Below are 55,685 nucleotides of genomic sequence, written 5' to 3'. Positions count from 1 at the left end.
CGGCGCGACAGGATCTGCATGACGCGCTCGATCTCCTTCTCGCGCCCGATGACCGGGTCGAGCTTGTTGTCGCGCGCGGCCTGCGTGAGGTTGCGGCCGAACTGGTCGAGCACCTGCGAGCCGCCCTGGGTGGTGCCCTGGGTCTGCTCGCCCGCGCCGGAGGCGACGCCGGCGGGCTCCTTGCCCTGGTAGCCCGAGAGCAGCTGGATGACCTGCTGGCGCACCTTGTTGAGGTCTGCGCCGAGCTTGACGAGCACCTGGGCGGCGACGCCCTCGCCCTCGCGGATGAGCCCCAGGAGGATGTGCTCGGTGCCGATGTAGTTGTGGCCCAGCTGCAGCGCCTCGCGCAGCGACAGCTCGAGCACCTTCTTGGCGCGCGGAGTGAAGGGGATGTGACCGGTCGGCTGCTGCTGCCCCTGGCCGATGATGTCCTGGACCTGCTCGCGGACGGCGTCGAGCGAGATGCCGAGGCTCTCGAGGGCCTTGGCGGCGACGCCCTCGCCCTCGTGGATGAGACCGAGCAGGATGTGCTCGGTGCCGATGTAGTTGTGGTTCAGCATCTTCGCCTCTTCCTGGGCGAGGACGACCACACGACGGGCACGGTCGGTGAATCTCTCGAACATCGTTCACTCCTCCGGGACGCCTCGGGTCGGTGTGACCTACTGCGCCTTACATCGAGGGTAGCCAGCGGGCCCGGACGGGATGGCCGTGTTCGCCGTGGGCATAGCGCACGCCCCGCCGGCGCCCGTGCCGGCTCGCCGGTTGCGGCGAGCGGCGCACATACCGTATCGTTTTTCGATAACAACGTTTATCGATATGAGCATGGGAGAACGATCGAGATGACGGACACCAGGATGCCCACCAGGAGCGATCGCGTCGGGATCTACCTCTCCGTCGCCATCGGGGCGGTCGCGATCGGCTTCACGGCCTGGCACGCGATCGCCCGGCTGGCGGAGGTGGCGCGCGGGACCGACATCCCCGTGCTCGTCCCGTTCCTGGGCGAGACCGCCGACCTTCCCATCGGCCCCGACGGAGCGCCGGTGCAGGTCGCCGTCGAGCAGGCGACCGTCACGGTCGCGGAGCCGGCGGCGGCCACCCTCTTCGCGCTGTGGGCCGAGCCGATCGTCATCGCGCTCGCCATCATCGCCGGCATCGTGGTCGGCGCGCTGTTCTGCCTGCGCCTCGCGCGCGGCCGCGCCTTCGAGCGCGGCACCGCGCGCCTCATCTTCCTGGGCACCGGCATCCTCGCCGTGGGCTGGTTCGTCGGCTCGATGCTCACCACGATGACGGTGAACGGCGCGCTGTCTGCCGTGAGCGACTACACGTACGACGGCGTGACCTTCTCCACCGACTTCGCGCCGCTGTTCGGCATGCTCGCGCTCGCGGCGATCGGCGCTGCCTTCCAGATCGGCGAGCGCCTGCAGCGCGAGACCGAAGGCCTCGTGTGAGCCCGGCCGAAGACGACGAGCCCACCGGGGTCCACTGCCGGCTCGACGAGCTGCTCGAGGAGCGCGGCATGACCCTCACCCGGCTCTCGGAGCTGGTCGGGGTGTCGGTCGTGAACCTGTCGGTCCTCAAGAACGACCGCGCCCGCGCCATCCGCTACTCGACGCTGTCGGCCATCTGCCGCGCGCTGGACTGCGAGATCGGCGAGCTGCTGGTGCGGACGGACTGAGTGGATTGCGGATGCCGCGGGCCGCGGCATCCGCAATCGCGCACTATCAGTCGTGGCCGACGATCGGGACGCGCACGTCGTCGAACTCGCCGCCGGTGAGGATCGCGGTGACCTCGGCGTCGTCGTCGACCCCTTCGACCTGCACCACCACCGCGCGCGGGGCCATGTCCATGGTGCACGCCTGGTCCTCGGGCGGCGTCATGAACGTGACGGTGACCTCCTGACCGGAGCCCTCGACGTTCTCGATCGCCGGCACGCAGGTCGACGACCCCCACGTGAGGATGACGAACTGCCCGTCCTTGTCGGTCCATCCTGCCGAAGGGAGGTAGTCGGTCTCGCCGCTCTGATCGAGGCCGGGGACCGGGTCGAGCTCGGCCTCGCCGTGGTAGCCGTCGCCGGTGACGAACACCTCGAGCTCGCGCGTGGTGTCGATGCCCTCGGGCAGTCCCACGACGGTCGCCCGCGCCACGAGGTCGCTCGTGCACGCGGTGTCGGCGGGAGCCTCGACGAGCTCGACCTGGAGGACGCCGTTGTCGTAGCTCACCTCGCCGGCGGAGGGCACACAGGTCGAGGAGCCCTCCGTCACGATGCCGATCATGCGGCCGCCGTCCAGCCAGGCGGCCTCGACCTCGATCTCCTCGCTGTCGGCGGGCACCGTCTCGTCCGGCTCGGGGGATTCGGTGCCGGCGGTGCTCGCGCACCCGGCGAGGAGCCCCGCGGCGAGGAGTGTCATGCCTGCGACGGAAGCAAGACGGCGGATCATGGGCGCACCTTTCGACGGGACGGATGCCGCGACCGCAGCACCCGTCACTGGTGACAGTGTCGCGACCCGGCCGGTCGTCTCACGCCAGGATGCCATGAACGTCCCCGCGGGACGAGGGCCGCCGCCGCGCGATGCTCACGCGATGTGGGATCGAGACGGCCGTACGCCGTGGAGGCTCTCGTACACGTCGTCGACGAAGTCCTCGATCTCGCGCACCCCCGTGACGGGACCGCCCGCCAGCAGGCCGTCGATTCCGAACAGCACCGCCGAGGGCACTCTCCAGTCCTCGATCGAGCCGCTGATGAAGTGCTCGGGGTCGTGCAGAGACTGCGGCTCGGTGAGCTCGCTCAGGCGTCCGCTGTCGTGCGGGTGGGTGAACATGAGGCGGACGTCGAGCTCGGGCAGCAGCGTGCGGTAATCGGGCGCCTGCTCGATCACGACGCTGCACGAGCCGCACGTGGACGAGACTGCCAGCATCAGCATGGGCTTCGTGCGCGTCAGCTCGCGGAGGTTGACGCGGGTGCCGTCGGCGAGCGAGACGGGTACGGCGGGCGTGCGGGTGCGGATGTAGTCCAGTTCGCCGCCGGCGTCGACCTGTTCGGCGGCTGCCGGCTCTGCCGCGGGCGAGGTCGGCTCGGCCTGGGGTGCGTCGGGCCAGAGCACGAGCGCGGCGGTCACCGCCGCCGCGGCCGCGGCGATCAGGGTGCCCCACCAGCCCGAGACGGCGAGCGCGAGCGCCCCGCCCAGCAGAGGTGCCGTCCAGATGACGGCGGCGGTGGCGAGCGCGAGCGCCAGCAGCCAGCTGTTGCGGATGATCGTGACCCGGGTGATCCGGCGTCGCGAGCCGAAGCACGCGCAGGACGCGTCGTCGGAACGGCCCTTCGCCTGCACCACCAGCCACAGATAGGCGGCCATCAGGACGACGGCCACGATGGCGGCGAGGAGGCCCAGCCACCCCCCGAGCAGTGCGAGCGCGGCGCCGAGCGCGATCTCACCCCACGGATGGAACGAGAGCAGCCACTGTCTGCGGAACGCCTTCGGCACGCCCAGTTCGGCCCAGCCCACCAGGTCGTCGGGCGCGCGCAGCTTCGCCACGGCGCTGGCCACGAGCACGCCGGCGAGGATCACAGGAAGGGTGGCGGCGAGGGCAGCGATCACACGCTGATGCTACTCGCGCGGCAACCGGGTGCGGCGACGGCCCGCACCCTCTTCGCGCCGGCGTACGACCTCTGCGTAGAACCGCGCGTGAGCGGCCGCGACATCGGCGTCGGTCAGCAGGCCCGCGGTCGCCCCGGCGGCGGCGCGCAGGCGGTCGCGGAGCTCGGGCTCGTCGGCGAGACGGCGCAGCGCCGCCGCGAGCGCAGCAGGGTCGCGAGGACGCACCCGCAGCCCGTTGACGCCGTCGTCGACCCACTCCACGGGTCCTCCCTCGTCCGCCACCACCACGGCCTTCCCGGCGGCCAGGTACTGCAGCACGTTCTGGCCGAGGGGCTCGGGGCGCGTGGAGTACTGCACCGCGATGTCCCAGCGCGCGAGCAGGGCGTCCACCGCGTCGACGTGGCCGAGCAGCTCGACGCGATCGTCGACGCCGAGACGCTCCGCCTGTCCGCGAAGCTCCGCGGCGTACCGCTCGTGCCCGAACGGTGCGGAGCCGGCGATCTCGAGGACGGCGTCGTCGGGGAAGGCGGCGGCGAACGCCTCGATCAGCAGCGCCTGCCCCTTCCACGGGTCGATGCGCGCCAGCATCCCGATGCGGAGCGGGCCGGGCTCGCGCCCGTCCGCGGACGCCGACGCGGCGCGCAGCCCCGAGGCGCTCGGGATGACGGCGGTGCCGGTGCCCTCGCGCAGGAACGGCGACGCCGTCCGCAGCGTCAGCCGCGAGTTGGCGATCACGCCGTCGGCACGCGGCAGCACCAGGCGGCTCATCAGCCGGAAGCCGACGCCGCCGAGCGCGGTGGGATCGACCGTGTCGCGCAGGTGCACGACGAACGGCGTGCGCGAGCCCCGCACCGCCAGCGCTCCGTACGCCGCCGCCCGGGCGCTGTTGGCATCGACCAGGTCGGCGCCGCGGAAGGCGCGGTGGGTGCGGGTCGCGGCGGCCTGGACGATCAGGCGCCAGGCGGCACCGAGGATCGCGCCCGTCCGCCCGGAGGAGGCACCCGCCGGCTGCCGGATGCCGCTCCTCCCACGCGCGACCACCCCGTCCAGCGGATCGAAGACAGAGCCGTCGGTGGGCGGCGTGAGCACGAACGGCCGCCAGCCCGGCCGGGCCGACAGCATGCGCACCAGCGCCAGCTCGGCGCCGCCCGCCGCCGCGGTGTGATCGAGGTGCAGCACCCGCAGAGCGGTCACGGGGCGGCCGGGTCCCTCGTCGCGGGAGGGGCCGGTGCGAAGGGCATCCCCTCTCCGGTCGTCGCGACGGCGGCATACCGCTCGACGTCGCCGGCCGGCATCCCGTAGAGCAGGTGCGCCAGCCGCGCCAGCGCGGGCACCTCCTGCGCGACCATCGCGGCGTACGCCTCGTCGCCACGGCCTTCGGGATCGACGATGTCGTCGTCGCCGGGTGAGCGGTGGTCGGCGAGGCGCCCCACCGCGTCGCGCAGGTCCTGCACCGAGGAGGGGGACGCCGGATCGAGGGATGCCGCGATCCGGCCCGCCTCGCGCATCGTGAACGTGCGGCGCGCCGCCGAGGGCTCCCGCTGCAGGACGGTGTCGCGCAGGCGCCGCGACGCCGTGAGGATCAGGTCGGCCCCTCTGAGGTCGGCGTCCGTGAGACGCCGGGCGGTATGGCTCGAGCCGTCAGCGCCCAGCGCCGCGGCGATCCGCTGGGCCCGCTCGCCCATGGGGACCCCGGCCGGGGCGACGACCCCCGCGCTCATGGCGCGGACGTGCGGCGCCAGCGGCGACGGCAGGTACCACGTCGCCCAGCGCCGCAGAAGCGCCTCGGCGAGGGGCGAACGATGGAGGTTTCCTGCGCAGACCGCCAGTACGACGAAGTCATCGGCCAATCGGGCACCTCACTATCCCGGTCCAGAAGCATCCGGACATAGGGTTGCCTGGGCAAGCATACTAGGAGGCCTTCCGTGCGCGTCCTGCGAATCTCGCACAGCGCCGCCGTCGCCGACTGGCGCGGCCGGGAGCGCGGCCTGCGCGCCCTCGGCATGACGGTGACGCTGCTGAGCGCGCGGCGATGGCATGCCGGCGGCGCCGAGACGCAGCTCACCGCCGGAGCCGACGAGCATGCGGTCCCGGTCGACACCTGGGGGCGGCATCCGGCGCTCTTCGTCTACGACCCGCGTCCGCTGTGGCGGGCGCTGGCCGAGGAGTACGACGTCATCGACGTGCACGAGGAGCCCTTCGCGCTCGCGACGGCAGAGGTGCTGCTGCTGCGGTGGCTGCGGCGCAACAAGGCACCGGTGGTGCTCTACACCGCCCAGAACATCCTGAAGCGCTACCCGCCGCCGTTCCGCTGGCTGGAGAGATACGCGCTGCGGCATGCGAGCGGCATCTCGGCGTGCAACGCGGCGGCGGCACGCATCGCGGAGGGCAAGGGATTCGCGGGCCGCGCCAGGGTGATCCCGCTCGGCGTCGACCTCGACCGCTATACCCCGCGCCCGTCGGCGCCGCCCACGGACGAGCCGGTCACGGTCGGGTTCCTCGGTCGTCTCGTGCCCGAGAAGGGCCTGCACGTCCTGCTCGACGCCGCGACGCACGACCCCCGGCTGCGGCTGCGGATCGCCGGTGCCGGTCCGCTCGCGGAGCAGCTCGGCGCCGACGCCGCCGCCCGGGGCCTCGGCGAGCGCGTCGAACTCCTCGGCCCGCTCGACCCCGAGTCCGTCCCGGACTTCTACACCGGGCTGGACGTGCTGGCGGTTCCGTCCCTCCCGAGTCCCGGCTGGACCGAGCAGTTCGGCCGCGTCGCCGTCGAGGCGATGGCCTCGGGAGTCCCTGTCGTCTCGAGCGACGCCGGCGCCCTCCCCGAGGTCGTCGGCGGGGCGGGGCTCGTGGTTCCCGCGGGCGACGCGGCCGCTCTCGCGAGCGCCCTCGTCGAGGCGGCGACCGCACGCGCGCCCGAGCTCCGGGCGGCCGGGCTGACGCGTGCTGCGGAGTGCTCGTGGGATGCCGTGGCCGGCGCCTACGCCGACCTCTACGACAGCATCACCCGCCGCGGCGCCCGTCCAGCGCCCGGCGGCGGCGCTCGTGCGCCGCGCGCGCTCGAGATCGCGGTGGTCGCCTATGGCGCCCCGGACCTCCTCCGCAGGGCGCTGGAGCCGGTGCGCGATCTTCCCGTCACCGTGGTCGACAACTCGTCGCTGCCCGAGATCGCGGCGCTGTGCGGCGAGCTCGGCGTGCGCTACCTCGATCCCGGTCGCAACGGAGGGTTCGCGGCGGGTGTGAACGTCGCGCTCGGCGACCGGATGGTGGCGGGAGCGGACATGCTGCTGCTGAATCCGGATGCCGTCATCTCGGCGGACGCGATCGCCGCGCTGCACGCCGGTCTGGCGGCCGACGCCGGCCTCGCGTCGGTGGCGCCGGCGCAGACGGATGAGCGTGGTCGCCCCGCCCGGGTCGCGTGGCCGTTCCCCACCCCGCTCAACGCGTGGCTGGAAGCGGCCGGGCTGGGAAGGCGGCAGCGCGGGGCGCGCTACGTGATCGGCTCGGTGCTGCTGCTGCGCGCGGAGGCGCTGGATCAGGTCGGCGGATTCGACGAGCGGTTCTTCCTGTACGCGGAGGAGACCGACTGGGCCTACCGCGCGCACCTGCTCGGCTGGCGGCACGCCCTCGTCGACGAGGTGCGCGCGGTGCATGCGGGCGCCGCGACGAGCACGGACCCCCGGCGTCGCGAGGCGCACTTCTTCGCCTCGCAGGAACGGTTCTACCGCAAGCACTTCGGCCCGGTCGGCTGGCAGGCGGCGAGGGCCGCGATCTGGCTCGGGGCGATGGTGCGATCGATCGCGCTGCGCGGCGATCGCCGTGCGGCCGCCCGGCGACGGGCCGCGACCTTCCGGCGCGGCCCCATCCGCGTCGAGGCCGGCCTCGGCGCGGCATCCGTCATCTGAACAGCCGGTTCGCCAGGCCCGGCCGCCGACGGGCCCGCACGGCGACCGCCCGCAGCGGCCTGATGCTGCGCAGCGCGCGTCGCGCGCGCTGGTACCGCAGCAGCGTGAGGATGTAGCGGATCGCCTCGTCGTCGCCCTCGAGCCGGGCCAGCCGGAGCATCTCGCGCCAGTACGACATGTTGTGCGACGGCATCCGCACCCGGGTCGGCGGCATCGAGAAGGGCTCGTCGAAGCAGGCCGGCCGCCGGACGCCGGCGATGTGGAGGGCCTAGTACGTCCGCACACACTTCTCGCAGCGTCCGCAGTTGCGCGACAGCCGCTCTCCCTGCCAGCACACCCGCAGCAGGGCCAGGACGTCCGGCTCGGTGGCGACCACCTTCGCCTTGGCGGTGCGGCTCAGCGCCGCTCCGTCGTGAGAGATCCGCATCGTGCCCGACGACAGGAACTGATCGGTCACCGGATTCGACCCCCACGGGACCACCAGGCGGAAGTACGGCGCGCTGCTGCCGATGAGCCCGACGCCGAACTCCGGGGCGAAGAGCTGCAGGGCGGCCGCGATCGCCAGGCCGTGCACCATCTCCCAGTCCTGGCCGAGGTCGCGCAGATTCGTCGAGACGGTGCGCAGCTCCAGTCCCAGCGCCTCCGCGGCGCGGCCGGCTCGAAGGCTCGCCCCCTCGAACTCGGCGGCCCGGTCCAGCGCGACGTCGAACCCGTGAACGAGCAGCAGCGCGCCCAGCGGCTCGGTGCGCCACCCGGCCAGGCCGCGCGTGTGCCGGATCGCGGTGCATGAGGAGTCCAGGCCGCCGGAGTAGGCGGCGATGGCGCGCGCGGAGCGATCCGGCTCGGCGTCCACCACCTCGTCGACCGTGAAGGTGACCGTGTCGTACACGTCGGGCAGCCAGGAGTGCATCGCCGCCTGCCACTCGTCGAGGTTGCTCAGCAGCGTCCGGCTCACCGCGCCGTGCACGTGCACCGCACCGCCGCGGGCCATCCAGTGCGGGAGCGAGCCCAGCACGTACACGTCCGCCAGACGCGCGTCGAGCGGCCGGCCGTCGAGCTCGCGGAACCACAGCGTGAACGGTGATCCGCCGCTCTCGAGGGTCGCCGAGCGGAACCCGGTGAGCGCCTGACTCTCATCCGGGAGGATGTGCCCCTGCACGGTCGCGTCCGCCATGCCGTTCCCCTTCGAACCGAACCCCGCCCTGAGACTACAACCGGCCCCATCCGCGACGTCGCACGGCGCGGGGGCCGTCGGTACAGTGAAGCGTGGTCCACATCGTCCAGCTCGCGCCCTTCATCGGGCCGGGAGCGGGCGTTCCGGGGGTCGCTCACAATCTCGACCGCCAGTTCCGGACGCTCGGCCATCAGGTCGAGAGCTTCACGTTCGCCACCGCCCGCCGCGGCAGACCGGATCCGTTCCGCGCCCGGGGGCGCTGGAGCGCTCGGGCGCTGCAGTCGTGGCGCACGCTCTGGTTCAGCACGGTCGGCACCCGCAGGGCGCGGGCGTTCCTCGCCGCGCGCCCCGACGCCGTCTCGCTCTGCCACAGCAAGGTGGTCGCGGGCGACGTCTACGTCAACCACGGCATCCTGCTCGCCGCCATGCACGCCCACGGATCGGGGATCGGCGGCTTCGTGCGCGACCCCACCCACCTGTTCAGCTTCGTCCGCGACCGCGCGCGGCTGCGCTCGGACACCCATCGCGTGGTCGTGTGCCTGACCGAGGACGAGGTCTCGACCCTCACCCGCACGTTCGGGCGGGTGCGCCCCCGCACCGTCGTGATCCCCAACGGCGTGGATCTGGAGCGGTTCCGTCCGCCGACCCCGCAGGAGCGCCGGGCCGCCCGCGAGCGGCTCCGGCTGGACGCCGAGCACCGTGTGGCGCTGTTCGTCGGGCACGAGTTCGAGCGCAAGGGCCTCCGGCTGGCGATGGAGGCGCTCGTGCACGCCACGACCGTGCTGCTGCTCGTCGTCGGCGGCACCCGCTCGATGGTCGCGCGGGCCCAGCGCGAGGCGGACGAGCTGGGGGTGGCCGACCGCGTTCTGCTGCTCGGCCAGCAGTCCAACCTCGCGCCGTACCTCGCCGCCGCGGATCTGTTCGTGCTCCCCAGCTCGTACGAGTCGAGCGGCCTGGTGTTCCTCGAGGCGCTCGCCAGCGGCCTGCCGGTCGTCGCGACACGCGTGGGGATCGCGCCCGAAGTCGTCGAGGACGGCCGAAACGGCTGGCTCGTCGACCGGGATCCGCTCGAACTCGCGCGGCGGCTGGAGCAGGTGGCCGCCGCCGAGCCGGGGAGCTTCACGGCGGCCGCCCGCCGCAGTGCCGAGCCGTTCGGCTGGCGCGCGATCGCGGAGCGGTACGTCGCACTGCTCGAGGACGTGCGCGCCGAGCGGGATGCCGAGGCGGCGCGATGACCGACCGCCCGCTGCAGATCCTCCACGTGGTGCGCACCCGCAGCTTCGCCGGCGTGGAGCAGTTCGTGCGGCGCCTCGCGATCGCCCAGGCCGGCGCCGGGCATCGCGTCGCGGTGATCGGGGGCGACCCCGCGCAGATGGCCCTCGCGCTGCACGCCGCGGGCGTCGGCTTCACGGCGTCGGGAAGCGGCATCCGCGACATCCTCCTCATCCGCCGCAGCGCGCGGGGCGCCGATGTCGTCGCGACGCACATGACCGCGGCGGATGCCGCCGCCGCGACAGCCCTCCTCGGCCGGGATGCTGCCCTCGTCGCGACCCGCCACTTCACGCGGCGACGCGGCAGTCGCGCCCCCCGGCCGGTGTATCCGGCGATCGAACGCCGCATCGACGCCGAGATCGCGATCAGCGAGGCCGTCGCGCGCTCGATCGGGATCCCGAGCACCGTGGTGCACTCGGGTGTCGCGGATGTCGCGTCGCCGGCTGACGCCACGCGATCCCGCACGGTCCTCATGGCGCAGCGGCTGCAGCCCGAGAAGCGCACGCGGATCGGCCTCGCGGCCTTCGCCGCGTCGGGCCTGGCGGACGACGGGTGGCGCCTGCAGATCGCCGGCGCGGGACCGGAGCTGGCGCTGCTCGAGGAGGATGCGGCGTCGCTCGGCGTGGACGGTGCGGTCGACCTCCTGGGATTCCGGGACGACGTCGCACAGCTCTATCGGCGGGCCGGGCTGTTCCTGGCCCCCTGTCCGGTCGAAGGCCTCGGGCTGTCACTGCTGGAGGCGATGGCGACGGGGCTTCCCGCGGTGGCCGCGGACGCGGGCGGGCATTCCGAGATCCTCGCAGGTCTCGATCCGCGCGCGCTGTTCCCGCCGGACGACATCGCCGCCGCGGCGCGGTCGCTGCGTGACCTCGCCGACGACGAGGCCGCGCGGGCGGCCTTGGGTGCCGCCGGACGCGAGCGGCAGCGCGCCGAGTTCTCGATCGGCGCGCAGCTCTCCGGCACGGATGCCGTGTACCGTCGCGCGATCGCCGCGCGGCGGGGCGGCGGCGACGCGGAGCGGCGGCAGCGCCGATGACCGACCTCGTGGTGGTGTCGCTGGAAGCATGGGACGAGGTGTGGCGCCGCAACCAGCACCTGGTCTCGCGCCTGCTCGACGGTGACCCCGCACTGCGCGTGCTGTTCGTCGAGCCGCCCGCGGATCCCCTCCACGACCTCGCGTCGCGGCGCCGGCCCTCGCGCCCGTTCGGCCCCCGCGCGGCCGGCTACGACGGGCGCCTGCTGCGCGTGCGACCTCTGAAGGCGCTGCCGCGACGACTGGACCGGCGCGCCGATCAGCGCCTCGCGCGCACCGTGCACCGGGCCGCCGGGAAGGCGGGGATGCGGCGCCCGCTGCTGTGGCTCAACGATCCGCGCGCCGCCGACCTCGCCCGGGCGACCGGCTGGCCGACGCTCTACGACCTGACCGACGACTGGCTGGCCGCCGACCGGCCGGGGGCGGAGCTGGACCGCATCCGCCGCGGCGAGGAGTGGCTGCTGCGCAACGCCGCCGCGGTCGTCGCGTGCTCGGAGGAGCTGGTGCGACGCAAGGCATCGGCACGGGTCGGCATCGACCTCATCCCGAACGCCGTCGACGTCGCCGCCTACCGCGTGCCGCGGCCGCGACCGAGCGACCTCCCGGCCGTCGCTGCGGTCTACGTCGGCACGCTCCACCGCGACCGGCTCGACCTCGACGTGTGCGTGGCGACCGCGCGACTCGTCGCTGGCCGCGGCAGCGTCGTGCTGGTCGGCCCCGACGCCCTGGAGCCGTCCGACGCCGCACGGCTGCGCGCCGCCGGTGTGCTGCTCCTCGGCCCGCGCCGGCGGGAGGACGTCGTCGCCTATCTGCAGCACGCCGACGTGCTGCTGGTGCCGCACGTCGTCAGCCCGTTCACCGACAGCCTCGACCCCATCAAGCTGTACGAGTACGCGGCGGTCGGCCGCCCGGTCGTCGCCACGCCGGTGGCCGGGTTCCGGGATGCCGCCGATCCGCGGGTGCGGCTGGCGGAGGCATCCGCCTTCCCGTCCGCGGTCGCGTCGCTGATGCCCGCGACGAGCCGGTTCCCCGACGGGGCGGAGGGGGATGCCCCGGATTGGGACGACCGCGCTGCGGCCATGCGCGCCGTGATCGACCGGATGCCGCCGCGCTGACGCCCGGTCGGCTGCGACGCCGTCAGATCTGATCGAGCACGGCCTCCAGCTGCCGCCACGACCACGACCAGTCGCGCTCCTCGGCGCGCGCGCGCGCCGCCTCGGCCAACGCCGCCCGCCGCGCGTCGTCGCCGATCAGCCCGCGCAGCGCGTCGGCGAGCGCCGCCGGATCGTCGGGCGGGACGAGGATCCCGGCATTCCCCATCGCCTCGGGGATGCCGCCGATGCGGCTGGCGATGACCGGCAGACCCGTCGCGAGCGCCTCACCGACCGTGAGCGGCGACGGGTCGGGCCAGCGGGACGGGACCACGAAGACGTCCGCGGTGCGCAGCAGGGCGGGAAGCTCCGCGCGGGGCACGAAGGTCTGGAAGCGCACCGCGGCGGCGGACGCCTCGGCGAGCCGGCGGAGCTCCCGCTCGTGGTCGCTGAGCGGGGCATCCGCCGCGAACCCCGGTCGTCCGACGATCACCACCTCGAGGCCCGCGGCGTCCAGCCGCTGCACCGCCTGCAGGAGGACGTCGGCGCCCTTGTCGGGGATCACGCGGCCCATGAACATGACGCGGACAGCCCCCTCGTGCCGGACTCCGTCGGGCTGGAACTGCGCCGTGTCGACGCCGTTGCCGATGACGTGGACGAGCCCGTGCAGCGCGCGAGGCAGACGCTCGCGGGTACGGTCGGCGAGCGACTCGCTCACGCACACGATCGCCGCGGCGGAGCCCAGCATCCGCCCCGCCTCACGGCGCGAGTACGTGCGCAGCAGGTCGTTGTGCGCGTAGAGCACCACCCGGTGCGGCGTGTCGCGCAGCAGCCGCACGAGGATGGGGGCGTTGTGCGCGAGGACGACCGACGCCGGCTGCGCCCCCACGGCGTCGGCGATCGGTCGGTAGTACGCGGCGACAGCGGTGCGCGGCATCCCGAGGCGTCCGCGCAGCGCATCCGCGTACCGCGCGCGGCGGTCGGGGGCGCGCGCGCCGGTGTACTCGATCACATACGCGCTGTCGTAGCGCGGATGCCACGTCGAGCGGTCCACGACGACCCGGTGTCGCGGCGCGCCGGCCTGCAGCGCCGCGCCGGCCAGCCCGTGCACCACCGTCGGGATGGCCGACCCGGTCAGCGGCGAGAAGTGGTCGCCGGGGGTGATGGCGTGGATCAGGCTGCGTTCCACTGCAATCCTCCGGGCCGGTCGAAGAGCGACCACTCGAGCGTAGCGGGGCCGTTCCCGGCAGCCCGCCTGATGCGACCGTGCGGGGCTGTCGTGCGGAAACGGCTGAGGCGCCGGGAACGAGTCCCGGCGCCTCAGGCGCTGTCGTGACTGAGCCTTACGCGGGCTCGTAGAACGGCGGCGTGCAGGTCGGCGCGCCGGTCGGGAACGGGATCCGCGACGAGCACGGCGGGAACGCGTCGATGTGCACGGGGCCGGCGACGACCGGAGTGTGGTCGTTGTCGGTGAGCGTGCAGGTGCCGCCCGTCGTGTCGACGGAGTGTCCCCACGTGACCGTCAGGGTGACGTCTTCCTCGGTGTTCGCGCTGTTGTTCGAGTTCGCGTACACGAAGATCGTCACCGTGGCGCCACCCGCGATCGGCGAGCAGTACGCCGGCGAGATGCAGCGGACGTCGAAATCGAGGTCGCCCACGGTCGTGATCTCGACATCGGTGATGTAGATGATCTGATCGTCGGTGTTGGTGATCTGGATCGGGAAGGCGTACGCCTTGTCGGTGTCTAGTCCGGGACAGTTGGCGTAGACGCCGGCACAGCCCTGGTTGCTGGCACCGGGCAGCTTGCACGCCTGTCCGATCACGACGTCGGGCGGCGAGCCCGAGATCGCGAAGGCCGGAGCCGGTGCGGCGATGGCGATGGCGGGAACCGCCCACGCCATGGCCTTGGTCACGGTCCGGCGGCTGACGCCGGACTTCTGCGGTTCGAGTTCGTCCATGTTCCCCAGTCCCTCCCAGAGCTGGTGCCGCCGGATTCCGACGTCGATATTCCCCTATTTATGGCGAGGCCCTGGGCCCCCCCAGCACCAGGCTTATCCCTTCCGGCGACGGACAGACCCCATCTCCTCGCGGAAGGCGATGGGGGGATCGTATCGCATCATCCCGTTCCGCGCACACCCCATACCAGGTCATGACGCGAATTGCGCCTGCCCCACGCCGTGGCGGCCCGAGCCTGCGCCCGGTGCGCCCGGATAGGATGCGGAAGGCCTGCGATCCGAGCGCGCAGGCGGAAGGTCGTCATGACAGCCCCCGAGCCTCCCACCCGGCTGCTGCCGCAGCTGCGCTCGCTGCTGGAGCTCGCCGACGCGCGCCCGGCCGGCTGGGCGGCATCCACCGTCGGTGCATCCCTCGTCCTCGCGGTCCTCGACAGCCTCGGGATCGCGGCGATGATCCCGCTCACCCAGCTCATCGCCGGAGCCGACACCGACACCGGCGCACTGGGCTGGATCTCGGGGGTGACGGGCATGTCGACGCCGCAGGAGCTCATCCCTCTCGTCGCCGGCGCCGTCGCCGTCCTCTTCATCGGCAAGAGCGTCGCGGCGCTCCTGTTCCGCTGGTGGCTGCTCGGGCGCACGACGCGCGTCTCCGCGACGCTCTCGCGCGGGATGTTCCGGCGGTACGTGCTCGCCCCGTACGCCGACCATCGCACCCGGCGCCTCAGCGAGGTGTACCGCAACATCTCCACCAGCACGGCACAGGCCACGGGCGTGCTGCTGGCCACCATCAGCATGTGCACGGATCTGATGATGCTCATCGCCATCACCGCCGTGCTGGCGTGGACCGCGCCGGTCGTGACGATCGTGACCGTCGTGATCTTCGGGGGGTTCGTCGTCGGACTGCAGCGGATCTTCCGCAAGCGCCAATCGCAGCTCGGCGAAGTCACCAGCGAGGCGGCCCTCGAGGCCTGGCAGTACCTGATGCCGGGACTCGACGGATTCCGCGAGGCGCGGCTCACGTCGAGCTCGGAGCGGTTCGTGGACGGCTTCTACCAGGCGCGTCTGCGAGGCGCGAACGCCAGTCGCACGATGGGCATCCTCGGCGAAGCGCCCCGCTACGTGCTCGAGATCGGCTTCGTGGTGATGATCGGCGGCGTCTCCCTCGTGCTCTTCGCCACAGGAGAGCCGGGCGATGCCCTGACGGTCCTCGGCGTCTTCGCGGCCGCGGCGGTCCGTGCCCTGCCCACCCTGAACCGCGTCAGCTCCAACATGGCGACGATCCGCACCGGCCACGTGGGACTCGAGATCGTCCTGAACTCCACGGCCGAGCTCGACCAGCGCGGCGCCCACGTCGAGACGCCGATCGACGACACTCCCTACCGGGGCGACATCGAGCTGCGGAACCTCTCCTTCCGTTACGCGGACTCCGCCACCGACGTGCTCACCGACCTGTCGCTGACGATCCGCGAGAACGCGACGACCGCCTTCGTCGGATCCAGCGGCGCCGGCAAGAGCACGCTCCTCGACCTGGTGCTGGCCCTGCAGGACCCCACGTCGGGCACCATCGAGTGCGGCGGGCGCTCGATCTTCGCCGACCGCGCCGCGTGGTACGCCGGTCTCGGCGTCGTGCCGCAGGACGTCTTCCTGGTCAACGACACGATGCGGTCGAACATCGCGTTCGGTGTCCCGGCCGATCGCATCGACGACGAGCGCATCGCCGAGGTCATCCGGATGGCGCAGCTCGGCGAGCTCATCGACACCCTCCCCGACGGCCTCGACACGGTCGTCGGTGAACGCGGTGTCCGCCTCTCCGGCGGCCAGCGCCAGCGCCTCGGGCTCGCGCGCGCGCTGTACCGCCGCCCGCGGGTGCTGGTGCTCGACGAGGCGACCTCCGCGCTCGACAACGCCACCGAGTACGAGATCGCGGAGACCCTCCGAGGCCTTCAGGGCAGCATGACGATCCTCATCGTCGCGCACCGGCTCTCCACTGTCCGGGGCGCCGACACGCTCGTCTTCCTCAAGGACGGCCACATCGAAGCCACCGGCACCTTCACCGAGGTGCGAGACGCCAGCACCGAGTTCGCCCGGCTGGTGGCGCTCGGCGAGCTGAACTGACGCCTACGGGTCGAGGCGCGCGAACGCCGGCAGCGAGGCCACCCGGTACCGCTCGAACGGCTTGCGCGCGAACGGCGCGGCCGCCGCGGTGAGGAACGGATGCCGCATCCGCCGCCGCCAGCGACCCAGCTCGCCGTCCCAGTCGCGGTCCCGCGCATGACCGGAGACGGTGCGCTTCTCTGCCATCTGGGCCTCGGTGCGCACCCAGCTCAAATGCAGGATCGACTGATCGCGGCGGATCACCCGGTGGACGGGCGTCGTCGCCGGGCGCGCGGGATCGGTGTTCCACGGCGCCACGTCGACGCGGTACACCGGCACCCCCGCCGCCTGGCGGGCATGGCTCAACGTGGTTCCGGCCCGCACCGCGACGGGGCCCGGGTAGCTCGACTGCGTCGACCAGAATCGACCGCACGTCTCCAGGAAGCGCCCCGACCGGGCGCGGGCGTAGAGCACGCGTGCGGGATACTCCACGGCCGACGCGGCGCGCCCGTCGGCCGTCTCGATCGCGGCGAGGAACGCGCCCGGGTCGGCGACGATCTCATCGGTGTCGAGCTGCAGCACCCAGTCGGCCCCCTCGGACGCGGCATCCAGCGCATCCTGCCGCTGCGCGGTCTCGGCCCACATCGCCATGAGCTCGGGGTTGCTGAAGCGGCCGGGGCGCAGGACGACCTTGCCGTCCGGGTCGGCGGCGGCGATGCGCGACAGCGACTCGGCGGTGGAGAGCGGATGCCCCGACCACGACAGGCCGTCCGCGTCGTACGAGACGACGATCCGGTCGACGAGCCCGTAGAACGAGCCGATGCTCTCGCCGATCCACGCGGGATCGCCGGCGAGCACGTACGCGTGGATCTTCACGATGCCCGCGTCTGGGCGCGCACGGCGCCCACGCTCGCCACGAGGCCGGCGACGGTGCCGCCGATCCCGATCGCGGCGCGGCGGCATCCTCCCGCGACGCCCTTGAGCTTCGCGCGCCAGCCCGGCCGCTTCAGCGCGGTCACGGCGCTGCGCAGGTCGCGACCCGCGGCGCGGAGCGCGGTGCCGAGATAGCGGCGGAAGACGGGGGCGCGGTAGCCGAGCGTCGTAGCCAGCAGCACCACGTGGTTGCGGGCGCCGTAGTACCGGTAGCGGGAGTCGAAGCGCACGCCCTTGGCGTACTGCCCGGCGACGTGCCGCACGACCGCGCGAGGTGCGAACACGACGCGCCACCCGGCGCGCCCCAGCCGCAGCGGCATGTCGGCGTCCTCGCGCAGGCAGGTGCCGGGATAGAAGTCGTGCACACCGCCGACCTTGCGTGCGGCATCCAGCCGGTAGGACATGTTCGCGCCCAGCATGTGATCCGTCTCGACGACCCGGCCGGGATCCGCGGCGAAGAAGCCCGTCAGCCGGCCGTCGGGCAGCAGGAGTCCGATCTGGCCGATGCCCTCCTCGGCCTCGTCGGGCTGCCCGTTCAGGGCACGCCCGCCCACCGCTGCGACCGTCGGGTCGTCGTAGGGGCGCAGGAGCTCCTCGAGCCACTCCGGGAAGGCGTACGCGTCATCGTCGATGAAGGCCACGACGTCGGCATCCACGCCGTCGATGCCGATCGCGCGCGACGTCGCGAGCGTGCCGGCGCCGTGGTCGTTGCGGCGGTACTCGACGCCCTCGAAGTCGGCGACCACTGCCCGCGTGAGCTCGTCGGGCGAGGCGTCCACGACGATCGTCCGCGCGGGCTTCACGGTCTGAGCGGCCAGATGCTCCAGGCACGTGCGCACGTGGTCGGGTCGCCGGTAGGTGGCGACGACGACCACCGCTCGCAGGTCTGTCATTCGGCGATCTTCCCAACGCGGTCCGAGGCGACCTGATCGCCGCCGAGCACCCATTCAACTAGATTCGTGGGCGGATGCGCACCGTCCGCGTCCCCCGATCCTCCGGAGGCACCGCATCGCATCGCATCGACGCCTGAGCATCGCCACCATCGCGACCGACGCGCCGATGGGCGCGCAGGTGTACCAGGAGCAGGTGGCCGGGCGCGCACAGGCCGCGTTGGATGCCACCGCGGACGTACCCTGGGCCGTCCGGCGCGTCATCGTGCGATCCCTGCGGTCACCGCTCGCGGGGACGCGCCGGCTCCCGCTCGCCCGGGTGACCCGCGCCGACCCCCGCGTGCGCCGCGCGATCGGCCGCTTGCTCTTCGGCGCGGACGACGTCACCCACCGGATGAACCTCGAGCTCCCGCCTGCGCCGGGCGCCGACGTCGTCACGCTGCACGACGTGGTGGCCTGGCGGTTCCCCGACGAGTCCGCCCCGGTGCCGGCCGCTCCCGAGGAGCTGCGACGGGCGGCCGCGGTCATCTGCGTCTCGGCGTTCACGGCGCAGGAGGCGCACGACCTGCTCGGCCTGTCGGACGTCCACGTCATCCCGAACGGGGTCGACGAGCGCTTCTTCGACGCCGTGCCGTTGACGGCGGGCGAGCTGACCGCGCTGGGACTGCCCGAACGGTTCGTGCTCCACGCCGGGGGCGCCGCGCAGCGCAAGAACCTCGATGCCCTCGCGGCCGCGTGGCCTGCCGTGCGGCGGGAGCGGCCGGGACTGAGCCTGGTCCTCAGCGGGCCGCCGCACCCGCGGCGCAGCGCCCTGTTCGCGGGACTCCAGGGCACGGTCCTGGCGGGGCGCCTGGCCGACGCTGTCATGCCCCGCGTCCTGGCGAGCGCGCAGGCCGTCGTCGTCCCGTCCACGTACGAGGGGTTCGGGCTTCCCGCCCTCGAGGCGATGGCCGCCCGCGTTCCGGTCGTGGCCGCGGCGACCAGCTCGCTTCCCGAGGTCGTCGGCGACGGCGGTCTGCTGGTGGCGCCGCAGGGGCCGGCCATCGCCGACGGGCTCCTCGCAGTGACCTCGGGCGACGCCGACGTCGAGCGCATGGTCGAGGTCGCACGCGCCCGGGCCGCCGACTTCACGTGGGAGCGCTGCGTCGCCGCCCATGCCCGGGTGTGGGCCCGCGTGGGCTGAGGCATCCGATGCTCGCATTCATCACCTCGCTGCGGCACCCACGCAACAGCGCCGATTACGCCCGCGTGGAGGCGCTCCTCGCCGAGACGCTCGCATCGGTGTCGCGCCAGACCGCCCCGTACAGCGTCTGGGTGGTCGGCAACCGGCGACCGACGCGGCTGGCACCGGACGTGCACTGGGTGCAGGTCGACTTCGAGGCCCCCAGCACCCTCGGCGGGCCGCGCACCGGAGTCGCGGCGGTGCTGCGCGACAAGGGCTCCAAGCTCGCCGCCGGACTGCTCGCCGCCCGCGAGAGCTCGCCCGATCACGTGATGTTCCTCGATGCGGACGACCTCGTCTCGCGACGCCTCGCCCAGCTCTCGGCGGAGCAGCCGGATGCCCCCGGGTGGCGGATCGAGCACGGGTACCGCTGGGCCGCCGACCGCGGGGCCCTCCGCCGTCAGCCCGACTTCCACCGCCACTGCGGCAGCGGCTGCGTGGTCCGCACCGATCTGTACGATCTGCCGCGCGACCTGGACGCGGGGGCGTCGCAGGCGCAGCTCGAGGACCGGCTGGGCGACCGTCTCGAGCGGTGGTTCGGATCGCACCTGCATGTCGCCGACGACCTCGCCGCGGCGGGTCACCCGCTCGCGCCGGTTCCGTTCGCGGGCGCGCTGTACCGGGTCGGCACGGGCGAGAACCACTCCGGCGTCTCGCTCGGCGGGCTCGGCCGCCCCGTCTCGAAGCGACTCGCGGCGGAGTTCGGCATCGCGGCGACCCCACCCCGCCTCGGTCCGGTCGCTCGTGCGGTGCTGCCCAGCCGGCGCGCCGTCGTGGAGCGTCTCCCCTGGCGACGCTGAGCGGCGTCAGCCGGAGAGCAGCGCACCCAGCGGGAAGCGGCGCAGCCCCGGCACCTCGTCGTCGAGCCGCCCGATCGCGCGCACCAGGCCGTCAGCGAGGTGCGTCACCGTCTCGGCATCGGCCGACCATGCGGCTCCGGCCAGCTCGGCGGGTGCCATGGCGTCGTCCCAGGCGACCTGCCGCGTGCGGCCGGGCGTCACCACCGACTCGTAGTCGCGGAACTTGAAGTCTCCGCCGCCGAGGGGCGGGTCGAGGGTCGTCCACACCGCGGGGATGCCGAAGGCGTCCGCGGTCACCAGGCCGTGCAGCGACGTCGTGACGACGACCCGGCACGCCGCGATCTCCCGCACCGTGCGGCGGGCGCTCTGATGCACGTTCACGACGCGCGAGCCGGGGGTCGCGGCCGCCACGGCGGCGAACCCCGCGTGGGAGCGATGATGGCCGTGCGGCACGAAGCCCACGTCCCATCGGGGCGCCGGTCGCCGTGTGCGGCGCGACACCAGCAGCCCGGGGTCGCCGAAAGCGGTCTCGCCGGTGGCGCCGATCAGGTCGCGGGTGAGCGCGCCGCGCACCGCCAGCACGCGCGCGTGCGGCAGCGCATGCGGCGCGTCGCTCATCAGCCCGCTTCCCCACACCACGCCATCGAACTCGGGCGGGAGGAACTCCAGGACGCTTCCGACGCCGGCGAGACGCGCGTGCTGCGGCATCCGATGCACGGGCACCACGCCGTAGGCGGGAAGGAGCCACGGCGTGAGGTCGTCGCCGAAGTTCGGGTGGCCGTCCCACCAGTACGCCGGCACGACGCGGCCGTGCCGCCACACCTCCGGGACGAGGGCCGCCTGCGCCAGCCGCCGCGCCGCGCGCAGGCGCCGCGGCCAAGGATCGTGATAGCTCACCGCTGGGCTCCCGTCTTCGCGTCGACGATCTCGTCGAACAGCGCGGCGTAGGCGCGAGCCACCGCCGGCCACGCGAACTCGCCCACGCGCTCGTGGCCCGCCGCCGCCAGACGCGTCCGCAGCGCCTCGTCGGCGACCACGCGCCGCAGCGCGCCGGCAAGCTCGGCCCGGTCGAGCGGATCGACCAGCAGCGCATCCCGCTCGTCGTGGACGAACTCGACGGCGCCGCCGCGACTCGTCATCACCAGCGCGGTGCCGGCACGCCAGGCCTCCAGCGCCACGATTCCGAACGACTCGGCGCGGCTCGGCACCACGACCGCCAGCGCGCCGGCCATGCTCTGCGCCACCGCCGCGGGGTCGAGCGCTCCGAGCAGCGTCACCCGGTCGGCGACCCCGCGCGCCGCCGCAAGAGCGACGAGGTCACCGCGCTCCGGCCCGTCGCCGCCGATGATCAGCCGGACGGCGGGGTCGAGGCCCGCATCGGCGAAGGCCTCGATGAGCAGGTCGAAGCCCTTCATCCGGCCCAGGCGTCCGACCCCGAGCAGGTACGCACCGCTGAGCGGCTGCCGTCCCGACGCGGGCGGGAGCGGGTCGACGCCGTTGCGCACGATCCGGCCGTCCAGCCGGCCCAGTCCGTAGTGGCGCCGGAGATCGTCGAGCACGTAGTCCGACGGCGCCGTGACCGACGCCGCCTCCCCGATCGCCCGGCGCAGTCCGTCGCGCAGCTGGCGGGAACGCTGGAACGCCCCGCGATCGTCGGCGAGCGTCTCGCCGTGCGAGGTCACCACCAGCGGGGTCCCCGTCCTGCGGGCCAGCCGGGCACCGTACAGCCCGTTCGGCCCGAAGCACTGGATGTTCAGGAGGTCGGGGCGGAAGGCGCGGTGCGCCCCGGCCCACGCCCGGCGCGCGGCCCCGCCCTCGCGGGCGAAGCGCGCCATGGCGGCGACGGAGCGCGCGGGCAGCGGCGTCGGCAGGTGGCGGATGCGGATGCCGTCCCGGTCGACCACGCCCAGAGCCTCACCGCGATCCACGGTCCAGACCTCCGCCGTCCACCCGCTGTCGCGCAGCGCCCGCGCCACGCGATCGACGTGCGTCTCGACACCCCCGACGTACGGCGCGAACGACGACGAGATCAGCGCGACTCGGCGGGCGGCTCGCGGCATCGAGCCGGTCAGCTCCGCCCCGCGCGACGGCGCGGCTCGCCCTGCGGGGTCCCGTCGATCCCGGCGATGAACGACTCGAAGTCCTGGTTCGCCGTGTCGGCGGAGGCCGGGGAGGAGGCATCCCCCTCACCCGCGGACGCCGCCGGTGCGGCGGACTTGGCGGCTGCCGACCGCTTCTTGGACGCCGGGCGCGCCGGACCGGCCTCGGCGGCCGGCGTCTCGGCGGCGGGCGCAGCCGTCGCAGCGGGCTCGGCCGATGTGGCATCCGTCCCGCCCCGCGAGCGGGTGCCGTCGTAGCCCTTGCGGTAGTCGTAGTACGGCGACGCGTCGGCGCCCTTGAGCGGCGCGCGGTTGAGCACGATGCCCAGCAGTCGACCGGACGCCTTGGCGAGGGCGTCCTCGGCCCTGGTGACGAGGTCGTACGTCGTCTTCCCGAGCCCGACGACGAGGATCGCGCCGTCCGCCTGGTGGGCCAGCACCGCGCTGTCGGTGACGGGGAGCAGCGGCGGGGCGTCGACGATGACCATGGCGTGCTGGGCGAGGTCGTTCAGGACCGTGCGCATCTTCGCCGAGCCGAGCACCTCGCTGGGGTTCGGCGGAACGCTGCCCGCGGTGAGCACGACGAGGTTCTCGGAGACCGGCGTGCGGTGCATCACGTCGATGAGGTCCGCGCGGCCGGCGAGCACGTCGGTGAGCCCGGCGCCGTCGGGCAGCCCGAAGGTCTTCGCCACGGTCGAGCGCCGCAGGTCGCCGTCGACGAGCACGACGGGCCGCCCGCTCTCGGCGAGCGCCACCGCGATGTTCGCCGCGACCATCGACTTGCCATCGCCCGGCAGCGGGCTGGTCACGACGATCGTGCGGGGCGGATCGTCGACGTCCATGAACTGCAGGTTGGTCCGCAGCGACCGGAACGCCTCCGACACCGCGAACTGGGTGCCCTTCGCGTTCGGCTCGGCGCGCGCGACGATGCGCGACTCACGGGTGAGGCCGTCGGCGATCGGGATCGTGCCGACCACCGGCGCGCCCACGCGCGCCTCGATGTCGTCGTTGATGCGGATCCTGCGGTCCGACACGGTACGCACGAGCGCGAACGCCACGCCGAACCCGAAGCCGAGCACGCCGCCCACGACCAGCGCGGTGTTCACGTCGGGGAAGATCGGGCTCGTCGGCTTGCCGGCTGCTTCGTAGGCGACCACCGTCACGGCGGAGGAGCCGTCCGACCCGTCGCCGAGCACGTCGTCGGCGACGACGGCGAGGGAGCCGATCCACGCGGACGCCAGCTCGCTGGCCTCGTCGGGGGTGGCGGCCTGCGCGTTCACCTTGAGGATCGAGGTGCTGGTCGGGTTGGTCACCGTGATCCGGTTGATCACCGCGGCCGGAGTGGTGCTCAGTCCCAGCTCGTCGATCGCACCCTGGGCCACGCGCTCGGATTGCGCGAGGTCCAGGAACGTCGGCACCTTGGCGCGCGCCGCGGAGTCCTCCGCGACGGAGATGGTCGTGGTCGATCCGCCCTCGATGGCCACGGTCGTCTTCAGCAGGCCGCTCGCCGACCCCTCGTAGACGGGAGTCTGGATGAGCGTCCAGGCGTACCCCGTGCCGAGACCGATCAGGGTGATGAGCACGATCGCGAGCCAATGGCGCCGCAATCCGCGCATGTAGTCACGCAGTTCCATCGGCGCCTTCCCCCCACGTCTTCCCGGTCCGAGCGGGCACCGCCTGCCGGCCGCTCGGACGGATGCTCCATGCTAAGTCATCCGCCCGTCTGGCGTCCGACCCTTCTGAGGCGAGCAGCGCCTGCGCCCCGAGACAGATCCCGGCGACCACGAAGGGCACCGACACCTGAGCCGCCACCCAGAAGAGGTCGAACTGCGCCTGCACGATACGACTGAGCACCGCGGCGACCGCGAGCGTGCCGAAGACGGGATCCACCCGCCAGAGCACGACGATGAACCCCGCCCACATCACCAGGAACGCCAGGAGCCCGACCACGCCCGCGGAGGCGACCACCTCCAGCTCGGCCTGCGGCGGCTGGAAGAGCGCCCACTCGTGGACGTACCAGTAGCGAAGGCCGTGTCCGAAGATCGGCGAGTGCTTCCACAGCGCGTAGACCTGCTGCATCCACTCGATCCGCACGTAGAACGAGTTGAACCGGTTCCCCGTCTCGATCTGGTCGATGACCATCGAGACCACGAACCACACGGCCGGCAGCACGAGCAGCAGGATCAGCCGCGAGCGCCGCGAGGCGCCACGCCGCAGCGTCACGACGAGGACGGCGACGACCAGCCCGATGATCGCCTGCCGGGACTGGGTGAGGACGACCGCGGTCGTGAGCGTCCAGAACGCCAGCCGCGCCGCGCCGTCGGACCAGCCCGCCCAGCGCGGGTTCACCAGCGCCACCACCGCGCCGATCGCCAGGAGGTCGCCCGCGGCGTTCTTGTGCATCGGCAGCGGCCACTTGGGCGCGATTCCCACGAACTGTCCCTGCGCGAATGTGAGGACGGCCGTGACGAGCACGCCGACGGCCACCACGAGCATCGCGCCGATCAGCAGCCCGAAGGCGGCGTGTGCGAGCCCGGCTCTGCCCAGTGCCCATCCCACGAGCAGTGCGCCCGAGATGAGCAGCCACGCGTGGAACCACTCCACCGTGTTCTGCGGGAACGGGTTGACGATCACCGTCAGCAGCGTCGCGAACTGGTAGACGAGGTTCAGCGCGAGGAGCTGCTTCATGGGCCGGCTCAGCGGATAGGTCCCGAACAGCACCGCCGAGCCGAACGCCGCTGCCAGCGCCACGTCGGACACCGTCAGATCGGTCCCGCCGAGTCCGACGCGCTGCACGACGATGAGGCCCGGCGTGGCCAGCAGCGCGATCGCGAGCGGGAGCCGGGGCATGAGCGAGACGCCGATCACCAGCAGACCGATGATCACGGCCGAGATCACGCCGTCGCGCAGGCCTCGATCGAGCACCAGGTAGCTGCTGAGCGCCGCTCCGAAGGCGAGCAGGACGAACCGCCACGCCGCCGGCCACCAGCGGCCGAGCATGTCGCGGATTCGTTGCGTGCGCTCCGAAACCTGGACCACGGTCCTCCCGATCGTCGATTCAGTATCGCACTCGATCAGGGGACCAGCTGGGCGGGTTCAGCGGATGCCGCGACCGCCACCCATCCGGCGACGACGAGCAGCAGCATCCCGAGCATCACGCCGATGGCGATGCCGCCGCGGCGGGAGGGGATCGCCTGCGTGGCGCACCCGAACGCCAGGGCCACCAGCGGCAGCACGCCGTACGCCGTGCGGAAGGCGACGTGCCAGCCGAACGTCACCTGCACGAGCCAGGCCGCGACCGAGACCGCCCCGACCACGACCAGGAGCAGCACGGCACCGGGAGCGCAGTCGCGCCGCGCGCGCACGGCGAGCAAGACGCCGCCGGCTGCGATTGCCAGTCCGAGCACGACCACGACGGCGTCGATCCACCAGGGCGCCGAGATCGAGTTGCGCAGGTACTCCGTCGGGAGGAAGAGGTAGGTCAGCGCCGACCGCGCCAGGTGCAGCGGGCCGAGGGCACCCTGTCCGAACTCGTACCCGGCCTGCTCCACGCCGGCCTGGCCGGTCAGATCGCCGTAGAGCAGGAGGTTTCGCACGATCCACCAGCCGCACGCGGCGAGCACGACCGCGCCCGCGGTGAGCGCCATGACGATCCGGCGCCGCACCAGCAGCAGGACGAGCACGATCGCGACCAGCGGCGCGATGCTCAGCTTCGTGAGGATCGCCGCCGAGCCGAGGGCGCCCAGCAGCAGTCCCCACGCCCATGGACGGGGAGCGGGGTGCGACGGATCGACGAAGGGCAGCGCCGCCCACAGCAGCGCGAACGCCCACACCAGGGTCCACGTGTCGTTCTGCACCGAACCCGCGATGACGGCGAACATCGGATTCAGCGCGATGAAGGCGGTGCCGGTCAGTATCACCACGGGACGGCCCGGGATGCTGCGCACCAGGATCCCCGCCGTCAGCAGGGTCAGCGCGACGGCACCCGCGACCCCGAGCAGCCGGACCGCGAGGAATGCGGCATCCGCATCGCCGACCACGCGCACGAGGACCGCGGCGAGCGCGTAGTAGAGCGGCGTCTGCTGGCCCTGGTACGACACCCCGGGGTCTCCGAGCACCGGAGGTCCGAGGTGCTCGGCGTAGAAGAGGACGTTCGACCAGTGCGCCGGCTCGTCGTAGGGCAGCCCCGCCGGCACCACGAGGGCCGCCGTCATCGCGAGGAGGCCGGCCACGACCGCGAGGACGCCGATCGCGATCGCGGTGGCGCGCGCGGGCATCATGCCTCCCCGTCCTCGACCAGCAGCCGCTGCTGCAGCAGCGCGTCGACGAACGCCGACACCTCGGCCTCGACCGTCGCGGGGTCTCCGACGACCTCTTCCGCCAGCGCCGCCACCAGGCCGGAGCGCGGCACGGCGAGGGCATGCGTCCAGATCAGCGCGGCCGTGCCCTCGAGTACCCGGATCGGGCCGTCCGGCAGCTGCGCGATGAACACCTTGCCTTCGTACGCGGTGGCCGCCACGCGAGGGCCGACGCGCATCACGACCGGACCCGCCGTCGCACGCCTGCCACGAGCTCGCGCACCGCGCGCACGGGGCGCATCGCCGTCGCGCGCAGCACCTCGGCACGCGTGGGGCTGCGTCCGAGCTGATGCGTGAGTCGCTCGACGTTGGCCAGCGGTGCGCGCACCACGATGCCGAGCGCCTCCGGCAGCGTGCGGGCCGCCCGCACGCGCGCCCACCATTCCCCCGTGCGCGTGCTGCCCTGGGTGATGCCCTTCCACAGGCGGTAGTCGCGCTCGCCGCGATACCGCTCGAGATCGCCGGTCGCCGCGGCGAAGGCCACGCGCGCGTCGAGTCGCTCCACCAGCGCCGACACCTCCGAGCGATCCAGCCCCGGCCGGTCGACCCAGGTGGCGATCGCCCGGGCCGCCCTGCGGGAGCGCACGTCGTTGAGCACCAGGAGCACCGCCTGACCGGTCAGGGAGGGGACGGCGCCGTCGGTCCCCGCGAAATCGCGCGTGCCGTGGTCGCGCCAGAGCTCGTCGAACGCCGCCTCGGGGTCGAGCCGGATGCCGGGGAACATGCGATGAAGGTCCAGGTACCCCCAGTCGGGATGGCGATAGGTCTGCGCGTGGCCGAACGGGGACCCGTAGCGGAACGAGCTGTAAACCACCCAGCCGTGCCGCACGAGCTCGTCGTGCAACCGGGGCACGTGGGTGGGTCGCGCCATGACGTCGATGTCGGTCCCCGGCGCCTCTCGCACCCGCAGCGACGTGTCGACGGCGTTCCCCTTGATGTGGAGCAGGTCCGCCCCGGCATCCGATGCGATCACCTGCACGGCCGCGCGTCCGAGCAGCAGCCGCACCGCGAGCGGCACCGAAATCTCGGCCGCCTCGGACTGCTTCACCGTCACACTCTATCCAGCGCCTCGCGCGCCGCCGGAGGGCGATCCGGCGGCGGGATCCTCACGCCCGTCGAAGCCCTCGAGCGCCGTCCATGCCGGGTCGAGCTGGTATGCGTCCCACCCGTCGTCCATCCGCGCGTGGAACCTCGGCATGACCACGTGCGCATCATCGTGGATCGCGTCGGTGACGTAGCCGCCCCAGTACGAGAACGTCGAGTTGGTCCCGATCAGCGTGGGGGCGGAGGCGATCGCCAGGAAGTTCCCGACCGGGTCGCGCTCGGCGTACGAGACCTCCTGCGCCGCGGCGCACAGCATCCCACCCAGATGGTCCCGGCACCACTGCGGATCGTCCGAGACCACGAGGATGGCGGAAGCCGGCCCGATCTCGGCGAGCGCCTCGCGGACGAAGCCCTCGATGTCCATGCCGTACATCGCCCGGAAGCCGTCGTAGGCGTAGTAGTCGCCCCGCCGGACGTTGACGGCGACGGGCGCCGGGGGTGTCGTCGGGATGCCGGGGGCCAGCACGTCGCGGACGAACCGCCGCAGCGCCTCGCGCGTGAAGTCGGTGCCGAAGCGCTGAAGCGCGGCGCCGCCCTTCCATTCGCGTCGATCGTGGAAGCGGAGATCCTGCGTGCGGATCGTGAGTGCGGACAGCGCGGGGAACCGCTCCAGCCAGGGAGTCATGCCCGGAACCTCGAGCACGAGCGTCGGGCGGCCTTCGGCGGTGCGCTGATGGGCGGCGAGCCAGAGGTACAGCCAGTTGCCGAAGCGCATGCCGCCCGGGGTGGCGATCACGGTGCGGTCGCCCCGGCGGAACCGGTCCACGACGTCCGCCGTCGTCCGCCGCGCACGCCAGCGGACATGGGCGATGGCCCTCCGCAGCGGCCGGGACGCCCGCCACACCGACTGCTTGACTGCACCCATCCGGTTCGTCCTCCCGTCTACACTATGCAGGACTCGCCGCGGGAGTCGCGCGAGGCGGGAGCAACCGGGGAGGACGCGTGGACTCGCGGTCGGTCAGCGTCATCATCCCGACGAACCGCGACGGCCGGTACCTGCGCGAGACGGTGGCCTCCGTGCGCGCGCAGACCGCGCCGGTGGGTGAGATCGTGCTCGTCGACGACGGCGCTCCTGCTCCGGGCCTGGCCACCATCGCGGCGGAACTGGGCGTGACCTACGTGCGACAGGATGCCTCGGGCCTGTCCGTCGCCCGCAACACCGGCGTCGCGGCCGCGCACGGCGACTGGATCGCGTTCCTCGACGACGACGACGTGTGGCATCCCGAGCGCATCCGGAGCCAGCTCGATGCGCTCGCCGCGGCGCCGGAGGCCATCGCCGCATACACCGGCGGGTGGTACATGGACGCCGAAGGGCGGCCGTTCGGCGCGGGGTGGCCCGCGCCCGCGGCATCCGCTCGTGACATGCTCTCGGGTGCGGTGACCTTCCCCCGCATCACGACCCTGCTGATCAGCCGCAGCGCGTACACGGGCGTCGGCGGATGCCGCTCCGAGATGGAGCCCGCCGAAGACAACGAGCTCATCCTGCGGCTGCTGCAGCGCGGGGAGTTCGCCGCCGTCGACCGGCAGCTCGTCGGCTACCGCCGGCACAGCGCCAACGTCACCAACCGCGGGCTGCCGGGGAGGAAGGCCGCCGTGCGCGGCCTGCGCGGGCAGCTTCGGGCCGCGCGGCGCGGTGACCGCGAGCTGGCGACCCTGCTCAGGCAGAACCTCCGGCGCTATCGGCGCCATGCCGCGGCGGAGAACCTCGGCGAGCTCGCCGCGGCCGCGCGGGCAGGACGCGGGCGCTATGTCGCCGCGCTGTCCTGGTGGGCGGTCGGGAGCGCGCCGCTCGAGTCGGCCGAGGCGGTCGTGCTCCGGGTGCGCGGCCGCAAGGCGTCCGCGTGAGCGGCCGTCAGGTCCAGGAAGATCTCCAGCGGGATTCGCTGAGCGCACTCGGCGGCCTGCTCGAAGCGGGGCGTCCCGTGGCGCTGGTCGACTTCCCGCTGCACGACAACGCCGGCGACTCACTCATCTACCTGGGTGAGCGCGCCTACCTGCGACGGCTCGGCCTGCCGTTGCGCTACCAGACGACGGCCGGGAGATACCGGCCGGCCGATCTCTCGGCGCTGCACCCCGACGGGCCGATCCTCCTCCACGGCGGCGGGAACTTCGGCGACCGGTGGCCGCTGTTCCAGCACTTCCGAGAGCGGGTGATCGCCGACTTCCCCGGCCGCCGCATCGTCCAGCTCCCGCAGAGCATCGAGATGACCCCCGGCACCGCGGAGCGCGTGCGCGCCGCCTACGTCGCACATCCGGACCTCACGGTGCTCCTGCGGGACACGCGCAGCATGAGACGCGCCGCGGAGCTGCTCCCCGGTGTGAACGCGGTGTACTGCCCCGACCTCGCGTTCGGATACGAGGCGAGCAGGGCGCAGCGCCCGCGCGTCGACGTCCTGGAGCTGCGCCGCCGCGACGGCGAATCGACGGGTGAGACGCTCGTCGACTCCGTCGGGTCGTGGTCGCGGCGCACCGTCGACTGGAACTACTCGCCGCTCGAGAGGGCGACATGGAGCCTCGCCAAGGCACCCGGGTCGGTGGCCAAACGCGTTCCCGCGACGATGCCCCGGTTCTACCGCGCGCTGGTCGACCCCGGGTACGCGCTGGCCGCCCGAACGCTTGTGCGCGCCGCCGAGCGCACCCTGCTGCAGGGCCGGGTGGTCGTCACCGACCGGCTTCACGCGGCCGTGCTCGCCACCATCCTCGGAAGGCCGGTCGTGGCCAGAGACAATGCCAACGGCAAGCTGGCGGCCGCCTTCGGCGACTACCTGGCTCGGTTCCCGACGGTCCGGTTCGCCCGCAGCGCCGCCGACGCCGCCGCCGCCGTGGACGAACTGCTGCGCCGCGCCGGGTGATCCGCCGGATGCCGGCTACGTCGGGAGACGCCGCATCGTGCGCTCGAGCAGTGTCCGCTGCCACGCGGACAGGCCCGCCGATCGAGCCGTGAGGCGTTCGCGGAGCTCCCGGCCCACGGCCTCGCTCTCGGGCGAGTCCGCGCCGAGGGCCGGAAGCCAGGTCGTGTCGAGATCGAGCGTCGTCCGCACGAACTCGCGGTAGGACTGCGCGAGTCTCGCATCGGCACTGACCTGTCGCGTGTACTCGCCCGACACCGACACCTGACCGGCGTGGCGCCGGTAGGCGAGGGCGGGCAGGGCCATCCGCCGCATCGGCACGCCGGCGGTCGCCGCGCGCAGCCAGAGGTCGTAGTCCTCGGCGAGGACGTCGCGGTAGCCGCCGGCCCGCTCGACCGCTCGCCGCGTGGCGAGCATCGTCGGATGCATCACCACGCACATGACGGCCAGGTGCAGGGGGAGCGCCGCGGTGGCGATCCCGACGGGCGCCGACGGCGACACCCGCAGCGGCGACGTGCGGAACCGCACGACGGACGAGAACAGGATGCCGCTGCGCCCTTCTCGGAGCGCCGCCGACTGCACGGCGAACCGCCACGGCAGGCAGATGTCATCGGCATCCATGCGTGCCACGAGCCGGCTGTCGGTGCGATCGGACAGCTCGCGCAGCGCCGCGCCGACCCCGAGCGGGCGATCGCTGCGGATCAGCCGGACGCGCCGGTCCCGGATCCGCTCGATCACGCTCACCGTCGCGTCGGTGGACGCGTCGTCCCAGACCACGAGCTCCGCGTCGCGCGGCAGGGCCCGCAGGGTCGAGGCCACCGCATGGCTCACCGTGGCCTGGCCGTTGCGTACCGGCATGAGTACCGACAGTTCAGGCACTCGGCGGCCGATCTCCCCCGGCGGGACGCGGAGCATCGCCCGCGTCGCCGTCTGCAGCGATGTCGGTCGCAGAGGCTTCCGCCGCGCCGGGCGCCTCGACCACCGGGGCCGGGACGGGTGCCCGACTGGAGGGCACCCGCTTCGCCCACGTGATGCACGGCCGCTCCACGGTGACGAAGAGCACCAGACCGACCCCGAGCACCGCGGCGAAGCCGACGGTCCACAGCAGGATGAGCAGCAGCACGCCTTCGGGCACGCGGAGGAACTTCTGCAGGAACTCCGAGGCGTACCAGAGGGTCGGCTGGTGGATGAGGAAGAGGCTGTACGACCGGTAGCCGAGCCAGGACACCGGCCGCCATGCGAACGCCACCCCGAACGGGCGCACTGTGAGCACGAGGACGATGAGTCCGCCGAACAGCACCGACAGCCCGAAGTCGCGGATGGGCAGCACCGTCCCGCGGAAGAAGGGCTCGGTGGCGACGAAGTAGGCCGCGACCATGACGGCGAGCACCGCGACGGCGTGCGGCGGTCGCACGCGGCCGGCGACGCGGAAGCCCACCACCGCGGCGAGCATGCCGAAGGCGAACTCGGTCAGCCGGCCGAGGCCCGAGGCGGCCCAGAGGAACACGACGGAGAATCCGGCGTCCCCCAGGAAGAGGTCGACGCCGATGCGGAAGAGCACCGATACGACGATGGCGCCCACGATCGCGCGCAGCCCCCACCGGGCGGCGGCGAGCATCACCAGCGGGAAGAGCAGGTACAGCTGCATCTCGAGGGCCATCGTCCACAGGCTGCCGTTGATCGTCGACCAGTACTGAGGGAAGAACATGTGCGTGAAGGTGACGTGGCTCAGCACGTCGCCGATGCTCGGCCACGGCTGCCACGAGGCCTCGCGACCGAGCGCCTTCATCATCACGACCAGCGCCTGCGGCAGCAGGATCGCGTACGCGAGAGCGGCGTAGTAGGGCAGCACGATCCGGCGCAGGCGCCGATTCAGGTACGGCCGCGTCCGGAATCGCCCGAGGCGCGACGGATCACGGGCGAACGGCAGGAACAGCACGAAGCCCGTCAGGACCACGAAGAAGTCCGGACGGATGTTCTGGGCCACCACGGTGGAGATCACCGGGATGTCCGGCGCCCCCGCGAACTGCCACGAGTGGAACGCGAACACCAGCAGGAACGCCAACGCGCGCAGGCCGTCGATGGCCGCGATGCGCTCCGTTCGCTCCCCAGCAGGTGCGGATGTCACCGCACCAGCGTAGAGCACCGGTTTTTCGCGCCTGTTTCCGTCCGGGAAGGGCGGGATCGGCACGGGTCCGCCCTCGCCTACACTGCGAGGATGACCGCGATGCTTCACGTCAGCGCCATCGGCACGACGGTCGCCATCGACCTGTCGAGGCTCGACGCCGGCGACGCCGACGCGGTGCGGGCGGCGTGGGCGGATGCCGCCACCGACCCCGCCGACGAGCCCGCGGCGATCGTGGTCCCCCGCGCGGGGATCCGCACCCGCATGCTGCAGGCGCTGTCGCAGCAGGTCACGCGCGCCGCGATCGACGCCCGGCGGAGGGATCTGTGGATGCTGCACGCGGCGGGGATCGCGTCACCCGAGGGAGACGTCGTCGCCTTGGTCGGGCCGTCCGGGCGCGGGAAGACGACCGCATCGCGTCGGCTGGGGCAGCACTACGGCTACGTCTCCGATGAGACGATCGGCATCGCACGCGACGGCGGGGTGGTCGCCTACCGCAAGCCGCTGTCGATCATCGAGGAGCCGTTCGCCCCCAAGGTGGAGCGCTCCGCGTCGTCGGTCGGACTCGGTCCGATCCCCGGCGAGCTGCGCGTGCGCGCCATCGTCCTGCTCCACCGGGACGCCGCCCACGACGGCGCCCCCGCTGTCCGCCGGGTCGAGCTGGCGGATGCGCTCGACGACCTCGTGACCCAGTCCAGCCACCTCGCCGAGCGCCCCGACTCGCTGCGGTTCATCGCCGCGGTCGCGGAGGCGACCGGCGGCATCCGCGCCGTGCGCTACCGCGAGGCCGGCGACCTGTCCGAGATCGTGCCCGGTCTCTTCGCCGGCGCAGCGGCCGCACCGGTGGTCGCCCCGGCCATAGTGCGGGAGCCGGCGGGTCCCCCGTCCATCCCGGGCGGCTCCCCCGGCGAGGTCCTCTTCTCGCGTGCGGCGTGCGTCGACGAGCTCGAGCTCGCGGGCGCCGACCGCATCGCCGTGCTGACGAGCGACGCGGTCGGCCGCGGCACCGTGCGCGTCCTGGACGGGATCGCGCCGACACTGTGGGCCGCGGCATCCGGCGTCCCCCTCGATGCGCTCGTCGCGGCCGCCACCGCGGCGCACGGCGCCCCCGACGGCGCCGATGCCAGCGCACTCGTGCGGGCGGCGGTGGACCGGCTCGTGGTCGAGGGGCTGCTGAAGGTCTCTACTGCAGCGCGGACGTGAGGCGCGCGAGGTTGTCGAGGATGGTGGAGCGCAGCGGCTGCTTCTCCCACTCCTCCAGCGTGAGCTCACGCGACTGCGACCGGTACATGTCCTCGACGCCGCGCATCTGACGCACGAACTCCTCGCCGCGCACCAGCATCGAGATCTCCATGTTGAGACCGAACGAGCGCATGTCCATGTTGCTCGAGCCGATGATGGCGACCTCGTCGTCGATGGTGAGGCTCTTGGTGTGCAGGATGTACGGCCTCTTGTACATCCAGATCTTCACGCCGGCACGCAGCAGCGCCTCGTAGTAGCTGCGCTGCGCGTGATAGACGATCGCCTGGTCGCCCTCCTCCGACACGAACAGCTCGACGTGGATGCCGCGCTGGCACGCCGTCGTGATCGCCAGCAGCAGCGCCTCGTCGGGCACGAAGTACGGGCTGACCACGATGATCTTGCGCTGCGCCGCGTAGAGCAGACCCGCGAACAGCTTGAGGTTGTTCTGGAACTCGAACCCGGGGCCCGACGGCACGATCTGGCAGTCGAGGTCCCCCGGACCGCTCCTGACGTCGAAGAGGTCGACGTCGTCGGTGAGCACCTCGTCGGTCTCGCTGTACCAGTCGCTCAGGAAGACGGCGTTGACGGATGCCACGACCGGGCCCTCGATGCGCGCCATCAGGTCGACCCAGTGAAGGCCGCGCCGGATGTTCTTGCGCAGGTTGTAGGTCGAGTCGGTCACGTTCTGCGAGCCGGTGAACGCGACCCGTCCGTCGACGACGACGAGCTTGCGGTGGTTGCGCAGGTCGGGTCGCTGATACTTGCCCTTCAGCGGCTGGACCGGGAGCATGAGGCGCCAGTGCGCCCCCATCGCGTCCAGGCGCTTGATCGTCTGCCGGTACTTCGGCTTGCCGCGGTTGGCCCAGTGGTCCAGCAGCACCCGCACCGGCACGCCGCGCGCCGCGACCTCCTCGAGCGCGCGGAAGAAGTTGTCGGTCGACTCGTCCGCCTGGAGGATGTAGAACTCGACGTGCACGTACCTCTCGGCCGCGCGGATCGCGTCGGCCATGGCATCCAGGCTCTCCTGGTAGTCGGAGATGATCTGCGCGGAGTTGTCGCCCGCGAGCGGCATCGCGCCGAGGTTGCGGTTGAGCGTGACCAGCGACGTGAACCACGACGGGGCGTGCGGGCGCAGCGTGCCGAAGTCCAGCGAGGCGCTGGTGTCGTGGATGTACTCGTTGATGCGCTCCTGCTTGCGCCGGCGTTTGCGCGGCAGCCGGGGGTTGCCGATCAGCAGGAACAGGAACACACCGATGATCGGAATGAAGTAGATCGCGAGGAGCCATGCCATCGCCGCGGTCGGACGCCGGTTGCGCGGCACGATGATGATCGCCGCGATGCGGATCGTCAGATCGAGCAGGAGGACGAGCACCGCCCACCACGTCGCATCGAACGTGATGGTGATCATCGGCGGAGGCCTCTCGCATCGCGGTCGGGACGGGTGAGGCCAGCGTATCGGGGGCCGGACGACAAGCCGTGCATCGGCAGTGGCGGCGGACGGGCCGGCCGCGACGGGTGCGGTCGCCGCATGTGCGAGGATCGCACCGTGACCGGAAGCGTACGCGCCCATCGCGCCGGAGAGCCCAGCCGGTGAGGGCGCCGTCCTACACGTCTCCGCTGCGCCGCCGAGTGCGAGCGGCCGGCGCATTCGCGAGCGCGGCGGCTCGTCCTCGGATGTGGCGGACCGGCCGGTTCGTGTCCGCCTACTGGTGGGAGGACGTGCAGAACTTCGGCGACGGCCTGACGTCGTGGCTCCTTCCTCACTACGGCTTCCTCCCGGTCCGGCAGCTCCTCCCGCGGGCCAGGCTCGTCGGCGTCGGCAGCCTGCTGCAGCGCCTCGACGCCGGCTACACGGGCGCGATCTGGGGCGCGGGCGCCATCCGCGACGACCCTCGCCCGCTGCCCGAGGCGCACGTGCTGGCCGTGCGGGGACGCCACAGCGCCGACGTGATCGGCGCCCGCGGCGCCTTCGCGCTCGGCGACCCTGGCGTGCTCGTCAGCCGCATCGCCCGGCGGCCACGGGTGCGGTGGGACGTCGGGATCGTCCCGCACTACACGCACCGGGACAGCTCGGTGATCGCCGCGCTGCAGCGCCGGGGCGGCGAGGCGGTGCGGGTGATCGACGTGCGCCGGAGCGCAGCGGCGGCGACACGCGAGATCGCCGCGTGCTCGGTCGTGCTCACGTCATCGCTGCACGGCCTGATCGTGGCCGACTCCTACGGGATCCCCGCCGCGTGGACGTCGCTGGAGCCGCCGCTCAACGGCGGCGACTTCAAGTTCCACGACTACGAGAGCGTCATCTCGCCGGGGACCAGCCGCTTCCTCGCCGTAGATCACGACACGACGGTCGAGTCGCTGCGTCGCCACGCGCGCCCGGCTGATGCCGGCATCGTCGCGGGCGTGGGCGACGCGCTCGAGCGGGCCCTCGGCGGCCTGGACGAGGCGATCGGGCCGCTGCCCCGGTTCCCGTTCGAGCTGGCGGGGGTCCGCCCGCGGGCGGCGGCGAACTCCTGACGCGGTGACGCGCCGAGCGGGCTCAGCGCGTCAGTGGTCGGCGGGGGCGCCGGTCGGAGCCGGCGGCAGTCCGCGCTTGGCGCGCTCCTGCGCCTCCACCTTGGCGTACAGACGCCGCTCGTTGCGGTCCGCGCGCATCGCGCTGCGCATGACGTAGAAGAAGATCAGCGAGACGACGACGGTCGGCAGGAGCGTCCACAGCACCGCGACCCAGTAATCCATGCCATCCAGGATACGCCGTCCCCCGCGGCCTCCTGCCGCCGGCCGACCGGGGCTCCTCCCCAGGCCTGTGCGCAGGCGGCACCGGCGCGGAGTTTCCTCGAACGGCGGATCCGGCTCCTGCCCCTCTGCGCGTCCCGCGAGAGTCGTCCGCATGACCCCCGCAACAGTCGTCAAGGCCGCCGACGCGGCGCAGTTCCTGTCGTTCGTCCCCCTCATGCTGGGCTACCACCCTTCCGAGAGCCTCGTCGTGATCCCGTTCCAGGGCGCCCGCAGCCTGGGCGCCATGCGATTCGATCTGCCTGCCGGGGGCGAGACCGACGGCGTCGCCGCCACCGTCATCGGCCTGGCATGCCGCCTGCCCGAGGCCGACGCCGTCGCCGCGATCGCGTACACCGGCGCACGGTTCGAAGACCGCGACAGGATGCCGCACCGCGAGCTCTTGGACGCCCTCGACCGCCGCGCGCATGCCTGCGGGCTGCGCGTCACCGACCTGCTGTGCGTGGCCGCCGACGGCTGGGGCTCGGCGCTCGACTCCCACCTCCCTGCGTCCGGACGGCCGCTGTCGGATCTCGAGGGCGCCGGCACGCAGCTGCAGGGGATGCGTGCGGCGGACGGCGATCAGACGAGCGGCGCCGAGCTGCCTGAGTGTCCACCGGGCGAGCAGGAGCGGGTGGCGCGCGCGCTGACGGCGCTCGACGACGCGGTCGAGGTGCTGTGCGGGCCGGATGCCGTCGCCGGCGGTCGCCTCCGCGGAGCGCCCGGGGTGTCGACGGCACCCCTCCCGGAGGCGGCGCACGCACCCGAGGCGGCGCCCGCACCCGACGATCGCGCTCCGGCGGCCGGGCACGCGTGCGACCTCGGGCCGGTGCCCGGCCCGATCTTCGGCGACGCCGACGAGGGCGACCCGGCACCGGATTCGAACACCCGGATCGACCCGCGCGCCCTCGGCACCGCATGTCGGCTCGACGACCTCCCGGGCCTCTTCGAGGACGCGCTCGAACAGCGGCCCGCAGGGCGCGACGCCTACGACTCCGCGGCCCTGGTGTGGTGCCTCGCACGGCCGTCGCTGCGGGATGTCGCGCTCGTGCAGTGGAGCGGGAACCTCGCCGACGGGGATGAGGCGCTGGACGCCCAGCTGCGGTGGGAGTCCGGCGAGGAGTACCCGGCGCACCTCGCGATGCGGATGTGGGGGGAGGGCGACACTCCCGACGTCGCCCGCCTGGAGGTGGCGCTGGAGGTGTGCCGTCACGCCGCGGCCGTGGCCCCGCGCGAGGCGCGACCCGGTGCGCTCGCCATGTGCGCGTGGCTGTCGTGGGCGCTCGGCCGGTCTACGCACGCCGCGGCTTACGCGGGGATGGCGTGCGAGATCGAGCCGGAGCACGGCCTGTCGCAGATCGTGCTGTCGTTCGTGCAGGCCGGGCATCTGCCCGACTGGGCGTTCCGCCGTGGCGCACCCCGATGACGACGGCGACGCGACGCGCCGAGACCCGACGGATCTACTTGACCAGCGGGAAGAGGATCGTCTCGCGGATGCCGAGCCCCGTGATCGCCATCAGCAGGCGGTCGATGCCCATGCCCATGCCACCGGTGGGCGGCATACCGTGCTCGAGCGCGCGCAGGAACTCCTCGTCGATGCGCATCGCCTCGAGGTCGCCGCGCGCCGCGAGCTTGGCCTGCTCCACGAACCGCTCGCGCTGGATGACCGGGTCGACGAGTTCGGAGTACCCGGTGGCCAGCTCGAAGCCGCGCGTGTAGAGGTCCCACTTCTCGACCACGCCGGGGATCGAGCGGTGCTCGCGCACGAGGGGGCTGGTGTCGAGCGGGAAGTCCATGACGAACGTGGGGCGGTCCAGGCCCGGCTTGACGAAGTGCTCCCACAGCTCCTCGACGAGCTTGCCGTGGATGGCGTGCGGCGGAAGGTCGACGCCCTCCGCCTCGGCGAGCGCGACGAGCTCAGCGAACGACGTCTCGGGGGTGATGCTGCGCCCCACCGCCTCCGACAGCGAGTCGTACATCGACAGGCGGTCCCACTGGCCGCCCAGGTCGTACTCGGTCCCGTCCGCCCAGGTCACGGTCGTCGAGCCGGCCACCGCCACCGCGGCGTTCTGGATGAGCTCCTGCGTCAGGTCGGCGATCCCGTTGTAGTCGCTGTACGCCAGGTAGGCCTCGAGCATCGCGAACTCGGGGCTGTGCGTGGAGTCCGCGCCCTCGTTGCGGAAGTTGCGGTTGATCTCGTACACGCGGTCGATGCCGCCGACGACGGCGCGCTTGAGGAACAGCTCCGGCGCGATGCGCAGGTACAGGTCGGTGTCGAACGCGTTGGAGTGGGTGATGAACGGGCGAGCGGATGCCCCGCCGTGCTGCACCTGCAGCATCGGCGTCTCGACCTCGAGGAAGCCGTGCGACCCGAACGTCTCCCGCAGGCTGGCGTTCACCTTCGCGCGCGCCACCACGGTGTCGCGCGCACGGTCGCGCACGATGAGATCGAGGAAGCGGCTGCGCACGCGCGTCTCCTCGCTGAGCTCGGAGTGCAGGTTCGGAAGCGGCAGCACGGCCTTGGACGCCACGCGCCACTCCGACACCATGATCGACAGCTCACCCCGCCGGCTCGAGATGACCTCGCCCGACACGAAGACGTGGTCTCCGAGGTCGACGAGCTCCTTCCACGCCTGCAGGGACTCGTCACCGACGGCGGCGAGCGAGACCATCGCCTGGATGCGGCTGCCGTCGCCGGACTGGAGCGTCGCGAAGCACAGCTTGCCGGTGTTGCGGCTGAAGACGATACGACCCGCAACGGCTGCCGTGACGCCGGTCTCGGCACCCGCCTCGAGGTCGCCGAAGCGCTCGCGGAGCGCGGGGATGGTGTCGGTGATCGGAAGGCTCACCGGGTACGCGCCGCCCGAGGCATCCGTCCGCTCGGCGATCAGTCGCTCGCGCTTGGCCAGCCGCACGGCCTTCTGCTCGAAGACTTCGGCTTCGGTCGGCTCGGCGGTCTCGGCGGGCGAGGTCGTGTCGGTCACGGATGGGCTCCTCGGTGGGGATGTTCGCCGCAGAACGCGGACCCCCAAGTCTATCGAGCGCCACCTCCGCCCTGTCCGAGCGTGCGTCACGGCGGTGACGGGCCCCGCGGACGCCTGCCGCCCGCTCCCGCCCCCGTCTCAGCCCAGGTAGATGTCCGCGTTGTCGATGAAGCGGTGACCGGCCACCGTCGCGGCGATGAGCGCGACCGCCGGCCCGCTGCTGCCTTCGTCGACGGGGAGGAAGGTCGACGGGTCGACCACGCTGAGGTACTCGAGGCGGATGCGCTGCTCCCCCATGAGCGCCGACTGCGCGGCCGCGATGCAGGCGTCCACGCCCCGGTCGGCGTTCGCGGCGGCGGCGTCGAGGGCGGCGGGGAGCAGGGCCGCCGCGGCGAGGTCGCGCGGCTCGAGCATGCCCATGCGCGTGGACACCGGCAGCCCGTCGTCGCCTCGCACCGTCTCGACGGTCGCGACGTCGACGTCGAAGTAGAGGTCGCGGATCATGCGGCGCACCAGGAACACCCGCTGCCGGTCGCGCTCGCCGTAGACGGCGACGTCCGGCTGCACGAGGTGGAAGAGCTTCGCCTCGACGGTGAGGAGCCCGTCGAAGTAGAAGGGGCGCGCACGCCCTTCGTAGCGCAGGCCCAGGTCGCCGGCGCTGACCTTCGTCGTGGCGGACCCGTTCGGCAGCAGCTCGGACGCGTCCGGGGCGAACACGATCTCGACGCCGAGCGAGCGCAGCAGCTCGCCGTCCTCGTCGGGCGTGCGGGGGTAGGCGGCATACTCGGCCGGAGTGGCGAAGCGGAGCGGATTGACGAACACCGAGACCACGACGACGTCGGCGACCTCGCGCGCACGGTGGACGAGATCGATGTGCCCGTCGTGGAGGGAGCCGATGGTGGAGATGAGCGCGACGCGCGCTTCCGGTCTGGCGGCGCGGACCTCGGCCATCCGGGCGCGCAGCCCGTCGACGGTGCTGATCATCCTTGGATCGTAGCGGGGGGCTCGTCCACGGGACCGGACCCGGCCTCCGCGAGGGCGTGGTCGATCGCCGTGTGCGCGAGCGAGTACAGGTAGGACCCCGGCTGCGGGATCCCCGCCTGGGCGAGGAGCGCCGCCGCCTGGCGGACGATGGACCGGGAGAAGTCCCGGGCGGTCGCGATCGCCTCCCCGTACGCCGGCCGCGCCTGTTCCTCGACCACCACCGGCTCGCAGCCGAGTTCGACCGCCAGCGCCTGTGCGATGGGAAGCACGGGCCCGGGCGCCGTCACCGCGGCGTACGAGCTCGACAGCGCACGGAGGTCCATGGTTGTCCCGGTGAACTCGATCGCGGGGTGCACCGCGAGCGGGATCGCGCCCTTCGCGACGGCGGGAGTGAGGACGGTCGTGCCCCAGCTCGGGTCGGTGTGCAGCACCAGCTGCCCCGGCTGCCACGCGCCGATCTCGGCGAGACCGGCGACGAGCCCCTCGAGCTGGTCGTGGGGCACCGCGATGATGACGAGCTCGCTGCGGCGGACGACCTCCGTCGCATCCAGGACGGGCACGCCCGGGAGGACCGCCTCGACCCGCTCCGGATCGGAGCCCGCGGTGATCCCGACGACCGCATGCCCGACGCCGCCCAGGGCGGCGCCCACCACCGGCCCGACCCGCCCGGCGCCGATGATCCCGACGCCGAGCCTTCCGTCTCTCGCCCTCACGCGTCCCCCTCTCCGGCGTGGGGCGTCATCGCCGGCGTGGGCGGCGCGTCCGCCTCGTCCTGGGCCCAGCGGTGCGTGCGATCGGCGAGGGCCGCGCGCACCGTGCCTCGTGCGACGTCGTCGAAGAGCGTCAGCGCGCTGTCGCGGTCGACGGCGGCGAGGAAGGGCGACACCGGACCGGCGACGACATGCGCCCGCACGTTGGTCACGCGCGTGGCGCGGTCGAGCGGCCCCTGGTACAGCCCGAAGCTCTGCAGCCGCGCCAGCGGCAGGATGACGAGCCGGCGCCACACGACGCCCCGCCGCATCAGCAGCACGTCGCCGGTGAGGCGGAAGCCGTTCCGGCGATACGACAGCGGCCTGATCCACCAGGCACGCCGGGGGGTGTTCGTGAAGGTGTCGTCCTCGCCGGGCCCGAACATGCCCTCCTGTACGACGAGCGCCCTCTCGTCGTCGGGGAGCGACGGCTGCAGCAGCCGCAGCACGCGCTCGACGTCCGCCGCCGTGCCGACCGGCAGCACCGTGGTGAACTGGTCCGTCGACGACTCCGTGACGCTGCGGCCGGTCAGGCGGTTGATGCGGACGGTCCACCAGCCGGCGGGACGCCAGAGGATCGGCTGCGTCACCTCCACGGCGTGCACGCGTCCAGGCGGGACGATCTCGGTGATGGTGGTGAAGAGTCCGAAGGTGATCCGCACCCCGTCGGGGGTGGGTGCGATCGAGTACCGCAGGGAGCGGACGATGGAGCGCACCCAGTAGGCGCCGATGCCGATGATCGCCGGCACGAAGGCGAAGAGCAGCCAGGTCACGCCCTGGCTGACGCCGACCATGACCGCGATGACCGCGAGCACCAGCACGAGCGTGGACATGCTGACGACGTGGGATGCCACGAGCCGGCCGAGCGGGATGTTCACGACCGACTCGACCTCGGCCACCGGGGCCTCCGGCCCCTCGATCATGCCCGTCAGCTCGCGTCCGACCCGCTGCCCGAGGGATGCCGCCCTGCCCTCGTGGCGGGGATCCGCCGGCGGGCTCGCCGCGGCGAGCCGGCGCCCCGAGGCCAGGCGGAGGATGTCGGCGCGGACGGCCTCGGCGTTCGCGGTCGACAGGTACTCCAGCTTGACGTTGGCATCCGTCCCCGCCCCGACCACCTCCAGCTTCGCCATGCCCAGGAGACGGGCGATCATCGGGCGCGTCAGGTTGACGCCCTGCACGCGATCCAGCGGCGCGCGCCGCTGCGTGCGGAACAGGATGCCGCTGCGCACCTCGACGTCGTCCTCGGTGATCCGGAAGGTGTGGAACCGCCACGAGGTGTAGAACACCGCCACGACGACGATGAGAACGGCGAGCACCGCGAGGCCGGCCATCACGTAGAGGTTGTTCGCGATGATGAAGTCGATAGGGTCGCCGCCGGCGCCCTCCCACTCCCCCACCTCGGATTCGATGTCGGGGGCGAGCCAGGGCAGGAAGACGAACACGAGCCGGTCGCGCAGGTTCGCCAGCACGATGCCGATGACCACGATGAGGAACAGCCCGCCCCGCAGGAGCGGGGTGAGCGGATGCAGCCGGTGCCATTCGCCGTCGCTCAGGGGCGAACGGACCAGCTGCGGCGGCGGCGCACTGGGCCCGACGGAGGTCATAGGCCCGTGCGCCGGCTCTCGGCGACCTGCACCAGGTGGTCGCGGAGCGTCTCGGCGGTCGACTGCTCCAGACCGGGGATCGTCACGCCGGTCGCCGCGGCCGCGGTGACGAACTTCAGCTGCGCGATGCCGAAGCCCCGGTCGAGCGGACCGTGGGTGATGTCGATGAGCTGCATGCGGCCGTACGGCACGGCCACGAAGCGCTGCCACAGGATGCCACGGCGGAAGACCAGGTCGTCCTCGCGCAGCTGGTACCCGATCGAGCGGGCCTGCCGCGGCAGGATCGCGAGCGTCCACCCGAGGATCACCGTCATGATCGCCCCGGGGATCCACGCCCACAGCTGGTGCATGAGCAGCGTCAGGATCAGGGTGGCGGCGATCACGATCAGGAGGAACGAGCCCGACGAGATGTACTGCACCTTGACGTACTTCGGCGAGATCTGGTGCCACACGCCCTCCGCGAGGACGAGGCGGTTCTCCGAGCGCGGCTCGACGATCCGGTCGTAGGTCCCCGCCTCAGTGGCCGTGGATGCGGGGCTCGAGTCCGGGGTCGTCGCCTCCGGGCTGTTCGTCATCGTCGTCCTTCCGGATCGTGCACAGGTGCTCCGCGACCAGACCGGCGACGACCAGCAGGCCGCCGCACACGGTCGTCGCGATGACCGTTCCCAACGAGCCTAGCGACGGCGGGACGGGCCGGGTCGCGAGGAAGATCCACAGACCCGCGCCCAGGCCGCCGATGACGGCGCCGACGATGCTGGACGCCTTGGCGAGCATCGCGATGCGCACCGCGCGGAACGGATTCACCGCGGCCGTCGATCCGCCGCGCGTCGCCCGGCGGATCGGCACCGCCAGCGCCACGACCACCGCGCCGAGCAGCAGGAGCAGGATCGGCAGGGTGACGGCGGGGGTGAACGTCGGGCGGCCCGCCGACGTCAGCAGCTGGTCCAGGAGGAAGCCCGCCGCCACGCCGAGGGCGGCGGCGAGGAGCAGGACGCCCGCGCTCGTGCGCCTCATCGCGCCGCCTCGTCGGTCGATCGCCGGTTCGCCCCCCGCAGCCGAGCGAGAGCCTCGTCCACGCGACCGGTCCCCGGCAGGATCGCGTCGGGGTCCACGGCGAGCCACGGCCCGAGCACGAACTCGCGCTCGGCCGCCCGGGGGTGGGGGAGCAGGAGCCGCGGGTCGTCGCTGACCAGGTCGCCGTAGGCGATCAGGTCGAGGTCGAGCGTGCGGTCCTCCCACCCGGGCTCGTTCGCGGATCGCCGCCCGGATCGCGTGCGGCCGTGCCGCTCCTCGATGGCGTGGAGGTAGCCCAGCAGCACCGAGGGCGCCAGGCGCGTGGTGAGGATCGCCACCGCGTTCAGGTACGCCGGGGCCGCGGCATCCGGCCCGTCCTGCTTCACCGCGACCGTCTCGATGGGTTCGGACACCCGCACGGCGCCGACGAGCGGCACGCGCGCGAGCTCCTTGATCGCCGTGGACATCGTCTCTGCGCGATCGCCGAGGTTGGCGCCGAGAGCGACGACGGCCTCGACGGCATCGCGGCGGCGGCGCGCGGTGTCGCCCTCGAAGCCCTGCGCGAGGCGGCGGCTCACGGTGCCACCGCCCGCGGGGCATCGTCCGGTCGCGCGCGGCGGATCGTCACCGACACGTCTGAGAACGGCACCGGGATCGGCGCCTGAGGCTTGTGGATCGTCACGGACACCATCTTCACGAGGTCGTAGGCGAGCAGGTCGTCGGCGATCCGCGCGGCGACACTCTCGAGGAGGTTGAGGGGCTCGCCCGCCACGATCGCGGCGATGCGCTCGGCGGCGTCGCCGTAGTGCACCGTGTCGGTGACGTCATCGGATGCCGCAGCCGCCGCCGTGCTCAGGTACAGCGTGGCGTCGACCACGAACTCCTGGCCCTGACGCCGCTCCTCGGGGAGCACCCCGTGGTACCCGAAGGCGCGGACGCCTGTCAGGGTGATCTCGTCGACGAAGTCCATCGGATCCCTTCCCGCCAGCCGCGCGCCACGATGAGAGCATCGCGGGTCGCGGCGACATCGTGCACGCGCACGGCCCACACCCCCGCCTCGGCGGCCAAGGCGCTGGTGACCGCGGTGGCGAGGTCGCGGCGGGCCTCGTCGACGTCGGCGGGGTCGACCTCGAGCGCCTCCGCGAGGAACCGCTTGCGGCTCGTCCCCACCAGCAGCCGGGGTCCGAGACCGACGAGCCGGTCGAGGTCGTGCAGCACGGCCCAGTTCTGCGCGCCCTTCTTGCCGAACCCGACTCCGGGATCGAGGATCACGCGCGACGGGGCGATGCCGGCGGATGCCGCGGCCTCGACCCGCCCCCGGAGCTCGCGCACGACCTCGTCGACGACGTTCTCGTACTGCGCGCGCGCGTACATGTCGGCCGAGTGGCCGCGCCAGTGGCCGAGCGCGACGTCGGCATCCGTCGGCGCGACCGCGGCGAGGAGGTCGGGGTCGGCGAGGCCACCGGAGACGTCGTTGACGATGCGGGCGCCGGCCTCGACGGCGGCCACGGCCGTCGACGCGTTCATGGTGTCGATGCTCACCACGGCACCCGCCTCGGCGAGCGCGCGCACGACCGGGAGGACGCGGTCCTGCTCCACCCGCGGGTCGACGCGCTCGGCACCGGGACGGGTGGACTCACCGCCGACGTCGAGGATGTCGGCGCCCTGTGCGCGCAGCAGCAGTCCGTGGGCGACGGCGGCCTCGGCATCCGCATAGCGTCCGCCGTCGCTGAACGAGTCGGGCGTGACGTTCACGATGCCCATGATGAGCGTCGTCATCCGCGCGCCCCTGATCTGGCCGCGCCCATCAGCGCGACCAGCTCGGCGCGGGCGGCAGGCTCGGCGAGCTCGCCGCGCGCGGCGATCGTGACGGTCGAGGCATCCGGCTGTCGTCCACCGCGCATCGTCACGCATTCGTGGGTCGCCTCGAGCACGACCAGCACCCCGCGCGCATCGAGGGACGCGGCGATCACGTCGGCGATCTGCTCGCCGAGGCGCTCCTGCACCTGCGGCCGAGACGACAGGATGTCGACGACCTTCGGCAGCGCACCCAGCCCGACCACCTGCTCGCCGGGGAGGTACGCCAGGTGTGCGTGGCCGCGGAAGGGCAGCAGGTGATGCTCGCAGACTGATCGGAACAGGATGTCGCGGAGCATGACGGCGCCGGACGGGAGCGTGTCGGGTGCCGGTCCGCGGGTCACCGAGATGGTGTGCGCGAGCGGGGCGGAGGCATCCTCTCCGACGCCCGAGAAGAACTCCGCGTAGGCGTCGGAGACGCGCGTCGGGGTCAGCTTCAGCCCGGGGCGCTCGGGGTCCTCACCGATCGCCTCGAGCAGCTCACGCACGAGCGCGGCGACGCGCTCACGATCGACGGCCACGGGCCGAGCCTACGCGGTCGCGGGCCGCGCCTGCCCGCTGGGGCGACGCTTGGGCGCCTTCTCGGCCGCCGGCTGCTCGGCCTCGACGCTCGCGGCGAGGCCGGCCTCGTCGCGGCGGTGCGGCACGTCCACCGGCGGCAGCGACGACGGCGGCCGCTGCTCGCTGGAGAGCCACTGCGGGCGCGGAGGGAGGCGCTTGACGTCCTTGAAGATCTCGGCGAGCTCGATGTGGTCCAGCGTCTCCTTCTCGAGGAGCGCCAGCGCCAGCGTGTCGAGCACGTCGCGGTTGTCGTTGATCACCTGGTAGGCCTCGTTGTGGGCCTGCTCGATGAGGTCGCGCACCTGCGCGTCCACCCGCTCGGCGATGCGCTCCGAGAAGTCGCGCCCGTGACCCATGTCGCGGCCCATGAAGACCTCGCCCGAGGACTGACCCAGCTTGACCGGTCCGATGTCGCCGGTCATGCCGTACTCGGTGACCATCTTGCGGGCGATGCTGGTCGCCTTCTCGATGTCGTTCGATGCGCCGGTGGTCGGGTCGTGGAAGACGATCTCCTCGGCGACGCGGCCGCCCATCGCGTACGCGAGCTGGTCCTGCAGCTCGTTGCGCGTGACGGAGTACTTGTCGTCCAGCGGCAGCACCATCGTGTAGCCGAGTGCCTTCCCGCGGGGCAGGATCGTGACCTTCGTCACCGGGTCGGTGTGGTTCATCGCCGCCGCCGCGAGGGCGTGGCCGCCCTCGTGGTAGGCCGTGATGAGCTTCTCCTTGTCCTTCATGACGCGCGTGCGGCGCTGAGGGCCGGCCAGCACGCGGTCGATCGCCTCGTCGAGCGCGCGGTTGTCGATGAGCTGCGCGTTCGAGCGGGCGGTGAGGAGGGCGGCCTCGTTGAGGACGTTGGCGAGGTCGGCGCCGGTGAAGCCGGGCGTCTTGCGGGCGACGACCTCGAGGTCGACGCCGTCGGCGAGGGGCTTGCCGCGGCCGTGCACCTCGAGGATCTTGGCGCGACCCTTGAAGTCGGGCGCGTCGACGCCGATCTGACGGTCGAAGCGGCCGGGGCGCAGAAGGGCCGGGTCGAGGATGTCGGGGCGGTTGGTGGCCGCGATCACGATGACGTTGACCTTGGGGTCGAAGCCGTCCATCTCGACGAGCATCTGGTTGAGCGTCTGCTCGCGCTCGTCGTGACCGCCGCCCATGCCGGCGCCGCGGTGGCGGCCGACCGCGTCGATCTCGTCGATGAAGATGATGGCCGGGGAGTTGTCCTTGGCGGTGTTGAACAGGTCGCGCACGCGGCTGGCGCCGACGCCGACGAACATCTCGACGAAGTCCGAACCCGAGATCGAGTAGAACGGCACCCCCGCCTCACCCGCGACGGCGCGGGCGAGGAGCGTCTTGCCGGTTCCGGGAGGGCCGTACAGCAGCACGCCCTTCGGGATGCGGGCTCCGACGGCCTGGAACTTCGACGGGTCCTTCAGGAAGTCCTTGATCTCCTCGAGCTCCTCGATGGCCTCGTCGGAGCCGGCGACGTCCTGGAAGGTGACCTGCGGCATCTCCTTGGTCACGAGCTTGGCGCGCGACTTGCCGAACTGCATGACCTTGCTGCCGCCGCCCTGAGCGCTGGAGAGCAGGAACCAGAAGAGCAGGCCCAGAAGGAGGATCGGCAGGAGCAGCGAGATGAAGCCGTCGAACCAGGTCGCGCGCGGGACGGCGTCGTTGAAGCCGTCCTCGGGCTCGGCCGCGTTGATCGCCTCGACGACCTCGTCGGCGCGCGCGGAGACGTAGTAGAACTGCACGTCGCTCGCGCCGTCGTACTCCTTCGACAGCGTCATGTCGACGCGCTGATCGCCGTCGGTGTTGACGACCTCGGCGACGGTGTCACCGGCGAGGAGCTCGAGCCCCTCCTGCGTGGAGATCTGCTTCGCGCCGTTCAGGCTCGAGATGAGCGAGAAACCCACGATGAGGAAGACCCCGATCAGCAGGACGTAGAAGAGCGGATTGCGTGTGATCTTCTTGAAGTCCATGGTGCGGGCGAGAGCCCGACCCCTTTCGTCGACGTTCCGCCGCAGACGGAAAGGGCCCGTCGACGGTTGAATCAGGGTATCGCGGGCTTCCTAGGCGCTGACTGTGCATTCGCCCCGGGCGTAATCGGCGGGGGCTTCAGGAATAGACGTGCGGGGCCAGCACGGCGACGTCGCGGAGGTTGCGGTACCGCTCGGCGTAGTCGAGGCCGTAGCCGACGACGAACTCGGTCGGGATGTCGAAGCCGACGTACTTGCAGCGCACCTCGACCTTGGCCGCCTCGGGCTTGCGCAGCAGGGCGAAGACCTCGACGGATGCCGCGCCGCGGGCCGCGAAGTTCTCCAGCAGCCAGCTGAGGGTCAGGCCGGAGTCGATGATGTCCTCGACGATGAGCACGTGCTTGCCGAGGATGTCGGTGTCGAGGTCCTTGCGGATCTGCACGACGCCGCTGGACTTCGTGCCGGCACCGTAGGACGACACGGCCATCCAGTCCATCGGCGCGAGCATCTTCAGTGCCCGCGAGAAGTCGGCCATGACCATGACGGCGCCCTTGAGGACGCCCACCAGCAGGAGGTCCTTGCCCTCGTAGTCCTCGGCGACCCGGGCGGCGACCTCCTCGAGCTTGGCCTGGATCTCCTCCTCGGTGACGAGGACTTCCGTGATCTCGCTGGAGACGTCTGCCGCACGCATGCGACGAGTCTACGGGGCGGTGGCGGCCGAGCCGCGAACGGTCTGAGGGCTTACGACGAGGACCTCGACGACCTCCGCCATCTCGGGTCTCGTCCTGACCCAGGTGACCTCGATGTACCACTGGTCGCCGTCCACCTCGCGCCGGAAGCCGTCGGCGATGCGGTCCCCGCCCTCGGTCTCGCGCACGCGGGCCTGGCGCCACCCGTCGGACTCCAGTGACGCCGCGATCGCCGCGGCGGCGTCGGCGGAGGCATCCGTCTGCGGAGCCAGGTTGACGCTCTCGCGCGCCTGCCACCAGGCGGGATCGGATGCCGCAGCTGATCCCTCGCTCGGGCCGAAGCGCGGCTCGGACTCGCTGAAGCCCGAGGCGGGAGCGAGGTCGTCGGGGATCAGCGCGACGGTGTCCTCGAGAAGCCGATCGGCCTCAGCGTGGTACTCGTCGAGCCGGCTTTCTGGCGTCATGCTGCATCCTCCGAGGGCGAGTGCGAAGAAGACCGCGGCGGCGGCGGCGAGGAGTCGGCGCATGCCTCAGTCGACCTCCGTGTAGACCGGCTCGTAGTCGTCGCGGTCGATGCCGTCGATCACGATGGGGCGGCCACCGGCGACGACGATCTCGTCGTCGGCGAACACCTCGGCATCGCCGCCGGTGATGACCGCCACGATGTTCTCGAACGCCGTCGACCCGGGCGTGTAGAGCGAGCTGTGGCTGTCGATGGCGCTCGGCGTGCCGTTGCCCGGGACGTTGTAGTCCTCGATGTCGTCGCTGTCGGCGCGAGCGGCGTCGATCACGCCCGTCTCCAGCCGGATCACGCCGTCGGCGGTCAGGGTGGACTGCCCGTGCAGCGCGTGGAGATCGCCCTCGCGACCCTGGATGAGCCCCACGACCATGTCGTTGCGGCTCATCATCGCGTAGTGGGGCACGTCTGAAGTATGCGGGAAATCGGCGACGCCCGAGACGCCGTCGCCCATGCCCGCAGCGGCGACGTACAGCACGCGGTCGGCGCGGAGGCCGGCGGCTTCGGCGAGGCCGACCGTCGCCCCGCCGTAGCTGTGCCCGAGCACCGTCGTGGTCGCGCCCGCCGGGACCACGATCCCCGCGGTGAAGTCCCGCAGGCGCGGAGCGAGGGCGTGCGAGTACGACGTGCTCATGGCCTCGGGGATGGACTGCGGGAACGCGCCACCGGCCCACTGGAACACCGCCGACGTGCGACCGGCCGCCGCCTGCAGGTCGGCCGCGCGGGCGTCTCCGAACGCGGTCATGTCCGAGCCGGTGCCGGGAACCGAGACGGCGACGGACGTGACCCACGCCGGGATGTCACCGGTGACCGGGTCGAGCGGGCCGTGATACGTGGCGATCGCCTGACGCGCCGGGTCGAAGACCACGACGCGGGCGCCGATCTCGGTGCGGCTCGCACCGGACGCGTCGATGACCTGGATCTCCTGCGTGAGGAGGCCCTCGTACGCGTCGATGAGGCGCTGCTGCTCGGCGATGAGCGCCCCGTACGCCTGCTCGACGGCGTCGCGGCTGTGATACGCGCGGCCGAGCGCCGCGTCGCGGGCGGCTTGCAGCCGTTCGATCTCGGCGCGCCGGGCGGAGATCTCGTCCTCGATGTTCAGGCGGTTCGCGGCGACGCGGTCGCCGATGGGGACCCCGTCGAGGTTGCCGATGACGTGCGGGGCGCCGGCGATCAGCGCTTCCCGCTCGGCGTGACTGAGGCTGTCCCACACCTGCCGCACGAGACCCGGATCGCCGAGCGCGGCGATCTGCTCCGCCGTCACGGCGTCGGTGTCGCCCGCCCACAGCGCGGTCGCCGCCACGAACCCGCCCCTGCCCACCGCGCCGTCGTGCGTGAGCTCGGTGATGAGCGGGATCGCCGCGAGCCGGGCGGCCGTGTCGTCGTCGAGCCGGTCCCGCTCCTCGCGCAGAGCGTTGTACGCGGCGCGCGACGACCGGTAGTCGTCGATCGCGGCCTGCCAGCTGTGGAGCAGCGACGGGTCGTCGAGGTACAGCCACGACGGCAGCACGTCGTCCCAGTCCAGTGCCCACCCGGCCACGAACTCCGACGCCGCATTGAGAGCCGCCTCCCGCCGCGAGCCGATCGCCGCGTGGTCGGCCGCGGCCCGCTGGAGCGCGGCTTCCGCGCGGCGCTGGAGGTCGGCGACGGCGTCGGCGTAGCCGTCGAGCACCCCCGCCGCCTCGTCGGCCGCGTCGGCGACGGCCATGAACCGCCCCTGGGCGACCGTGACGCGCGGCCGCAGCGCGTCGACACTCCGAGCCGTCACGGCGGCGAGCGCCGCGAGCGCCGCGCGGGTGGACGCGCTCTGGTCCCGTTCGACGGCCGCGCGGCCCCGGAAGAGCCCGGCGAGGTCGCGGATGGCGTCGACGCTTCCTTCGCCGGGATCGGCGGCGAGGCCCGGGAGGCTCATGCGCCGGCCCCCGCCATCCGGGCATCCAGGGCGCGCAGCTCGGTGTGCACGGTGTCGACGTCCGCCGACAGCTCCGCCGCAACCCCGGCCAGCGCGCTCATGGCCTGGCGGATCAGTGCGTCGACGTCGCCGACCGCGGACGCCACGACGCCCGAGCCGACGGCGGCGAGCGACGGGCAGAACGGGTCGACCGGGGCGACTCCCGCCTGCGTGAGGTGCGAGGTCGCCGCGGCGAAGTCGGAGTCTTCGAATTCGACGTCGGCCATGTCCCGACACACGCTAGCGGCGTCGGGTCCAGCGGCCGACGGGGACAATTCCCCATGTCCGCAGGCGTAGCGCCGGCCCCGCGATCGCGGCGTCAGCGGGCGGTGAACTCTATCCGGCCGCCCACGCGGCGGGCGCGGCATCCGGGCAGATCGATCGGGCCCTGACCCGTCCAGTCGGTCACGAGCCGTGCGACCTCGAGGGTCTGGGTGCGCGTCAGGCTCTCGTGGAACTCGCTGGACACGACATGGCGGATGATGCGGTGGCGGAGAGCGGCGGGATTCGCGGCGAGGGCCGCGGCCGAGACCGAGATGCCGGCCTCCGCATGCTCGACGAGGTCTTCGATGGTCTCGTCGATCATCTCGTCGAAGGCCTCCGCGTCCTCGCGCAGCTGGGCCGCGGTGCGCGCGAGCGCCTCGGCGATGCCCGGCCCGAGCTCGGCCTCCAGCACCGGCAGCACCGTCTGGCGCACGCGCACCCGCGCGTAGCGGGCGTCGGCGTTGTGCGGGTCGTGCCAGGGCGTGAGCCCCGCGGCCGCGCAGGCCGCGTGCGTGGTGGCCCGCCGCACGCCCAGCAGCGGGCGCAGGAGCGCGACGCCGTCGAGGTCCGCCGCATCCGCCATCCCCTGCAGACTCGTGGCCCCGGCACCCCGCGCGAGGCCCAGCAGCACCGTCTCGGCCTGGTCGTCGAGCGTGTGACCGGTGAGGATGGCCGTGGCCCCCGCCGCGCGGGCGTGGGCGCGCAGCGCGCCGTAGCGCGCCTCGCGGGCAGCCGCCTCCGGCCCGCCCGCGTCTCCGACCTCGACCCGGGTGACGTGCGCCCCGAGCCCGAGCGCCTCGGCCTGCCGGGCCGCGACGGCCGCGGCATCCGCCGATCCGTCCTGAAGCCGGTGGTCCACGATGACCGCGGCCACCCGCAGCCCGAGCTTCGGCGCCTCGAACGCCGTCGCGGCGGCCAGCGCGAGCGAGTCGGCCCCGCCGGACAGCGCCACGATCACCGTCGAGCCCTGCGCGAGGCCGGTGAGGGCGCGGCGGACGGCCACGCGCACCTCGGCGACGGCGGGGTCGAGTCCGGGTCGGGGGTCGGTCACGCGACCCACGGTACCGGCCGACGCCGCGCGCCCTCGCGAGGATCCGTGCGTCGCGGGGGTGCGCACCGGCGTGTCGCCCGGATTCACGACGACGTTGAGCAGTTAGGGACCGGCCGAGCACCGGAACTAGGCTTGTCGCGGCAATCCACAGTCTTCGAAGGAGCACCGCTATGGGCGCGTACGACGCCGTCATCGAGATCCCGCGCAACAGCAAGATCAAGTACGAGGTCGACCACGGCACGGGCCGGGTGTTCCTCGACCGCATCCTCTACACGCCGATGGGCTACCCGACCAACTACGGCTTCTTCGAGAACACCCTCGGCGAGGACGGCGACCCGCTCGACGTGCTCGTGCTGCTCGACCACGACCTGGCCCCCGGCATCCTCGCGCAGGTTCGCCCCGTCGGCGTGCTGAAGATGAGCGACGAGGCCGGCGGTGACGACAAGGTCGTGGCCGTGCTCGCCAAGGACCCGCGCTGGGCGCACATCCAGGACGTCGCCGACATCCCGGAGTACACCCAGAAGGAGATCACGCACTTCTTCGAGCACTACAAGGACCTCGAGCCCGGCAAGTGGGTCAAGGTCGACGAGTGGGCGGACGCGGCCGAGGCCGAGCGGCTCGTCGACGAGGCCTTCGCACGGTTCGCCGAGCACGAGGGCCAGACCAAGACCCAGGGTGAGGGCGTCGCGCCGAACACGCTCTGACCTGTGCACATGCGGAGAGCGGATGCCGAGGCATCCGCTCTTCGTCGTTCTGGGGGTCTGCGGTTCAGACCGAGATGCCGCGGTCGGCCATGAAGTAGATCGGGTTGACGGGGTAGCCGTTCCAGTACGTCTCGAAGTGGAGGTGGCAGCCGAACGAGTTGCCGGTGTTGCCCTCGCTCGCGATGAGCTGCCCCGCGCCGACCCACTGGCCGACGCCGACGAAGATGCCGCCCGAGCGGATGTGGGCATAGCCGGTGCCGATGCCGCCGCCGTGGTCGATCTTGATGTAGTTGCCGTAGCCGCCGTTCCAGCCCGCGTAGACGACGCGTCCTGCGGATGCCGCGTAGATGCCGGCCCCGCACCCGGCGGCGAGGTCGACGCCGTAGTGGAATCCGCTCGAGCAGTAGCTGTTGCCGCACTGCACGGTGCGCGGGCCGTATCCGGAGCTGCGCCATCCGGAGGACGGGCGAGCCCATCCGGTCCCGATGACCGCGCCGCCGCCGCCGCCGCCGCCTCCGCCGCCTCCACCGCCCCCGCCTCCGGCGGCCGCCTGCTCGCGCGCGATGCGCTCGGCCTCGGCGCGCGCGGCTGCGGCCGCGGCGGCGCGGGCTGCTTCCTCCGCCGCCTTGCGCACGCGCTCGCCCTCTTCGTACTGGGCGACCGTCTTGGCGGTGGTGTCCTGGAGGGCGGCCAGCTGCGCCTCGAGCTCGCCGCGCTTGGCGTTCTGTGCGTCGAGGGCGGCCTGAGCCTCGTCGGCGGCCTTCTGGGCTGCCGCCATCTTCTCTTCGGCGATCTTCTGCAGGCGGTCGCGCTCGGTGCGCTGCACGGCGGCCTGGTCACTGAGGCTCTGTGCCGAATCCCGTGCCGTGACGGCCTGGGCGTACACCGCCTGGTTGCGCTGGACGAGCTTGTCCATCGTGCCCAGGCGCGCGAGCAGATCGTCGGCCGAGGAGGCCGACCCGGCGAAGAAGAGCTCGAGCGACGTGTCGTCGCCGCCGTTGCGGTACAGCTGCGCGGCGACGCGTCCGGCCTTGTTGGTGGCGTCCAGCGCAGCCGCCGCCTGCTCGTCGGCCTGCTGCTGGAGCTGGTCGGCGCGGAGGGCCGCATCGAAGTACTCCTGCTGCGCCACGTAGAACTCGTCGGCCAGCTGCTGCGCGATCTGCCGCTTCGAGGCGACATCGGCCTCGAGCCCGGCGATCAGGTTCTGGATGTTGACGATCTCGGCGGCCTTCGCGGCCTCGTTCGCCCTGGCCGCGGCCACGTCGTCCCACGAAGGGTAGTCCGCGGCGAACGCGGGGCTCACGAGCGGCCCGAGCACTGCGCCCCCTGCGCTGAGCGCGGCGACGCCGAGGATGCCGAGTCCGAGCGCGGTGCGGCGGTTCATCGAGGGCCACAGCCGACGCTGCTCGAGCGGAGTGGGAGCGCAGCCGCAGTCGTCGACGGCATCGTCGGATGAGGCTTTCGCGGTGACTTCGTCGAGCTGCACCGGACCCTCCCCTCGCGGCGTCACTCTTTTCACACTAGCAACATCGGTAACATGCGCAAACCCCCACCTGCGCACGTCCGCCGCCGCTTCGGGCAGCGGTCACTGCGCAAGTCTCCGCCTCCGCCGCACGTTCCACAAGAGCGGCGCGCCCTCGATTCGCGTTTTGCCCGGCGATTACGTATGCTTGGTCCTCGGCAGTGAGCCCCCAAGGTTCACCCGGCCCCATCGTTTAGCGGCCTAGGACGCCGCCCTTTCACGGCGGTAGCACGGGTTCGAATCCCGTTGGGGTCACTCCACACAAATCAATAAGCATGGCCCTGTAGCGCAGTTGGTTAGCGTGCCGCCCTGTCACGGCGGAGGTCGCGGGTTCAAGTCCCGTCAGGGTCGCTCCGAGCGACGGGCCCTTTTCTCGAAGAGGGCCTTTCGTCTAGGACGCGGCAGGTCTTGCAAGAGAAACCACCGTGCGGCTCTGTAGCTCAGTTGGTAGAGCGTTCGACTGAAAATCGAAAGGTCACCGGATCGATGCCGGTCGGAGCCACAAGGGTGATCGTTACAGTCACCCCAGGAACCCTCGCGTAGCTTCTACATCGCGGGGGTTTCGCTTTCCCGCAGCCGGGCCGACGTCAGGAGCTGCGAGTCGCCCACAGCATCCCTCTTTCGATGATCGTGCGAACGCTGACGTCGCGGAGGACCGACAGGCTGTGGCCCGGAGTCGCGACGAAGACGCGGCCCTGCCCCCACTCGCGCGTCCACACGGCCGGCGAGGTGATGGGGCGCTGCCAGGGG

Annotated in this window: 56 protein-coding genes and 3 tRNA genes (2 of these 59 cut by a window edge); 18 read left to right on the top strand and 41 right to left on the bottom strand. The window is 72.6% G+C overall.

The features are described 5' to 3' along the window. Positions 1–623: the 5' portion of an ATP-dependent Clp protease ATP-binding subunit gene (locus ACFRAL_RS03635; RefSeq protein WP_336393760.1), read on the bottom strand. The gene continues 1,903 nt to the left of window position 1, outside the view; the window shows 623 of its 2,526 coding nt (coding positions 1–623); the start codon lies at positions 621–623; its stop codon lies beyond the left edge, outside the window. A 216-nt stretch (positions 624–839) separates the two neighbouring features. Between ACFRAL_RS03635 and ACFRAL_RS03630 the strand changes: the two genes are divergently transcribed. Both ACFRAL_RS03630 and ACFRAL_RS03625 read left to right on the top strand, forming a co-directional pair. After that, positions 840–1,448 carry a hypothetical protein gene (locus ACFRAL_RS03630; RefSeq protein WP_378879828.1) on the top strand — a complete coding sequence of 203 codons (609 nt, stop codon included), beginning with the start codon at positions 840–842 and terminating at the stop codon, positions 1,446–1,448. Continuing rightward, a complete protein-coding gene (locus tag ACFRAL_RS03625; protein WP_378879826.1) occupies positions 1,445–1,675 on the top strand; it encodes a helix-turn-helix domain-containing protein in 231 nt (76 codons plus the stop codon). Before ACFRAL_RS03630 ends, ACFRAL_RS03625 begins: the two co-directional genes overlap by 4 nt. Before the next feature lie 46 nt (positions 1,676–1,721). Here ACFRAL_RS03625 and ACFRAL_RS03620 read toward each other — a convergent pair whose 3' ends face one another. The 4 genes from ACFRAL_RS03620 to ACFRAL_RS03605 all read right to left on the bottom strand — a co-directional run bounded on the left by ACFRAL_RS03620 (position 1,722) and on the right by ACFRAL_RS03605 (position 5,446). Continuing rightward, positions 1,722–2,408, bottom strand: a complete 687-nt coding sequence (locus ACFRAL_RS03620; RefSeq protein ID WP_378879823.1) for a hypothetical protein — start codon at positions 2,406–2,408, stop codon at positions 1,722–1,724. A 165-nt stretch (positions 2,409–2,573) separates the two neighbouring features. Beyond that, on the bottom strand, positions 2,574–3,596 hold the full coding sequence (locus tag ACFRAL_RS03615) for a MauE/DoxX family redox-associated membrane protein (RefSeq protein ID WP_378879820.1): 1,023 nt from the start codon (positions 3,594–3,596) through the stop codon (positions 2,574–2,576). Positions 3,597–3,605: 9 nt separating this feature from the next. Beyond that, positions 3,606–4,790: a glycosyltransferase family 4 protein gene (locus ACFRAL_RS03610; RefSeq protein WP_378879817.1), complete on the bottom strand. Its 1,185-nt coding sequence runs from the start codon at positions 4,788–4,790 to the stop codon at positions 3,606–3,608. Then, positions 4,787–5,446 carry a hypothetical protein gene (locus ACFRAL_RS03605; protein ID WP_336393766.1) on the bottom strand — a complete coding sequence of 220 codons (660 nt, stop codon included), beginning with the start codon at positions 5,444–5,446 and terminating at the stop codon, positions 4,787–4,789. Before ACFRAL_RS03605 ends, ACFRAL_RS03610 begins: the two co-directional genes overlap by 4 nt. A gap of 75 nt (positions 5,447–5,521) precedes the next feature. Here ACFRAL_RS03605 and ACFRAL_RS03600 point away from each other — a divergent pair, with 75 nt between their 5' ends. After that, positions 5,522–7,498: a glycosyltransferase gene (locus tag ACFRAL_RS03600; RefSeq protein WP_378879814.1), complete on the top strand. Its 1,977-nt coding sequence runs from the start codon at positions 5,522–5,524 to the stop codon at positions 7,496–7,498. Here the strand turns inward: ACFRAL_RS03600 and ACFRAL_RS03595 are convergent. Continuing rightward, positions 7,491–7,712 carry a hypothetical protein gene (locus ACFRAL_RS03595; protein ID WP_378879811.1) on the bottom strand — a complete coding sequence of 74 codons (222 nt, stop codon included), beginning with the start codon at positions 7,710–7,712 and terminating at the stop codon, positions 7,491–7,493. The genes ACFRAL_RS03600 and ACFRAL_RS03595 overlap by 8 nt on opposite strands. 54 nt (positions 7,713–7,766) lie before the next feature. Continuing rightward, on the bottom strand, positions 7,767–8,672 hold the full coding sequence (locus ACFRAL_RS03590; protein ID WP_378879808.1) for a hypothetical protein: 906 nt from the start codon (positions 8,670–8,672) through the stop codon (positions 7,767–7,769). Between the two features lie 92 nt (positions 8,673–8,764). Here ACFRAL_RS03590 and ACFRAL_RS03585 point away from each other — a divergent pair, with 92 nt between their 5' ends. From ACFRAL_RS03585 to ACFRAL_RS03575, 3 genes are read left to right on the top strand one after another with little or no spacing between them, the layout of a single operon-like run. Further along, on the top strand, positions 8,765–9,907 hold the full coding sequence (locus ACFRAL_RS03585; protein ID WP_336393769.1) for a glycosyltransferase family 4 protein: 1,143 nt from the start codon (positions 8,765–8,767) through the stop codon (positions 9,905–9,907). Beyond that, positions 9,904–10,980, top strand: coding sequence for a glycosyltransferase family 4 protein (locus ACFRAL_RS03580; protein WP_378879805.1), 1,077 nt, complete (start codon positions 9,904–9,906; stop codon positions 10,978–10,980). The genes ACFRAL_RS03585 and ACFRAL_RS03580 overlap by 4 nt, the downstream gene beginning before the upstream one ends. Then, complete coding sequence (locus ACFRAL_RS03575) at positions 10,977–12,092, top strand: glycosyltransferase (protein WP_378879802.1); 1,116 nt, start codon at positions 10,977–10,979, stop codon at positions 12,090–12,092. Before ACFRAL_RS03580 ends, ACFRAL_RS03575 begins: the two co-directional genes overlap by 4 nt. Before the next feature lie 22 nt (positions 12,093–12,114). On the opposite strand, the gene ACFRAL_RS03570 is transcribed toward ACFRAL_RS03575, so the two are convergent. Beyond that, entirely contained in the window at positions 12,115–13,257 is a 1,143-nt protein-coding gene (locus ACFRAL_RS03570; protein WP_378879800.1) for a glycosyltransferase family 4 protein, read from the bottom strand. A 154-nt stretch (positions 13,258–13,411) separates the two neighbouring features. After that, on the bottom strand, positions 13,412–14,026 hold the full coding sequence (locus tag ACFRAL_RS03565; RefSeq protein ID WP_336393773.1) for a hypothetical protein: 615 nt from the start codon (positions 14,024–14,026) through the stop codon (positions 13,412–13,414). Positions 14,027–14,326: 300 nt separating this feature from the next. Between ACFRAL_RS03565 and ACFRAL_RS03560 the strand changes: the two genes are divergently transcribed. Then, complete coding sequence (locus ACFRAL_RS03560; RefSeq protein WP_378879796.1) at positions 14,327–16,138, top strand: ABC transporter ATP-binding protein; 1,812 nt, start codon at positions 14,327–14,329, stop codon at positions 16,136–16,138. Positions 16,139–16,141: 3 nt separating this feature from the next. Here the strand turns inward: ACFRAL_RS03560 and ACFRAL_RS03555 are convergent, their stop codons facing one another. Further along, on the bottom strand, positions 16,142–16,993 hold the full coding sequence (locus ACFRAL_RS03555) for a hypothetical protein (RefSeq protein ID WP_378879794.1): 852 nt from the start codon (positions 16,991–16,993) through the stop codon (positions 16,142–16,144). After that, on the bottom strand, positions 16,990–17,943 hold the full coding sequence (locus ACFRAL_RS03550; RefSeq protein WP_378879792.1) for a glycosyltransferase family 2 protein: 954 nt from the start codon (positions 17,941–17,943) through the stop codon (positions 16,990–16,992). Before ACFRAL_RS03550 ends, ACFRAL_RS03555 begins: the two co-directional genes overlap by 4 nt. A 166-nt stretch (positions 17,944–18,109) precedes the next feature. On the opposite strand from ACFRAL_RS03550, the gene ACFRAL_RS03545 reads away from it, so the two are divergent. Further along, a complete protein-coding gene (locus ACFRAL_RS03545; protein WP_378879789.1) occupies positions 18,110–19,123 on the top strand; it encodes a glycosyltransferase in 1,014 nt (337 codons plus the stop codon). An 8-nt stretch (positions 19,124–19,131) separates the two neighbouring features. Beyond that, complete coding sequence (locus ACFRAL_RS03540; RefSeq protein WP_378879786.1) at positions 19,132–19,962, top strand: hypothetical protein; 831 nt, start codon at positions 19,132–19,134, stop codon at positions 19,960–19,962. Between the two features lie 6 nt (positions 19,963–19,968). Here the strand turns inward: ACFRAL_RS03540 and ACFRAL_RS03535 are convergent, their stop codons facing one another. The 8 genes from ACFRAL_RS03535 to ACFRAL_RS03500 form a co-directional block, all read right to left on the bottom strand. Continuing rightward, positions 19,969–20,859: a polysaccharide pyruvyl transferase family protein gene (locus ACFRAL_RS03535; RefSeq protein WP_336393779.1), complete on the bottom strand. Its 891-nt coding sequence runs from the start codon at positions 20,857–20,859 to the stop codon at positions 19,969–19,971. After that, the gene (locus ACFRAL_RS03530; protein WP_378879784.1) at positions 20,856–22,022 is read right to left on the bottom strand and encodes a glycosyltransferase family 4 protein; all 1,167 of its coding nucleotides are present in this window, start codon (positions 22,020–22,022) and stop codon (positions 20,856–20,858) included. The genes ACFRAL_RS03535 and ACFRAL_RS03530 overlap by 4 nt, the downstream gene beginning before the upstream one ends. A gap of 8 nt (positions 22,023–22,030) precedes the next feature. Next, entirely contained in the window at positions 22,031–23,695 is a 1,665-nt protein-coding gene (locus tag ACFRAL_RS03525) for a polysaccharide biosynthesis tyrosine autokinase (RefSeq protein ID WP_336393781.1), read from the bottom strand. Continuing rightward, positions 23,682–25,061, bottom strand: coding sequence for an O-antigen ligase family protein (locus tag ACFRAL_RS03520; protein ID WP_378879781.1), 1,380 nt, complete (start codon positions 25,059–25,061; stop codon positions 23,682–23,684). The genes ACFRAL_RS03525 and ACFRAL_RS03520 overlap by 14 nt, the downstream gene beginning before the upstream one ends. A 74-nt stretch (positions 25,062–25,135) precedes the next feature. Then, entirely contained in the window at positions 25,136–26,341 is a 1,206-nt protein-coding gene (locus ACFRAL_RS03515; protein WP_378879778.1) for a hypothetical protein, read from the bottom strand. Then, positions 26,338–26,598: a PqqD family protein gene (locus ACFRAL_RS03510; RefSeq protein ID WP_378880227.1), complete on the bottom strand. Its 261-nt coding sequence runs from the start codon at positions 26,596–26,598 to the stop codon at positions 26,338–26,340. The genes ACFRAL_RS03515 and ACFRAL_RS03510 overlap by 4 nt, the downstream gene beginning before the upstream one ends. Then, positions 26,598–27,467, bottom strand: coding sequence for a 2-nitropropane dioxygenase (locus ACFRAL_RS03505; RefSeq protein ID WP_378879776.1), 870 nt, complete (start codon positions 27,465–27,467; stop codon positions 26,598–26,600). The genes ACFRAL_RS03510 and ACFRAL_RS03505 overlap by 1 nt, the downstream gene beginning before the upstream one ends. Before the next feature lie 9 nt (positions 27,468–27,476). Further along, positions 27,477–28,388: an alpha-1,2-fucosyltransferase gene (locus ACFRAL_RS03500; RefSeq protein ID WP_378879773.1), complete on the bottom strand. Its 912-nt coding sequence runs from the start codon at positions 28,386–28,388 to the stop codon at positions 27,477–27,479. 77 nt (positions 28,389–28,465) lie between these two features. On the opposite strand from ACFRAL_RS03500, the gene ACFRAL_RS03495 reads away from it, so the two are divergent. Both ACFRAL_RS03495 and ACFRAL_RS03490 read left to right on the top strand, forming a co-directional pair. Beyond that, complete coding sequence (locus ACFRAL_RS03495) at positions 28,466–29,368, top strand: glycosyltransferase family 2 protein (RefSeq protein ID WP_378879770.1); 903 nt, start codon at positions 28,466–28,468, stop codon at positions 29,366–29,368. After that, on the top strand, positions 29,365–30,375 hold the full coding sequence (locus tag ACFRAL_RS03490) for a polysaccharide pyruvyl transferase family protein (protein ID WP_378879767.1): 1,011 nt from the start codon (positions 29,365–29,367) through the stop codon (positions 30,373–30,375). Before ACFRAL_RS03495 ends, ACFRAL_RS03490 begins: the two co-directional genes overlap by 4 nt. A 15-nt stretch (positions 30,376–30,390) precedes the next feature. On the opposite strand, the gene ACFRAL_RS03485 is transcribed toward ACFRAL_RS03490, so the two are convergent. Together ACFRAL_RS03485 and ACFRAL_RS03480 are read right to left on the bottom strand one after the other, a co-directional pair. Beyond that, positions 30,391–31,230 carry a glycosyltransferase family 2 protein gene (locus tag ACFRAL_RS03485; protein WP_378879764.1) on the bottom strand — a complete coding sequence of 280 codons (840 nt, stop codon included), beginning with the start codon at positions 31,228–31,230 and terminating at the stop codon, positions 30,391–30,393. A gap of 13 nt (positions 31,231–31,243) precedes the next feature. Next, positions 31,244–32,500 (bottom strand): acyltransferase family protein, encoded by a 1,257-nt coding sequence (locus tag ACFRAL_RS03480; RefSeq protein WP_378879761.1) that lies wholly within the window; start codon positions 32,498–32,500, stop codon positions 31,244–31,246. A 90-nt stretch (positions 32,501–32,590) separates the two neighbouring features. On the opposite strand from ACFRAL_RS03480, the gene ACFRAL_RS03475 reads away from it, so the two are divergent. After that, a complete protein-coding gene (locus ACFRAL_RS03475) occupies positions 32,591–33,700 on the top strand; it encodes a hypothetical protein (RefSeq protein ID WP_336393790.1) in 1,110 nt (369 codons plus the stop codon). On the opposite strand, the gene cls is transcribed toward ACFRAL_RS03475, so the two are convergent. Next, entirely contained in the window at positions 33,681–35,147 is a 1,467-nt protein-coding gene (cls, locus tag ACFRAL_RS03470) for a cardiolipin synthase (RefSeq protein ID WP_336393791.1), read from the bottom strand. The two genes, ACFRAL_RS03475 and cls, sit on opposite strands and share 20 nt — an antisense overlap. Before the next feature lie 266 nt (positions 35,148–35,413). Between cls and ACFRAL_RS03465 the strand changes: the two genes are divergently transcribed. Then, entirely contained in the window at positions 35,414–36,253 is an 840-nt protein-coding gene (locus ACFRAL_RS03465) for a polysaccharide pyruvyl transferase family protein (protein ID WP_336393792.1), read from the top strand. Positions 36,254–36,283: 30 nt separating this feature from the next. Here the strand turns inward: ACFRAL_RS03465 and ACFRAL_RS03460 are convergent, their stop codons facing one another. After that, positions 36,284–36,475, bottom strand: a complete 192-nt coding sequence (locus ACFRAL_RS03460) for a hypothetical protein (RefSeq protein ID WP_336393793.1) — start codon at positions 36,473–36,475, stop codon at positions 36,284–36,286. Between the two features lie 151 nt (positions 36,476–36,626). Between ACFRAL_RS03460 and ACFRAL_RS03455 the strand changes: the two genes are divergently transcribed. Beyond that, on the top strand, positions 36,627–37,937 hold the full coding sequence (locus ACFRAL_RS03455; protein WP_378879757.1) for a DUF4192 family protein: 1,311 nt from the start codon (positions 36,627–36,629) through the stop codon (positions 37,935–37,937). 34 nt (positions 37,938–37,971) lie between these two features. Here the strand turns inward: ACFRAL_RS03455 and lysS are convergent, their stop codons facing one another. The 16 genes from lysS to tilS form a co-directional block, all read right to left on the bottom strand. Further along, the gene (lysS, locus tag ACFRAL_RS03450) at positions 37,972–39,495 is read right to left on the bottom strand and encodes a lysine--tRNA ligase (RefSeq protein ID WP_378879754.1); all 1,524 of its coding nucleotides are present in this window, start codon (positions 39,493–39,495) and stop codon (positions 37,972–37,974) included. A gap of 138 nt (positions 39,496–39,633) precedes the next feature. Next, positions 39,634–40,479: a pantoate--beta-alanine ligase gene (gene panC, locus ACFRAL_RS03445; protein WP_336393797.1), complete on the bottom strand. Its 846-nt coding sequence runs from the start codon at positions 40,477–40,479 to the stop codon at positions 39,634–39,636. Beyond that, on the bottom strand, positions 40,476–41,192 hold the full coding sequence (locus ACFRAL_RS03440) for a DUF2520 domain-containing protein (RefSeq protein WP_378879749.1): 717 nt from the start codon (positions 41,190–41,192) through the stop codon (positions 40,476–40,478). Before ACFRAL_RS03440 ends, panC begins: the two co-directional genes overlap by 4 nt. Then, the gene (locus ACFRAL_RS03435; RefSeq protein WP_336393799.1) at positions 41,189–42,832 is read right to left on the bottom strand and encodes a PH domain-containing protein; all 1,644 of its coding nucleotides are present in this window, start codon (positions 42,830–42,832) and stop codon (positions 41,189–41,191) included. Before ACFRAL_RS03435 ends, ACFRAL_RS03440 begins: the two co-directional genes overlap by 4 nt. Beyond that, positions 42,829–43,407 (bottom strand): PH domain-containing protein, encoded by a 579-nt coding sequence (locus ACFRAL_RS03430; RefSeq protein WP_378879745.1) that lies wholly within the window; start codon positions 43,405–43,407, stop codon positions 42,829–42,831. The genes ACFRAL_RS03435 and ACFRAL_RS03430 overlap by 4 nt, the downstream gene beginning before the upstream one ends. Further along, positions 43,349–43,846 carry a DUF3180 domain-containing protein gene (locus ACFRAL_RS03425; protein WP_378879743.1) on the bottom strand — a complete coding sequence of 166 codons (498 nt, stop codon included), beginning with the start codon at positions 43,844–43,846 and terminating at the stop codon, positions 43,349–43,351. The genes ACFRAL_RS03430 and ACFRAL_RS03425 overlap by 59 nt, the downstream gene beginning before the upstream one ends. Continuing rightward, on the bottom strand, positions 43,843–44,424 hold the full coding sequence (gene folK / locus ACFRAL_RS03420) for a 2-amino-4-hydroxy-6-hydroxymethyldihydropteridine diphosphokinase (protein ID WP_378879740.1): 582 nt from the start codon (positions 44,422–44,424) through the stop codon (positions 43,843–43,845). Before folK ends, ACFRAL_RS03425 begins: the two co-directional genes overlap by 4 nt. Next, positions 44,421–44,816: a dihydroneopterin aldolase gene (gene folB, locus ACFRAL_RS03415; RefSeq protein ID WP_378879737.1), complete on the bottom strand. Its 396-nt coding sequence runs from the start codon at positions 44,814–44,816 to the stop codon at positions 44,421–44,423. Before folB ends, folK begins: the two co-directional genes overlap by 4 nt. Then, positions 44,789–45,625, bottom strand: coding sequence for a dihydropteroate synthase (gene folP / locus ACFRAL_RS03410; protein WP_378879734.1), 837 nt, complete (start codon positions 45,623–45,625; stop codon positions 44,789–44,791). The genes folB and folP overlap by 28 nt, the downstream gene beginning before the upstream one ends. Continuing rightward, on the bottom strand, positions 45,622–46,224 hold the full coding sequence (gene folE, locus ACFRAL_RS03405) for a GTP cyclohydrolase I (RefSeq protein ID WP_336393805.1): 603 nt from the start codon (positions 46,222–46,224) through the stop codon (positions 45,622–45,624). Before folE ends, folP begins: the two co-directional genes overlap by 4 nt. A 9-nt stretch (positions 46,225–46,233) precedes the next feature. Then, positions 46,234–48,240 (bottom strand): ATP-dependent zinc metalloprotease FtsH, encoded by a 2,007-nt coding sequence (gene ftsH, locus ACFRAL_RS03400; protein ID WP_336393806.1) that lies wholly within the window; start codon positions 48,238–48,240, stop codon positions 46,234–46,236. Positions 48,241–48,376: 136 nt separating this feature from the next. After that, a complete protein-coding gene (gene hpt, locus ACFRAL_RS03395) occupies positions 48,377–48,928 on the bottom strand; it encodes a hypoxanthine phosphoribosyltransferase (RefSeq protein WP_336393807.1) in 552 nt (183 codons plus the stop codon). Positions 48,929–48,937: 9 nt separating this feature from the next. Further along, positions 48,938–49,390: a hypothetical protein gene (locus ACFRAL_RS03390; RefSeq protein WP_378879728.1), complete on the bottom strand. Its 453-nt coding sequence runs from the start codon at positions 49,388–49,390 to the stop codon at positions 48,938–48,940. Between the two features lie 66 nt (positions 49,391–49,456). Next, a complete protein-coding gene (locus tag ACFRAL_RS03385) occupies positions 49,457–51,355 on the bottom strand; it encodes a hypothetical protein (protein ID WP_378879725.1) in 1,899 nt (632 codons plus the stop codon). Further along, positions 51,352–51,621, bottom strand: coding sequence for a hypothetical protein (locus ACFRAL_RS03380; protein ID WP_336393810.1), 270 nt, complete (start codon positions 51,619–51,621; stop codon positions 51,352–51,354). Before ACFRAL_RS03380 ends, ACFRAL_RS03385 begins: the two co-directional genes overlap by 4 nt. 92 nt (positions 51,622–51,713) lie before the next feature. Next, entirely contained in the window at positions 51,714–52,709 is a 996-nt protein-coding gene (tilS, locus tag ACFRAL_RS03375; RefSeq protein ID WP_378879722.1) for a tRNA lysidine(34) synthetase TilS, read from the bottom strand. Positions 52,710–52,879: 170 nt separating this feature from the next. Here tilS and ppa point away from each other — a divergent pair, with 170 nt between their 5' ends. Further along, a complete protein-coding gene (ppa, locus tag ACFRAL_RS03370; protein ID WP_336393812.1) occupies positions 52,880–53,413 on the top strand; it encodes an inorganic diphosphatase in 534 nt (177 codons plus the stop codon). Positions 53,414–53,477: 64 nt separating this feature from the next. Here the strand turns inward: ppa and ACFRAL_RS03365 are convergent, their stop codons facing one another. Further along, entirely contained in the window at positions 53,478–54,899 is a 1,422-nt protein-coding gene (locus ACFRAL_RS03365) for a M23 family metallopeptidase (protein WP_378879719.1), read from the bottom strand. Positions 54,900–55,117: 218 nt separating this feature from the next. Here ACFRAL_RS03365 and ACFRAL_RS03360 point away from each other — a divergent pair. From ACFRAL_RS03360 to ACFRAL_RS03350, 3 genes are all read left to right on the top strand, one after another. Further along, positions 55,118–55,190 (top strand) — tRNA-Glu (locus ACFRAL_RS03360). A gap of 22 nt (positions 55,191–55,212) precedes the next feature. Then, a tRNA-Asp gene (locus ACFRAL_RS03355) sits at positions 55,213–55,286 on the top strand. A gap of 78 nt (positions 55,287–55,364) precedes the next feature. Then, positions 55,365–55,437 (top strand) — tRNA-Phe (locus ACFRAL_RS03350). 85 nt (positions 55,438–55,522) lie between these two features. On the opposite strand, the gene ACFRAL_RS03345 is transcribed toward ACFRAL_RS03350, so the two are convergent. Beyond that, positions 55,523–55,685: the final stretch of a ThuA domain-containing protein gene (locus tag ACFRAL_RS03345; protein ID WP_336393814.1), read on the bottom strand. The gene runs 551 nt beyond the window's last position; 163 of the gene's 714 nt are visible here — the last part of the coding sequence; its start codon lies off the right edge, out of view — the gene reads right to left on this strand; its stop codon occupies positions 55,523–55,525.

This window comes from Microbacterium sp. NPDC056736, from assembly GCF_042790415.1.
Taxonomy (GTDB): domain Bacteria; phylum Actinomycetota; class Actinomycetes; order Actinomycetales; family Microbacteriaceae; genus Microbacterium.
This window is presented reverse-complemented; position numbering and strand designations above follow the sequence as displayed.

Coding starts and splice junctions, on each gene's coding strand:
- ACFRAL_RS03630 (WP_378879828.1), top strand. CDS start 840: ATGACGGACACCAGGATGCCCACCAGGAGCGATCGCGTCGGGATCTAC.
- ACFRAL_RS03620 (WP_378879823.1), bottom strand. CDS start 2,408: ATGACACTCCTCGCCGCGGGGCTCCTCGCCGGGTGCGCGAGCACCGCC.
- ACFRAL_RS03595 (WP_378879811.1), bottom strand. CDS start 7,712: ATGCCGCCGACCCGGGTGCGGATGCCGTCGCACAACATGTCGTACTGG.
- ACFRAL_RS03590 (WP_378879808.1), bottom strand. CDS start 8,672: ATGGCGGACGCGACCGTGCAGGGGCACATCCTCCCGGATGAGAGTCAG.
- ACFRAL_RS03580 (WP_378879805.1), top strand. CDS start 9,904: ATGACCGACCGCCCGCTGCAGATCCTCCACGTGGTGCGCACCCGCAGC.
- ACFRAL_RS03575 (WP_378879802.1), top strand. CDS start 10,977: ATGACCGACCTCGTGGTGGTGTCGCTGGAAGCATGGGACGAGGTGTGG.
- ACFRAL_RS03565 (WP_336393773.1), bottom strand. CDS start 14,026: ATGGACGAACTCGAACCGCAGAAGTCCGGCGTCAGCCGCCGGACCGTG.
- ACFRAL_RS03560 (WP_378879796.1), top strand. CDS start 14,327: ATGACAGCCCCCGAGCCTCCCACCCGGCTGCTGCCGCAGCTGCGCTCG.
- ACFRAL_RS03550 (WP_378879792.1), bottom strand. CDS start 17,943: ATGACAGACCTGCGAGCGGTGGTCGTCGTCGCCACCTACCGGCGACCC.
- ACFRAL_RS03545 (WP_378879789.1), top strand. CDS start 18,110: ATGGGCGCGCAGGTGTACCAGGAGCAGGTGGCCGGGCGCGCACAGGCC.
- ACFRAL_RS03540 (WP_378879786.1), top strand. CDS start 19,132: ATGCTCGCATTCATCACCTCGCTGCGGCACCCACGCAACAGCGCCGAT.
- ACFRAL_RS03530 (WP_378879784.1), bottom strand. CDS start 22,022: ATGCCGCGAGCCGCCCGCCGAGTCGCGCTGATCTCGTCGTCGTTCGCG.
- ACFRAL_RS03525 (WP_336393781.1), bottom strand. CDS start 23,695: ATGGAACTGCGTGACTACATGCGCGGATTGCGGCGCCATTGGCTCGCG.
- ACFRAL_RS03520 (WP_378879781.1), bottom strand. CDS start 25,061: ATGCTCGGCCGCTGGTGGCCGGCGGCGTGGCGGTTCGTCCTGCTCGCC.
- ACFRAL_RS03515 (WP_378879778.1), bottom strand. CDS start 26,341: ATGATGCCCGCGCGCGCCACCGCGATCGCGATCGGCGTCCTCGCGGTC.
- ACFRAL_RS03510 (WP_378880227.1), bottom strand. CDS start 26,598: ATGCGCGTCGGCCCTCGCGTGGCGGCCACCGCGTACGAAGGCAAGGTG.
- ACFRAL_RS03500 (WP_378879773.1), bottom strand. CDS start 28,388: ATGGGTGCAGTCAAGCAGTCGGTGTGGCGGGCGTCCCGGCCGCTGCGG.
- ACFRAL_RS03485 (WP_378879764.1), bottom strand. CDS start 31,230: ATGCCGGTACGCAACGGCCAGGCCACGGTGAGCCATGCGGTGGCCTCG.
- ACFRAL_RS03475 (WP_336393790.1), top strand. CDS start 32,591: ATGACCGCGATGCTTCACGTCAGCGCCATCGGCACGACGGTCGCCATC.
- cls (WP_336393791.1), bottom strand. CDS start 35,147: ATGATCACCATCACGTTCGATGCGACGTGGTGGGCGGTGCTCGTCCTC.
- ACFRAL_RS03465 (WP_336393792.1), top strand. CDS start 35,414: ATGTGGCGGACCGGCCGGTTCGTGTCCGCCTACTGGTGGGAGGACGTG.
- ACFRAL_RS03460 (WP_336393793.1), bottom strand. CDS start 36,475: ATGGATTACTGGGTCGCGGTGCTGTGGACGCTCCTGCCGACCGTCGTC.
- ACFRAL_RS03455 (WP_378879757.1), top strand. CDS start 36,627: ATGACCCCCGCAACAGTCGTCAAGGCCGCCGACGCGGCGCAGTTCCTG.
- panC (WP_336393797.1), bottom strand. CDS start 40,479: ATGATCAGCACCGTCGACGGGCTGCGCGCCCGGATGGCCGAGGTCCGC.
- ACFRAL_RS03435 (WP_336393799.1), bottom strand. CDS start 42,832: ATGACCTCCGTCGGGCCCAGTGCGCCGCCGCCGCAGCTGGTCCGTTCG.
- ACFRAL_RS03430 (WP_378879745.1), bottom strand. CDS start 43,407: ATGACGAACAGCCCGGAGGCGACGACCCCGGACTCGAGCCCCGCATCC.
- ACFRAL_RS03425 (WP_378879743.1), bottom strand. CDS start 43,846: ATGAGGCGCACGAGCGCGGGCGTCCTGCTCCTCGCCGCCGCCCTCGGC.
- folB (WP_378879737.1), bottom strand. CDS start 44,816: ATGGACTTCGTCGACGAGATCACCCTGACAGGCGTCCGCGCCTTCGGG.
- folP (WP_378879734.1), bottom strand. CDS start 45,625: ATGACGACGCTCATCATGGGCATCGTGAACGTCACGCCCGACTCGTTC.
- ftsH (WP_336393806.1), bottom strand. CDS start 48,240: ATGGACTTCAAGAAGATCACACGCAATCCGCTCTTCTACGTCCTGCTG.
- hpt (WP_336393807.1), bottom strand. CDS start 48,928: ATGCGTGCGGCAGACGTCTCCAGCGAGATCACGGAAGTCCTCGTCACC.
- ACFRAL_RS03390 (WP_378879728.1), bottom strand. CDS start 49,390: ATGACGCCAGAAAGCCGGCTCGACGAGTACCACGCTGAGGCCGATCGG.
- ACFRAL_RS03385 (WP_378879725.1), bottom strand. CDS start 51,355: ATGAGCCTCCCGGGCCTCGCCGCCGATCCCGGCGAAGGAAGCGTCGAC.
- ACFRAL_RS03380 (WP_336393810.1), bottom strand. CDS start 51,621: ATGGCCGACGTCGAATTCGAAGACTCCGACTTCGCCGCGGCGACCTCG.
- ppa (WP_336393812.1), top strand. CDS start 52,880: ATGGGCGCGTACGACGCCGTCATCGAGATCCCGCGCAACAGCAAGATC.